We start from the raw sequence: 54,053 nt of genomic DNA, 5'->3' as shown, positions 1-54,053 counted from the left end.
ACGGCGGACTGTGGTCCGCCGGGAGCAGGCATGCCATCAGCGAGTAGGGGAACGAATGGGCAGAGCGTAGCCGTTCGTTGATGGCTATCCCTTGTAACAGACCGCGCCAGACCGGGGAATGAATTCCCCGGCCATGCTGGCGGCTAGAAAAGCCGCCCTACACTACACGCTACCCCTCTCCTACGCTGTAGGAGAGGGGGCTTTTCGCGAGGGCTGTTGCCCACGCGGAGCTGAGGGAGATGGCTAGAGAAGTGGCTCTGACACCCCGCTTCCTACAACCGCACCATCCATGCCGCGCGGATGCTGGGCAAAGTCATCACCTGCTCCAGTACTTCCGGCGTCAATGGGTCGTCCAACCCTAGCACCAAGATGCCTGGCCCGCCTCGCTCTCGCCTGCCCACCTGCACGAAATGGATGTTCACGCCCGCATGCCCCAGCACAGTGCCCATGCGCCCTAGAATGCCTAGTTGCTCGATGTGTTCGCTGACCAGCAGCAACCCTCGCGCGACAAAATCCAGCCAATAGCCGTCAATCTGCACGATGTGGGGCTCGCCGCGCAGCACCGCCCCAGTAATCGTGTGCCGTTGCCTTGCACTGCACAGACGCAGCTCCACCCAATCCGACCACCCGCCTGCGCTGTCCACCGGTTCGTACTTTCCGGCAAAGGCAATGCCCCGTTCCTGCGCCACCAGCGGTGCGTTCACCCAGTTCACTGCCTCCTCACTGCTTCCCGCTAGCAGCCCCACCAGCGCTGCCGAGACCAACAAGTCCATGCGCTGCCTAGCCACTTGGCTGCCGCAAGCCACTTCTACCGACTGCAGATGATCCGACTGCCATTGGGCGTAGAAACTGCCCAAGCGCTGCGTCAGATCCAGGTAAGGTTGCAATTGCTCCAACTCCTCTGCCGCCAGAGCCGGGGCGTTCACAGGATAACGCGGTATCTGTCCAGCGAGCACTTCCAGCACTTGTTGAGCAACCTCGACTGCCGTGTCCCGCTGGGCTTCTATGGTGGATCCCGCTACATGCGGCGTCAGGACCACCTTATCGCTGCGCAACAAGCGGCTGTTCAGCACTGGTTCCTGGGCAAATACATCGAGTGCAGCACCCGCCAGCCGCCCTTCCTCCAGTGCCTGACACAACGCCTGCTCATCCACCAGATTGCCCCGCGCACAGTTGATGAGATAGGCACTTGGCTTCATCAAAGCCAACTCACGACTGCTAATCAGGCCCCGGTTCTGCTCATGGCCAGGCAGGTGTAGCGAGACGAAATCAGCGCTCCGCAACAACTCGTCGAACGGAACCCATTGCACGCCTAATTGTGCTGCACGCTCTGCAGTAACGAATGGGTCGTACGCGATGACCTTCATCTCCAATCCCATTGCTCGGCGTGCCACGGCTGTCCCCACTCTCCCCAACCCAACCAGTCCCAGCACCTTGCCGCGCACCTGCTCGCCCTGGCAGCATTCCTTCTTCCAGCGCCCCTGGCGCAGCGCAGCGTCCGCGAAGGGGATGCGCCGCACCAAAGACAGTAGCATTGCCAATGTGTGTTCAGCAACTGCCACCGTATTGCCATAGGGCGCGTTGACCACCACAATGCCCCTGCGCGTGGCTGCCGGCAGGTCAATGTTGTCCACCCCCGTGCCGGCGCGTCCGATGGCCCTCAGGCTCGATGCTGCTGCGATCACTTTCTCGGTAATCTGCGTATTGCTGCGCACAATCAAGGCTTCATAAGGCGCAATTACCTGGGCTAGTTCTGACGTGGTTAGGCCAAGTTTCATGTCCACTTGAGCCTGTTCACGAAGCAGCCGCAGCCCTTCCTCTGCCAGTGGTTCGGTGACCAATATGCGATACATCGCACACCCCCGATTATCGCACCAGCGGCAACTCAGCAAGTGCTTTCCTTACCTCGCTCTCTGGGTACTCGTAATCCTGAAGCGTACCGCTGAAGTAGGCATCGTAGGCAGCCAGGTCAAAATGGCCGTGCCCGCTGAAATTGAACAGGATGACTTTCGACTCGCCAGTCTCCTTGCAGCGCAGCGCTTCATCTATAGCCGCGCGCACGGCATGAGCCGTTTCCGGTGCTGGGACAATGCCCTCGCTGCGTGCGAATTGCACCGCTGCCGCAAATACCTCATTCTGGTGGTACGCCACCGCTGCGATGTAACCCGCCTGCGCGAGCGCCGAGATCAGCGGTGCCATGCCGTGATAGCGCAGCCCTCCGGCATGGATGCCCGCGGGCACAAAGGAGTGACCCAGCGTGTGCATTTTCACCAACGGGGTTGTCTTGGCTGTATCGCCAAAGTCATAGGCATAGACCCCCTTGGTGATCGAGGGGCAAGCCTTTGGCTCCACTGCGATAAAGCGCGTCCTGGCTCCCTCCCGCAGCACCCGACGCAGGAAGGGGAAAGCTAGCCCGGCATAGTTGGAGCCACCGCCAACGCAGCCGATGACCACATCCGGCTCTTCGCCTGTCATCTCCATCTGCAGCAGTGCTTCCTCGCCGATCACCGTCTGATGCAGCAAGACGTGGTTGAGCACACTGCCCAGAGAGTACTTGGTGTCCTCGTTCTTGGCTGCCACCTCCACCGCCTCGCTGATGGCAATGCCCAATGAGCCGAGGGAATCTGGGTTCTGGGCGAGGATGCTGCGCCCAGCTTCTGTCTCTGGGCTGGGGCTGGGAGTGACGCTGGCACCCCACAACTGCATCAACGAGCGACGGTACGGCTTTTGCTGATAACTGATCTTCACCATATAGACCTTGCACTCGATGCCGAAGAAATGACAGGCCATCGCCAGTGCACTGCCCCATTGCCCCGCGCCCGTCTCTGTGGTAATACGTCGCACGCCCTCCATCTTGTTGTAATAAGCCTGGGCCACCGCCGTGTTGGGCTTGTGGCTGCCGGGTGGACTCACTCCTTCGTTCTTGTAGTAGATGTGCGCTGGCGTATCCAGAGCTTGCTCCAGGCGTCGTGCACGCACCAGCGGCGTGGGGCGCCACAAACGGTACACTGCGCGCACTTCCTCCGGGATCGGGATGTAGCGCTCCGTGCTCACCTCCTGCCCGATCAACGCCATCGGGAACAATGGCGCCAGGTCATCCGGCCCCACCGGCTGCAGCGTGGCGGGGTGCAATACCGGCGGCAGCGGCACAGGCAAATCCGCGATGATGTTGTACCATGCCTTGGGCAACTTGCCTTCGTCTAATATGAACTTGTTCCTATCCATCTTCATCCTCCTTTCTGTATGTCATCTCTCCTGCCATGCAGGAGAGAGCCTGCCCTGAGCACAACGAACGGGCCGGGGGTGAGTCCCAGCCCCATACACTCCTTCACCTCCTCCATTGTCGCTCTGGCGATAGTCCGCGCCCGCCGTGTGCCATCGCGCAACACATCGCGCACATCTAAGCAAAAACCTCCCATCCCTCGAAAACTCCGGGACGGGAGGTTCTCACCCGCGGTGCCACCCTCATTAGGCCGACCTCTTTATGCCAGAAACAAAAAATCCGCCCGTGACGGCGGAATGACTGTCGTGAAGGCCAGCCTCACTCATTGCAGGTACAGGATAGCACTGTGGCCATCGCTGGCCGTGCCATCCGATACCCTCAGCCGTGATAACGGTGGCGGCTCCGGCACAGGCTACTGGGCCCTCACCCCTGCCCTCTCCCTCTTAGGGAGAGGGAGCAGCAACACCTTTCGCCCTGCAACTCCCAAGCCCATTCAGCGTCCGCAGCGGTACCGGGCTTGCACCTGACCCCGGCTCTCTACACCGCCCACGCACGCCTACTAGCCTTGTTCACAGTCTTTGCTGTTTCGCTTTGATAAAAATATAGCATAGAACAGCCATTCTGTCAAATCTCGTTGCTCTTCTATCTGATAAACGGCATGGCCTGCTCTATAATTGTAAACACTGTCTAGTTGCCCACTGTGTGGCAAGCATCCTTACCCAAGAGGAGAATTAGCAGCAGGCTGTGCTCCCACGTTCAGCCAAAATGGCCGGGGAATGAATTCCCCGGCTGAATGTGCGAAGCCCCTGAAGGGGCTTGTTGCTTTTAGCCAGGGATTTCAATCCCTGGCATCCATGAGCGCTGAAGCGCTCACTACAAACCCGCCCAAAGACGGCGGACTGTGGTCCGCCGGGAGCAAGTGGGATTGCTTCGCCGCCTGTGGCGGCTCGCAATGAGGTCTGTGCCCCTCAATCCTCACTTCCCTGGACATTGCGCCGCTATGGCTGGGTCAATGCCCTTCTTGGCATAGACCTTGTCGAAATAGGTGCGGAAATCGTTCGCTAATTTGCGTGCCTGGCGCTCAAACGCCTCTTTGTCCGCCCACGTGTTGCGCGGGTTGAGCATCGTCTGGTCCACATCGGGACAGGTGCGCGGCACCCAGATATGGAAGAGCGGATCCTCGTCGTATTCCACATCTTTGAGTTTCCCGCTCAAAGCGGCGTGCACGATCGCCCGCGTCACGCTAATGTCAATGCGGTGCCCGACGCCAAAGATGCCGCCCGTCCAGCCCGTGTTGATCAAGTACACGTCCGTCCCATGCTGGCGCATCTTCTCGCCCAGCATGGAAGCGTAAACATCGGGGTTGCGTGGCATGAAGGGCGAACCAAAGAAGCGGGAAAAGGTGCTCTCGGGGTCAATAATGCCCGTCTCCGTGCCAGCCAGTTTGCTCGTGTAGCCCATCAAAAACCACAGCATAGCCTGCTCGGGAGTGAGCCGGGACACTGGCGGCAGCACCCCGTTGGCGTCAGCGGTGAGGAAGAGAATGGTGCGCGGATGCCCGCCCACCGGCGGGTCCTTGATGTTGCTCAGAAAACTGAGTGGATAGGAAGCGCGCGAATTGGGCGTGAGGCGGGCGTCGTCCAAATCGAAATGACCGTCGGGATACATCATCGCGTTCTCGACAATGGCGCCGTGATCTAGGTAATGCGCCTCGTGGAAGACGGCATTCCATATCTCCGGCTCTTTATCCTTGCGCAAGTTGATCAGTTTGGCGTAGCACCCGTACTCGAAGTTGGAAACCCCGTTCTCGCTCCAGGCGTGCTCATCATCGCCCAGCAGCGCACGCCGCGGATCAGCCGAGAGGGTGGTCTTGCCAGTACCCGAGAGCCCGAGCAAGAGGGCGATATCGCCTTCAGGGCCTTCGTTGGCAGAACAGTGCAAGGGCAGGACGCCCACGCCAGGCAGCACATAGTTCATCACACTGAACATCATCTTCTTCACGCTGCCGCAATAGGCTGAGCCATACACCACACCTATGCGTCGGTCAAAGTCCATGGCCACAGCCATGTTCGAAGTGCGTCCATCGCGCAATTTGCGCAGGCGCCCCGCGTACCTTTCCCGATCTAATTTATCATAAGGACACGCCAGCAGCGTGAACCCGCGCTTTGCCAGAACGCTCTTCTCCAAATCAGGGGGCACGGGACGGAACATGTTATCGCTGAACAATGCGGTCAATGCCCTATCCGTCACCACCTTCACCGGCATGGCATACTTTGTCTCCGCCACCAGCACGCGATCCGTGACATAGAGCGTAGGCTTGCGTGCCAGCGTGTTCAGCGCGTCCACCACCAGCATATCGAACGTCTCGGGTTCCATCGGGATGTTGTTCGGCGAATCCCAATCAATGGTCGCTTCGCTTTCCTGATGCCGGACGGTATACGTATCCTGGGGACTGCGCCCGGTGGATTCAGGGGGAGTCCACGTAGCCAGGCATCCGTTTGCGGCAACCAGCGCTTCTTTGCGCGCTACGACCTGAGCGATCATCTCACGGCGCGAGGGATTGTCCTGCACATAAGGGTGCTCGCTGAGGAGCTCAGCTACTTTGCTTTGCCAATCCATATTTCGTTGTTGCCTCCATGTCATCTTCATTTTATCTGTGTTGAGAAGGGGGTGTCTCGTCTTCGCTTCACCTCTCCTCGTGCTCAGTGTTTGCAGCCCAAACATTGTAACACAATTGCACGCGCGCGTCAATACATGAGGGGTAATTGGGGATAGTTCAATGTAGAGCAGACTGCTGAGTCTCGGCCGTCAATCAATTATGAAGTGCAGGACATTCGTTCATTCGCAGACATGTTTGTTGATGGCCCCGCACCAGAAGAGGCGGCTAGAAAAGCCGCCCTACACTACACGCTACCCCCTCTCCTGCAGCAGGAGAGGGGGCCGGGGGTGAGGTCCTTGCTCCAGGCGGACCACAGTCCGCTGTCATCTCTGGCGTGGGTTCGTAGTGAGCGCTTCAGCGCTCATGGATGCCAGGGATTGAAATCCCTGGCTAAAAAGGAAAAGCCCCTAAAAAGGGCTTTTCACATTCTGCCGGGGAATTCACGCCCCGGCCATGCTCCAGGTGCACTGAGGTGCGCACTACGAACCTGTACTGAAGGGGCTTCTCATCTTCAGCTGGGGAATTCACGCCCCGGCCATGCTCCTGGCGCACAACAGTCCGCTGTCATCTCTGGCGTGGGTTCGTAGTGAGCGCTTCAGCGCTCATGGACGCCAGGGATTGAAATCCTTGCCTAAAAAGGAAAAGCCCCTAAAAAGGGCTTTTCACATTCAGCTGGGGAATTCACGCCCCGGCCATGCTCCAGGCGCACTGAAGTGCGCACTACGAACCTGCTGACAACAGTCCGCCGTCATCCCTGGTGCGGGTTCGTAGTGAGCGCTTCAGCGCTCATGGGTGCCAGGGATTGCAATCCCTGGCTAAAAATGAAAAGCCCCTTTCAGGGGCTTTTCGCATTCAGCCAGGGAATTTATTCCCCGGCCACACTCGCCTATTGTTTCAGCACTGCCGGCAGATACAACTTCCGCGCTGGCGGGATACCAGTCTCCTCGCCCAGAATGGCGAACACCGAAAACTGATTCACCCCCGTGACGCTGACCATGTTGAAATCCGGGTCTACCGCGCCGCCAATGGGCACCCACAATTGCGTCGCCTCGTTCCAGCGGTAGATGCGCAGCGTCTCCTCCCGCACACCTGCCAGGTGCTCCTCATGGTAACGCATGTGGATGGTGGCTGGGACGTTCGGCACATACTGCCCGGTCGAGACCTGTACCTCATAGGCGCCACCCACCTGCCGCAGATTGCCCTGCCTATCTCTGCCCGTCGTCGTCTGCTGGATGCTCACCACGGGCTCGCCGTTCAGGCAACCGACTGGCAGCACCAGCCGGAAATTGTCATCCGCTGAGGACAGGATGGTAATGTCACCCACAGGCACAGGTTCCAACTTGAACGGCACCGTTTGGTACACGCTCTGCGCGGATAGATTGGTCGCCACGATCTGCACATAGCCTTGCGTGCCCAGCGCCGGATTCAATATAGCATTGCCACTGTACCAGCCCGTACCTGCATTGTAGCTCATGGGGACAATAATGGCATCTTCTGCTCCCGCCTGCCATACACTAACGGTGGGATTGCCCGCCAGCGCCACCGAGGGCTTGACCTCTACGCGCATGCTCTGCACACTGAGCGGCACAATGCGCGTCTCCAGCGTGAACGGATCTGGCATCAGGGTCATTCCCTGCATCATCATTGCTTGCGCTGGAACACAGTCCACGGTCATGGAACCGGATGCACCGTCCTTGCTGGCGCGCACCGTTTCCCCATCGTGTGCACCATAGACCACAATCTGACCAGAGGCATTGGTCTTGCCCTGTTCCAAGTCTGGACCAAGACGGTCAATCCATACATCCGCCCCTTCTACCGGCGCTCCACTGCTAGGGTAGCTGACAATAACCGTAAAAGGAGCACAAACATCCGTATCGAAATTCGTCACATACACTTGCTGCCAATCTTCCACCGCGATAGCGTTGGGCCCAGGGATGATAGCACCGCGCTCCACTGGCGAGCGCAATGTCCAGCGCGTGGGTGAACTGCTGTCGGCAAAGCGGCGCAAGACCGTCTCCCAGGTGGATTCGCCCGTCTTGTAATCGTGATAGGTCTGTGTGCGGTGTCTATGGTTGGGGTCAAAGTCGGAGCAGAGCTCAGTAGACGTGTACTGGTAGTACATGATGCTGGAGCGGCGATCTTGCGGTGTCGTGTTAAAATTCGTCGCACAGTAAGCATCGCTGGTTTTATTGCCATTGCGATCTAGGTATTCGTCCCACAGCCCCAATCCATAGTGTCCGAATTCATGGATGAAGGTGCGGAAGCCATTGCTGAACACCCAATCGCCAGTGTTAGAAGTATTGCCATTGAAATGGCGGCCCATGTAAATATGCGCGTCTGTGCCACCGGTGATGCCCCACACATCCGCACATGGCCAGACTTGATTGGAGGCGTGGATACGCATATCGGCATCTGCCCAGCGCGAACGGTTGTCGCGAACCTCGATCACCTCCCAGAAGAACTGCCCATCGCCCACATCGTAGAGATACGCTGAGGCATTCTCCAATCCCTGGCGCAAATCTGTAAGGTACGTGCTGCTGGCATCCCACTCTACCGAAACCACCATGTGCATACCCACCAGTGGCTGATTCTTGCGCACGGTCAGCACCTGCTCGACGTTGATGTTGCTCACTTCAAACAGTTGCGGCGTGCCATCGGCAGCAATGCTCACGTTGGTCTGGTAAATGCGCCAGGCCCAGTCACTCGTGCCATCCAGGTCGTGGTAGTCCTTGGAACTGGGCTTTTCGTACACCTTGTACAGGGCTGCCAATTGATCATCAATCAGCACATCGGGCACCATAATCGTGCCACCTGCACCAGTCGCACCCACATAGTTGCCATTGTGATAGACCTTCGCTCCGTTCTTGTTCGCCGCGCTCTCATCCTGCACACGCACCGTTACATCCTTGCCCACGGTCGTGGACGTGTCGGCAGCCGCGGGATAGCTCTCCAAGTTGCCCGCCGCATCGCGTGCACGGCAGCGGAAATAATAGGTATGTCCGCGCGTGCCATTGAACGTAGCCGATGTAGAAGTCGTTGCCATGCGCCAATCCGTCCATGCCCCGCTGCCATCCTTGTACTGCACGTCATAGCTGGCGATCGGCGCGCCGCTCCCGGCATTACCTGTCCAGCTCACCGTGAACGAGGCATGGCCCTGGTTCGCTGCTAGCGCGTTCACCGCAGAACTCGGCGCTGTCGTGTCAATGTAGAATGGCCCATAGTGCTTTGCGCCTGTGCCCCCGTTTCTGGCGCGGTCCACCGCCCGCACGTGGAAATACCAGTCGTTGTCATCCGCCAGCGGGCTGCTGGTGGTGCTTGTCCCCAGCGTCTCTGTAACGGCATCGGGCACTGTGCTTGACGAATGATCCCACACGTAGGAGTAGCCGCCCAAGCCACTGAGGGCATCGGAAGCACCCGACCACTGGCAAGCGACCTGGTTCTGATTAGACCAGGTGCTGGGACTGTGCGTCGTGCTAGAAACGCTTGTGGGGTTCTGCGGAGGCGTCGTGTCAATATAGAACGGCCCCAAATGCACGGCGCCCGTCGCCCAGTTGCCTGCCAGGTCACGTGTGCGCAGGTGGAAGTAGTGAGTGCTCCCATCAGCCAGGGCTGAAGAAGTGGTGCTGGTAATGTAGGTATCCACCGTTGTATCCGGTAGAGTAGTACTGGAAGTATCCCAGACAAAGGAATAGCCGCTGACGCCACTGGAAGCATCGCTAGCCCCTGACCATTGCACCTGCACGGTATTATCGTTGTTCCACTGGCTAACGACATGGCTGGGGCTGGTCAAGGACGTGGGGTTGTTCGGTGGCGTGGTGTCAATGGAAACCCCATAGACAGTGCTGTAGCCGGTGTTGCCCGCCATATCCTGGATGCTGAACTTGATCTTGTTGCGTTGTGTGGTCAGCGAATCCTGATTGAAGGGCACACTGGCGGCAGTGATGGTCTGCTCGGCAGTCGTACCGTCCGATCCGGTGCAAGAGGCTACTTGCCAGGCGCTCCAGTTAGCCCCACCATCCTTAGAATAGGCATAGCGCGCCGTGTCCACCTTCAAGCCCGAACCGGCATCCGAGACCTTGACGCTGCACGTTGGCTGCTGCGTGGTCTGCCAGTTCGTGGGTTGGAAATCGCGCCAGCCGCTGGGCGGCGCGGATTCGGCTGCGGTATAGACCTGCACGCCACTGCCGTCGGAATGCCCGACGATAATGTCCAACGCTCCGTCGTGGTCCACATGCCCCCATACGGCGCCGCTATAGGAACCCGAGGTAGGCAAGCTGGTCATACAGGGCGACCAGGAGCGACCGCCATCGCCCGCCCACACCTTCACACCCTCGGTCCTGTGTGCAGCCAGGATGTCCAGATGGCCATCGTTGTTGAAATCACCCAAGTCCACATGCCAGTATTGGGAAGCGGCCTTGGTGTCAGGCGAAGGCAAGGCGGTCCAAGAGCTACCGCCATTGCCTGCCCAGAGCAACAAGCCATGAGTGTTCGTGCCCGCCAGGATGTCCAGCCAGCCGTCGTGGTTGATATCGCCCACAGCCAAGCCATAGACGTTGCCACTCGCCATTGGCTGCGGCCAAGGCGTCCAGCCCGTGCCACCGTTGCCCCGCCAGACATAGACGCCATTGCTTGCGGAACCGGCCAAGACATCCAGTTTCCCATCGTGGTTCACATCGCCCACTGCCACGCTGTGGAACGAGCCACTGCTTACCGGCGCTGGAAATGGACTCCAGCCGCTAAAGCTCAGGCTCTTGTAGGCACGGACGCCAGACCTGTCGCTGGCTGCCACTAGGTCTAGCAAGCCATCGTTGTCAATATCGCCCATCGCCACATCGCGGTATTCACCGCTGCTGGGCAAGCCGCTAAAGGAAGGATCCCACAACGAGTAGATCCAAGCGCGCAGTCCAACGGTGATGGCGCCAGTAACCAAATCGGGATAGCCATCCCGGCTGAAATCGCCGATGGCCACATCCAAGTAACCGCCTGTCTTGGGTGGATTGTAGTAGGCCATGTCGTACCAGTGGTTGCCGCCGTCGCCGCGCCAAATCCAAACACCTTGGGTGCGGCTGGCGGCAGCGATGTCCAGATTGCCGTCGTTGTTCACATCGCCCACCGCCACGCCATACCAATCTCCACTGCTTGTGGGCCAGGGAGCTTTGATCCAGGAACACAACTCTTCAGCCTCGCCCGTGTCCGCCCAACATTGCACTCCTCCACCACCGGCGTTGCTGCCTGCTAAATCGAGTTTCCCGTCGTTGTTCATATCGCCTAATGCCAGATCGAAGTATTTGCCGCTCCCTGTGGGGAAGGGGAAAGCCGACCAGGAGCCAGCACCATTGCCGCGCCAGGCTTGAATGCCCGCGTTCTCCCAAGAACTGGCCACCAGGTCTAAATTGCCATCGTTGTTCAGGTCGCCGAACTGTATGCCCGCGGAGTCAAGCCTAGAGAAGCCCACCATCGCCGGCGTCCAGTTGCCCAAGCCATCTCCCGTCCAGACTTTGATACTGCTCTGAGAGGCAGCCCCGATGTCCAGCTTCCCATCGTGGTTGATGTCGCCAAAGGCAACGCCCCGCGTGTAACCGATGGACGAGAGTCCAGTCAGCGCCGAGGTCCAACCGGTACCACTCGTGTTGCGCCAGACATGCACGCCGCCATTGGGGTCATACCATCCGGCCACAATATCGGGCCAGCCGTCATTGTTCAAGTCGCCGGCATCCACACCCCAGTAAGTAAGCTGGCGAGTCGGCACAGGCCCCAGCCCCCACTCCCGCCCACCCCCCGACGAATAATAGACCAGGACGCCGCCGTTATTGCCATGGGTAGCCACAATATCCAGGTCGCCATCGCGGTCAAAATCGGCCAGAGCGACATCGTAATAGCGGCCGCTGGTCGGTAAGCCAGTGCTGCAGGAGGTCCACGTCTTGGCGCCGTCACCCCACCAGGCTTTGACGCCTGAGTCCTCGGTTGCAGCGACTAGGTCAAGATTGCCATCGTGGTTGAGGTCGCCCAAGGCCAGACCGTGGTACTTGCCTTTAGTGGGCAAGTTGCCTGAGTTATCTTCCCACGACCCAGCGCCATTGCCAAACCAGACGCGCAGCCCCATTTCTTCAGCCAGCCCGCTGATAATGTCCAGCTTGCCATCGTGGTTGATGTCGCCAAAGGCAATACCATGGTATGGGTTCGTGGTGGGCAGGCCAATGGAAGCCAGCGTCCACTTGACTTCGTTTTCAGCCCGTATGGTTGTTTGCCGTGTCGGCGGCGGGAAGAGCCAGGAGAGGAAGACGACGAGAGAGAGGAACACACGCAGGACTCGCAAAGTTTGCTTTTTCATTTTACGCCTCCTTCCGTGAGATGCGGAACAAAGGGGAACAGACAAGCAACGCATCACCCGGGTAGATGAACGCAGATGCAAAGGAGCAAAAAAGGTGCAGTTCTGGACGACCAGAACCCATTAGCAAAGAGAGGCAACGAGTCCTGCCGGGTATTCTACGCAAAATAATAACGCATTGTCCGCCAAAAAGTCAAATTGTCTGGGATGTATTGATTCGTTCCCCTTGCACCATGCCCTCAACGAATGGCTATGCCAAAACGAATTCGTTTATTCGTTCCCCATTCGTTGACGGCCATCGTCACACTGCTTCAGGCGGACAACAGTCCGCCGCCTCCTGGCGGGTTTGTAGTGAGCGCTTCAGCGCTTGGATTGCCTCACCTCAGGCCCCCTCTCCTACGCTGTAGGAGAAGGGCTTTTTGCGTGGACTGTTGTCCACGCCGAGCAGGTGCCAGGGATTGCAATCCCCAGCCATGCTGGCTGAGCGTGGGAGCCCAGCCTGCTGCTCTGCGGTGATTCGTTTATTCGTTCCTCCATTCGTTGATGGCCATCGCTCCACCTGCTCCCGGCGGACCACAGTCCGCCGCCTCCTGGCGGGTTTGTAGTGAGCGCTTCAGCGCTCGGATTGCCTCACCTCCTGGCCCCTCTCCTACGCTGTAGGAGAGGGGCTTTTTGCGTGGGCTGTTGTCCACGTGGAGCAGATGCCAGGGATTGCAATCCCCGGCCATGCAGGCTGGGCGTGGGAGCCCAGCCTGCTGTGCCTTTGCAGGGGCGGCTCCTCCTGGGTGAGTTTGTAGTGAGCGTTTCAGCGCTCATGGGCGCCAGGTATTGAAATCCCTGGCTAAAAAGGGAAAAGCCCCTTTCAGGGGCTTTTCACATTCAGCTGGGGAATTCACGCCCCGGCCACGCTCCAGGCGCACTGAAGTGCGCACTACGAACCTGCTGCCCCTTTCAAGGGCTTCTCACATTCAGCTGGGGAATTCACGCCCTGGCTATGCTAGCTGGGCATGGGAGCCCAACCTGCTGCGCTGCAGTGATTCGTTCTCCCATCCGTTGATGGCCATCACTTCAACTGCTCCAGGCGGACAAAAGTCCGCCGTCTTTTGGCGTGGACTGTTACAGGGGAAAGCCATCAACGAATAGGAAAAACGAATCATCGAATGACGCTGCGGTGATTCGTTTATTCGTTCCCCGGCTATGCTCATCACCAACGAGATTGCTTCGGGTGCAGGGCGCTCTCGCCATGACGTTACATCAGTTCTCACGCCCAGCAAGGTTTGACGTCTTGGCCTTTTCATGGTACACTGCAGCGTAGCGACCACCTTGCCCTACAATGTAGCAAGAGGCTACTTCGAAGCATATATTACAGGTTGCATCATCTTGTTTCTTCTATGTAGATTGCTTGTTGTGGAGTGCAGCATGAACTGGCGTGATCATATTATAACAGATCCTGCCATCTGTCATGGCAAAGCCTGTATCAAAGGCACGCGCATTTTGGTATCCGTGATCTTGGATAACCTGGCAGCAGGATTGACGATTGAAGATATCTTGCACAGCTACCCCACTCTCACGCGAGAGGCTATCCAAGCAGCTATCGCTTATGCTGCCGAGGTAGTTGCTGAGCGCATCATGCCCTTACCTGCCTAAGACATGGAACCACTCCTGCGTTTTAAGGTAGATGAGAACTTGCCTATTGAAGTAGCAGAGCATTTGCGTCAGGCCGGGCATGAAGCAGCAACTGTGCCAGAAGAACAAATGGGTGGTGCATCAGATGATGTCATCGCTGCAGTGTGCCGGCGTGAGAAACGCACCTTGATCACGCTGGTAGATCATGAACGGATCGCCAGGGCTGAGTTGGTCGCGACGGCCCGGTTGGACGGCTTGTATGGTCAGCGTTGGAAGGCGGAAACGGTGAACTCCGTCATCAAGCGCAAGTTTGGCGATGCCATCCGCTCGCGCCTGGTGGTTCTCCAGAACCGCGAGCCGGCTGTCAAGGGGTGGGTCTACAATCTCCATCGCTAGTTTTGTCAACAGACCTATCTATCTTTGCAACTGAGCAAGTTATGTTTTATTAATTGTCCAGAGGACTAACTGTGCCATCAGGCAATATCGTTTGATCCAATATGGCTTTATCTAAAGCGTCTTTTGACACCCGGGCTCCCAGCAAGTTAGCTCTCCGCAGATTCGTCATAGTTAGGTTTGCCTCCTCTAGATCAGCTCCTTGAAGCTTTGCGTCTTGCAAATCGGCACCCTCCAGGTTAGCTCCTCTCAGAATGGCACCCCGTAAATCTGCACGAGCTAAATATGTATAGCAAAGTTGCGCCCGCCTTAGGACAGCACCACACATTTCTACCCCTGGCAATTGGAGACCACTTAAGACTGCCTCAGAAAGATTAATACCATTAAAGGAAGGTTTATGGTCAAGCTGTTCATATTTGCGGAGCAATTCAATATGTTGCCTCTTTTCTGTGTCCGCTTGCTCTCGCATTCGTAGTTCAGCTGCATGTTCACACTTGGTCATCTCCAATTGTGTCTCCAGGTGTTTTTCCCGCAATGCCATCCAATGGTTTAATACTGATGTTGCGATACTGGTCACGAGAGAAATAACCCCACCAATTATCATTCCGATGTGTTCTGGACTCATGGACCCTCCTATTCTTTCCTAAGTGCATATTGAATTCCGGACGTTTCCTCTTTGCCCCGGGCTCACTCGCTAAATTCTACATTGAGAGTTGTTTGCAGGAAAATTCGAAGAACAGGTCCAGTGGCGACCGTGCTTCTTGGGAAGTCTAAAGAGGGATGGTCATGCAAAGAAAGTTCGGTAGAGGATGACGAGAGCGGCGCTCATGATTAGGAGTAGAAACAGAAGCCCTCCCCAGCCGGCGCTGTTGGACTGTTCTCCGGTATTAACGGGAATCACGATAATCTGATTTGTTGAGAGGCGCCACCAAAGAGACAGAGCATAGAGACTTTCTATTACTATGACTACCAAAGCCAGCAGAAACCAAACCTGATCTATGGTTTCACCTCCATTATCCGTAGCGTGCACTACACTTATAGCATAAAGTCGTCTCTGGGATTGCTTCTAGTCTCGCAGGATCAATAGGAACGCCGCAACGTTCGCAAATCCCGTAGTTGCCACACATCAGGCGTCTCAATGCACGTTCTATCTCAGACAGTTTTCTTTTCCTCCTTTGAAGATCCCTTAGATCATCCTCAACATGACCAAACCGGCGGCTCATCTCCTCATACTGATGAATCCGCTTTTGTAGATCTTCATGTTGCTGTTCCAGAGACAGCTGAAGCTTAGATAAACGATGGTTGGCGTACATTGGGCACCTCCTTAAAGATCTCTGTTCCTGTCCAGTTCTTGACATGCTATCTCAAACCGAACCCCTTAAAGTCAAGGCAATTGTTCCAGAATCTATTTCCGCAAATAGGATATATGATTTTCCATCCTAACGCGTCCTGTCCTCGTTATCAAGATAATCCAATGAAGATTCCTCTCTCGTACTATAATGTTATACTAAAAGTCCAATTAATGTCCTGCGTTTGTCTAAACTTTTCCGAAACCCATTGATTACTAAAAGGTTTTATGGTATGATATAAATGCGATGGGCAAAGTTTACAGATCCAGCTCGGGCAGCGAAATGCATCGTTTCTCAAGTAGGAGGGGAGGATGAGGGAAGAATTTGTCAAGTGGGTAAGCAGCGCAGCGTCATTGTTACGCAAACGGGATATCCGAGGCTTAGGTAAAAGCGCCCTGGTAAGTGAGCTGCCATCCCTTTTGCGAAGGCATTTACCTCAACCCGTAGAGTATTATTCAACCGTTCTCGTTGGGGATGTTATGAAAGAAGTTTTAAGGAACGCTATAGAAAGCATGCGGCCGTCTAATACAGAGAGGGATACGCCTCTTTGGCGCAGCTATACATTCCTCAAAGAATACATTTGGGAAGGGAAAGAATGGGGTATCGTCGCAAGCGATCTAGCCGTGGCCCGGTCAACATTCTACAGCATACGAAAAGAGGCCCTGGAGGCGATGGCGCTTTTGTTATGGCGGTCAGAGGAGGAGGCTAAGATGGCGGTAAAAGTCAAACACAACCTGCAGCACCAAGTACACATTCACGAATTTGTGCCAAGGCAGGATAATACAGGGAGAGACTATGTAATGGACGTCTTCATCCCCGAACTCCGTGATGGGAAGGCTTGGTTGATATCTGTTGAGGGTGAAGCAGGTGTAGGTAAGTCAACTCTCATTTATAAAGTAGCCGAAGAAGTAGAGAAAAAACGGGACGAGCATCGGCTTCAATTCGAAGCAGTCATCTGGCTCTCCCATCGTTCGGACCCCCGAATAACGCGACAGTTGTTAGGGATGCCTCCCGATCTCGAAAATGTCTGGAAAACAGACCTAAACCTGATTGGCACTACACTTGGAAAGAGAGAAATACTACAAATTCCATCTAACGAGGAAAAACAACTTTTTCTAGAACAAGTGCTGAAAGACTGCGTGTGCCTGTTTATCTTTGATAATATGGATTCGGAATATCTCCCCGACGGTCTTGAAGGCAAGGTCCATGACTTTATCTACAGACTGCCTCGCCAACACAAATCTATAATCACCAAACGCAAACCACCTTGCGTAGGTGAAAAATTAGTAAAAATCGGCCCAATGACAAGAGAGGAAGCAAAAAATTACATAAGAATGGAAATCGAGGCATTGGGAGTAAGACCACCGCTTGCAGAGATGGAGCTGGAGAAACTGTTAGAACACCCATATGCTAATTATCCTTTGGTTATGAGTGTGTTTTTGGGAAGTGTGCGAACATACCCGACTTTCGATGAGGCTCTAGAGCATCTTTCCTCCGCAGAGAACATAAGAAAGGTGATTGAGTTCTATTATCTGAGGGCCTATCAACGGTTACCATCCTCTGCCAAGAATGTATTGGTTGTGCTGCCCCTATTCAGGGATATGCCTTCGTCCGAAGACCTCCAAGTAGCTAGTGGGATTTCAAGCGCAGGGATATACGATGCTATAGGGAAGCTATGCCACGCCCATATGATAGAGCGGGTAGAAAGACCAGAGTATGCCGGGTATGATGCGGTACCTCTAGTACGCGGATTTATCGCTGAATCAATTTGGAAAGACCCACAAGTTGCTGATTTCTGCGACAAAGCGTGCGAGCGTTTGACTGATTACTACCTCGAGGCCTTGGACGTTAGAAAGGATCGTTTAGATAGTACGTTATTGTTCCTCAGACGAGAAAAGGGCAATGTTATAAAGATAATGGAGTGGTGTTATGACCTAGAGAAATGGGAAGAGGTGCAGAAGTTTGTAGAGCTGATGGGGATCCCGCTTGGTGTCCTCCGATATCTTGACGAGAAGATACTCTGGGGAAGACGGGCCATGAAGGCTTCGGAAAGGCTCGGGCAACTGGACCGTCAAGGATGGTTTGCGGTTCGAGACGTGGCCTGGTCTTATATCAATATGGGCACGAACGAATCGCGATCCAAGGCCAAAGAACTTCTAGAAGAGATTTTGGAACAAGCTAGAAACAACAGGTGGGAGCACGTGCTGGCGCTCACTTTGCGGGATATGGCTGAATTAACGATGGACGAGGGAGAATACGAAAAAGCTCAAGAGATGCTTAAGGAGAGTTTGGATATTTGGGAGAGTTTAGAACAACCCCAAGCTGAATACTGGAAAACCATATCTTTGCGTTCACGTGCCAAACTTTGGCTGATGCAAGGCCTATTGGAAGAAGCAGCAGAACAATATCATCAGCTTTTAAATGCGTTCGTGGATAGTGGCGATTTGAGCATACTAATAGGAACGCATAGCTCTCTGGCCTTAATTGAGATTATGCAAGGGAAATGCGAGGAAGCAAGAAGGAGGTCTGATCTGAGTATCGAATGGGCACAGGCTATCTGCTACCCTGCTAGTGCTATGGCCTTTGCTCTAAGTGTACGTGCACAAATCGAAAGGAAATGCGGAAACGAGGCGGAAGCCAAAAAACGCGCTGATGAGGCCAGGAAAATCTACGAAGATCTCGGCATGGAATACCATGCCAATATTCTGGAAGAAGAATTCAAACTGTCCGATCGCTGATTTCTTGGAATTAAAAGGGCTTAATTGCTCAGTTGCAAACATTGGGTAATCGTGGTTACATACCGAGTATAGACACAAGAGAGAGCCGCTACGTAACCGTTGCCCGAATAGCCTACCACCTGGCCCAAGAGGTCTTGCCACGCTACTCCCATCCCAAGAGCCCTCACCGCTACACTCTGCCCCCATTGGCTGCTTGTGTACTGCTGACGTTCTATCTCAGGCTCAGCTACCGGGACATGGAAGAATGGCTGTTGGCCACGGACAAAGTCGGCGACGTGCTGGAGTTGAAGCGTGTGCCGGACCCCAGCACCCTGTCGCGCGCCTCCAAGCGTCTGCTGGGCATGAAAGTGCTGGACCAGATGCGGCGCAAGTTGCTGGATGAGGCAGGGATTGAAGAAGAAGCGATCGCCTCTGATAGCACAGGATATGCCACCACCCAGGCGAGCGCCTATTACCGCAGTCGGACGGGCCGTACGATGCGGGAATTCAGAAAGGGGCCTACGCGGTGGGCACGCGCAGGTTTGGCGATGCCATCCGCTCGCGCCTGGTGGTTCTCCAGAACCGCGAGCCGGCTGTCAAGGGATTGGTCTACAATCTCCATCGCTAGTTTTGTCAACAGACCTATCTATCTTTGCAACTGAGCAAAATCGAGAATTGATGATAATACTATAAGGTCCATCTGGTCGAGCACCTGCTCAGACATCTCGCGCGGGCTGATGGTACCAGTATATTCCAGCAGACGGTCGCTGAGAGTGCTCTTGCCGTGGTCGATGTGGGCGATGATACAGAAATTGCGGATGTAACTTTGATCCATCTTCACTCGTGCCGGGGCGCAAGTGTTCTGGCCCCGGTTAAGCATAGTATACCGTATTTGGCGCAAAAGGGGGAAAGAGGAATCTCTCCACTCCCCATATAATGGGAGGAAGGCCTTCCTGAATGTAGAGCGTTGATTAATGCAGCGTGAACCTGCGAAAGTGTTTGCAATCCCCCCGTTTTTCTGATAGAATGTGTATAGAGTTGGGTCGCATAGGCTGTCGAGAAGGGTGGCAGGTTTGCGTTTTTCTCATGTCATCTCTGGCGTGGGTTCGTAGTGAGCGCTTCAGCGCTCATACGCGCCAGGGATTGAAATCCTTGCCTAAAAGGGAAAAGCCCCTAAAAAGGGCTTTTCACATTCAGCTGGGGAATTCACGCCCCGGCCACGCTCCATGCGCACTGAAGTGCGCACTACGAACCTGCTGCACTGAAGTGCGCACTACGAACCTGCTACAGGCGCACTGAAGTGCGCACTACGAACCTGCTGCACTGAAGTGCGCACTACGAACCTGCTACAGGCGCACTGAAGTGCGCACTACGAACCTGCTGCCCCTTGCAGGGGCGGCTCCCAGCCTCCCGCAAATCTTGACAGTTTTGAATATCGGCGCTATAATAGGATAAATGACCGGCGCGCATCTTTGACTGCTGCGACGTTGGTCGGCTTATCTTTCTGTGTTGGGAAAGAGCCTCGAGGTGAGGTCACCTCCGAAGGCTGAAGATGGGAACTTGATCGCTTTGAGAACGTCTTTGAGTAGAGACAGAACCAAGAGCAAGGATGGACACAGACAGTAGTAGCAGTCACATACATACTGGTTCCGACGACCTTGCAAGTTACCAGACAAACATTCCGCCCTGAGCGATAAAACGGCGCATCGGAAATAACTAAGCCCGGTTTGCGCGCGAAGCGGGCTTTTACACCGAGTCGCAGTTTTTTCGCTGCGACTTTTTTGTGCCCGGGAGATATGGTAACCTGCGTGGTCGAAGGAACCGCCAATCCAAGAACTGGAGGAGTTACAATGACCACGTATTTGAGCCAAATCCTGGGCAAGCCAGTCTGGAATGCGCGTGGTGAACGTCTGGGACGTTGCGCTGATGTGCTGGTAGCGGGAGCAGAGACCCCTTTTCCATTCGTGCGCGCCCTTGCCCTGCGCAATGGACAAGAGCCGCGTCTCATCCCGGCAGAAGCTATCGCTTGGCTGAGCCCCTCCATTATCCTCAATATCGTTGAGCCCCCGGTCTATGAAAAACGCGGGGATGAACTCTGGCTGGCCCGCCAGGTCCTAGATCGCCAGATCGTGGACATCGAGGGACGGCGACTAGTGCGTGTGAACGATTTGCAACTTGCCCGAACCTGTCCCGGCGGCCCCTATTGTCTGGCCGGCGTCGACATTGGCACACGTGGTCTGTTGCGCCGTTTGGGGCTGGAAGCTCCACTCTCCTTGCTGTTCAAATTCCTCCACCGCGAGCCGGCAGAAGCCATCATCCCTTGGAGCGAAGTGGCGCCACTGCAGGCAGACGCCCCCATCCGCCTGCGCATCTCGCACGACAAGATCAGCGAAATGCACCCTGCCGACATCGCGGACATCATCGAAGACCTCGACCGCCCCATGGGTCAGGCTTTGCTGCAAACCCTCGACAACGAAACCATTGCCGATACCATGGAAGAACTCGAGCCCGAACTGCAGGCAAGCATCTTGGGCACGCTGCCCCCAGAGCGTGCCGCCGACGTGCTGGAGGAGATGGGCCCCGATGAAGCAGCGGACGTGTTGGCCGACCTGCGCCCCACCGACCGTGCCAAACTCCTGGATCTCATGGAGGATGAGGACGCCAGCGAGGTGGAAAAACTGCTGGCGTACCCGGAAGAGTCTGCTGGGGGCATCATGACCACGGAGTACGTTACCATCCCCATGAATTTGACGGTGAGCGAAGCGCTGGATTACCTGCGCCACTCGCCTGCCGCACAGGAAGACGAGGCCCTGTATTATATTTATGTACTAAACGAGCAGCACAAGTTACAGGGCGTGATTAGTCTGCGCGAACTTGTCCTAGCGTCACCGGATGAGCCTGTAGCCGAGATCATGGAAACAGATGTGATCAAAGTGGGTCCATTCGAGCCGCAGAGCGAGGTGGCGCGACTGGTCGCCAAGTACAATTTGCTGGCCATCCCAGTCCTGGACGAGCACAATGTCATGCTCGGCATTGTCACCGTGGACGATGCGCTGGATCACGTCCTTCCCACTGCCTGGAAGAAGCGGCTGCCCCGCTTTTTCTAAGGCAACCTCACTAACCTATCTTCCATGCGGAGATGCTGACCATGACGCTGAAACAACGCATGAAGCATATCGCCCAAAGATTGATGCTCTTTCTATCCATCATGGGTCCTGGGCTGATCACGGCCAGTGCAGACAACGACGCCCCTGGCGTGGCCACCTATTCCATGGCTGGCTCGTTCTATGGCTATTCCTTTCTGTGGGTGTTGGTGTGGGTCACTTTCGGAGAGGTCGTAACCCAGGAGATGGCGGCACGCATGGGCGCAGCAACAGGCAAAGGTCTCACCGACCTGGTGCGTGAGCGCTTTGGTGTGAGAATGGCTTTTCTGGTCATGCTGGGGCTGATTCTGGCCAACCTGGGCACGACAGCGGCTCAGTTCGCCGGCATTGCTGCTAGCGGCGAGTTGTTTGGACTGTCGCGCTACATCATCGTGCCCCTGGCGGGGCTGGCCGTGTGGCTGCTGGTACTGCGTGGCTCGTACCAGCATGTCGAGAAAGTGCTGCTTTTCCTCACTCTCTATGCGGTAGCCTACATCCTCTCTGCCTTCCTTGCGCGTCCACCTTTTGGGGAGGTGCTGTACCACACCGTTGTGCCTACCATCCATTTCGAGCCGCATTTCCTACTAGCAGTGCTGGCCACGGTGGGCACGACCATGACCCCGTGGGGTTGCGCCTACATGCAGGCTACCGTCGCCGATAAGGGCGTGACCATGAAGGAATACCCCTTCACGCGCTTGGACGTGGTTTTTGGCGCGGTGATGGGCAATGTCGTCTCTGCCTTCATTATCATTTGCACCGCAGCGACGTTATTTGTACATGGTATTCGCGTGGAGGCTGCGGAACAGGCCGCCATGGCCTTGGAACCATTGGCTGGCACGTGGGCAAAGCAACTTTTCAGCGCTGGATTGTTCGGCGCCTCGCTCTTGGCTGCTTCCGTCTTGCCACTGGCGACCACTTACGCTGTGTGCGAAGCCTTTGGCTGGGAACGCGGCATTGACCGCACCTTGGACGATGCCCCGATGTTCTATGGCTTGTATACCTTCATGATCGTGCTGAGCGTGTTGATCGTGCTCATCCCCGGTTTGCCGCTCTTCCCCCTCATGTGGCTATCGCAGGTAGTCAACGCTGTGCTCCTGCCCGCCGTCATGGTCATGATGTTGCGCCTGGCAAACGACCGCAGCATCATGAAAGCGTGGTGCAACAAGCGCACGACCAACGTCTTTGCCACCGTGCTGGCAGTGTTGATCACCATCGCCACGGGGGTGCTCCTCTGGGATGCGCTGTTCTGATATGTTCGCTCGGCGTGGACAACAGCCCACGCAAAAAGACGGCGGACTGTGGTCCGCCCGGAGCAAGTGGGATTGCAGGGCATGGCCGGGGAATGAATTCCCTGGCTGAAGATGAGAAGCCCCTTCAGTGCAGGTTCGTAGTGCGCACTTCAGTGCGCCTGGAGCGTGGCCGGGGAATGGATTCCCCAGCTGAATGTGAGAAGCCCTTTTTAGGGGCAGGTTCGTAGTGCGCACTTCAGTGCGCCTGGAGCGTGGCCGGGGAATGAATTCCCCGGCTGAAGATAAGAAGCCCCTTCAGTACAGGTTCGTAGTGCGCACTTCAGTGCGCCTGGAGCATGGCCGGGGAATGAATTCCCTGGCTGAAGATGAGAAGCCCCTTCAGTACAGGTTCGTAGTGCGCACTTCAGTGCGCCTGGAGCGTGGCCGGGGAATGGATTCCCCGGCCCCTGGAGCAAGAAACCAGGTTTCTTCCAGAAACCTGGTTTCTTGTTGATTTTTGCTCTGAATTTGACAGATTTTGGTCTATGGCCTATAATATTGGTAAGTGGAACAGTGGGGCATTTGGTGCAAAGAATAGTCAAAACTTATGGCCCAGTGCCACCAAAACAAGAGAAAATTAGGGTCGGCAGACGCGCATAAGCGCATATCGGTGAGGTATGCTTCTATCACTAGCCCATGCCGGAGGAATCAGATGATAGACTTGCACAGAAAACCGGTTTATGTTTTGCTTGTTCTCACCCTGCTTGTAACGATGCTATTGGCCCTGGTGTGCTGCCAGCAAGGAACTCCTACACCCACGCCTACTCCATTGCCTACCGCCACGAATACTCCCATCCCTACTAACACGCCCACTGCTTCCGCAACCCCGGTTGCTATGTTCAGTCATATCGTCTTTGGCACCGAACTCGAGTCTGGCGTGCGAGTGAAGAACCCTGGCACCAGCTTTCCCGCTGGCACCGACACGGTGTACGCACAATGGAGCTATCACAACATGCGCCATGGCTTGCCATGGAAGTACTGCTGGTACTTTGACAATGCGCTGCGCTCCTGTGACTCATTTACCTGGGATGTGTACCTCAACGCTGCCTCTGGCGATGCCTATACAGCCCCCTTCACAGAGCCGACTGGCTTAGCCCCTGGCGTCTATCGGCTGGATCTGTTCATCGAGGAGCGCCCAGTGGCATCGGCGTCTTTCTGGGTTCTGGCACCTACCCCCACACCTACCGCCATCCCAACCGCAACTCCTCCACCTCCGCCGGATATCCAGGCTATCATACGCAGGGCTGCTCTCTCGGTGGTGCGGTTGGAGTTTCCTGCCTTGGGGCAAGGGGGCTCCGCTTCGATCGTGGACGGACAGCAGGGCTTGCTGCTTACCAATTGGCATGTCGTCGCCGACGATAACGGACGTTCGCCCGAAGGCGAATTGGTAGCTGTTTTCTGCACTCTGGACCCGGACGATGAGCCGCGCCTCTCCTACTGGGCTCAGGTGCTGAGGTCTGCTTCTGACCCCGTACTTGACCTGGCTTTCCTGCAGATCGTAACCTATGAGGATGGACAGACTCCTATTCGTGGCTCGTTGAACTTACCGTCCATCCCCCTGGGCAACAGTGAGCAAGTGCGTCGAGGCGATCGCATTATCCTGCTAGGTTACCCGGATTATGCCAAAGACACGCTCTCCTGGACGGAAGGCGGGGTAGTTACATTCGATCGTGATTGGATCAAGACCGATGCGCTGGCCAGTTACGGACACAGCGGGGGCATGGCGATCAATAAGCAGGGCGAGCAGATAGGTGTTATCAGCAAGGTCGAGTTCGTCGGACCAGGGAGAAGGGAGCAACTAACTTTGCTGCGGCCAAGCAACCGGGTCACTGAGCTGTTGCCCAGAGCCAAGATTGCCCCGCGGCCGGTGTGGACGCCCCAGCCGACGCCCGAACCGGGCACGGGCAGGCGCATGGTCGTGCTCGGTGTCGAAAGGCTCAACTTGCGCACTGGCCCAGGGCTGGATTATGCTGTAGTGACGGAGATGCCGCTGGGCAGCGTGCTCGATGTGCTACAGGCTCCGCAATGGGATGGCGCTCGCTTCTGGTACAACGTGCGCATGCTGAGCACAGGGCTGACAGGATGGGCAAGTGAGTTCTTCTTGGCCCCAACCGAGGTCGCCTCTGCGCCGATTCTCTTCGTCTCGGATGAGGCAGGCACTCAGGATATCTACCGCATCAACCCGGATGGCACTGGTCGCATGCGCTTGACCAGTGCGCCAGGAGATGAAGCCGACCCCAGTTGGTCGCCAGATCGCCGCCGCATCGTCTTTGCCTACCGTGGGGTCGGCGACACTGACCTCTACATCATGAACGCGGATGGCAGTGGATGGCAACAGATCACCGACTTCAGGGGAGACGAAGTCCACCCTGTGTGGTCTCCCAATGGCCAGTGGATTGCCTATGTCTCCAATGCCGATGGAGACTGGGAGATTTACCTGCTGGAATTGAGCACGGGGCGGACGCGACAACTCACCTTCAATCAGACTTGGGATAGTTTCCCGTCCTGGTCTCCCGATAGTACGCAACTCGTCTACACTTCGCGCCAGACCGGCAACTATGACCTGTTCCTGCTCGATGTCGCGAGCGGGAGACAAAGCCAACTGACCAACAATCCCTATTCGGATGCCCATGGGACATGGTCACCGCAGGGGAACGAGATCGTGTACACAATGGTTGTCGCGGAGGGAGGCAGTTTGACACGCGGCATTGGCGTGCTGGATGTGCGCGATCCGACTCGTTCACGGCGGGTGACCTTTGGCGAGACGGGTGCTGCGCAGTTTGCCTACCCCGACTGGTCGCCTGATGGGCGGTTCATCATCGTGGTCGTTGGCGATGCACCCAACTTCGAACTTCACGCCGCACCTGCTCGCGGCACGACCATGGTGAAGTTGACCAGTGCTACTTCACAAAGCAGCATCGCGCCAACCTGGTCGCGGTAGGAACAAACCATGCTTGGTGTAGGCCACAGTCCACCGTTCCCCAGGTGCTGGCTGTTGCCTGCGCGGTGTAGGGGCGTGATTCAATCGCGCCCCTTGTTTGACCCTCACCCCTGCCCCCTCTCCGCCTGCGGAGAGCAAACTGTGATGTTTGTCAAATGGACAATGCTACTGAATAGAAGCTGTGGCGGTGGTGTAGCGCCACTTCGTTCGGTTCTTGATCATGGCATTGAGTATGATGAGCAACTTGTGCATACACGCCGTGAGGGCCACTTTGGGCAATTTGCCTGCACTACGCAAACGCTTGTAGAAAGCACGAATGACCGGATTGTATCGTGAAGCAGAGAGTGCCGCCATGTACAACGCCGCTCTGACCGCGGCTCGCCCTCCCCAGACAGTACGCTTGCCGCGCATCTGCCCGCTGTCACGGTTGAGCGGCGCCACTCCCACCAGCATGGCGATCTTCTTGCGGTTCAGGTGCCCAAGTTCTGGCAGTTCGGCCAACAAAGTCATCGACAGAACACGACCTACCCCTGGCGCGCTGCGTAGGGTTTCATCATTCTCCCGCCAGTCAGCATTCTCCTGCACTTTGCTGCCCAGTTCTTCATCCAAGTCCTCCAACTCCCTCTCCAGCCACTGCACATGCGCCAGGATGCGCTCGCGCACCACTCGGCTCGCCTGTTGCCGGCGGTTCTTTTCCGCCGTCAGCATCTCCACTAGTTGTCGACGCCGCGCCAGCAGCGCCGACAGCGCCTGCTGTTCCTCATCCGGCAGCGGCCGTGGCTCGGGTTTCACCGCCTCGGCAAAGTGCGCCAACACTTTGGCATCCAGCTTGTCCGTCTTGGCCAGAATACCCGTCGCTTTGGCAAAGTCGCGCACCTGCCGTGGATTGACCCGCGCTACCCGTAGGCCCTTCTCCAGCAGCATGGCCAAGACATTCGCTTCGTACCCGCCGCTGGCCTCGACGACCACCAGCTCCGGCTGCAACTCCGCCATCCAGCGCCCTAGCTCTTCCCCCGCCACAGCTTCTATTCAGTAGCATTGTCCATTTGACAAACATCACAGTTGCTCTTCGTCGTTACCCAGTGTCTTTAGCTCGCCGTCAGGACGCACCATGATATCCAAGTGCAACCTCGCTACATCGATCCCAACAAAACAACCCTTGCGCTCCATTAGCTCCTCCCTTTTGGTTTGTTCCCAGCCTTGCCGGATACGGGCTCTAACGCCCTGGCAACTGTTCGGGTTAGGCTCTGGTAGGCACGATGACCCTTGCTCTCCGGCGGCCTTTCCGACCAGAGGGGGATCGGTCTATCGTGCCCTCGAACATCCAGATTATACTGGGTTTGCCTCACTAATCGTATCATACAAGGGGTGAGTGTGTAGGGCGGCTTTGCCAGCCGCCAACGATTAGGTCTTGAGCTCTTTCCGGATTGCTTCTAGCGTTGCACGCGCCGGCGTGCCTGGACCAAAAAAGCCGGCCAGTTTCTCACAGGATTCGAACTCGTCGCAGTGAGCGCAATTGGGCAGGCCGCGTTCCATGCCGCAAGCGCGGATGGGACACTGGTAGCACCAGCCACAATGCCGGTCAGTGCTGGCTAGACAGCCGTCGCAAGCGACATAGGCTGCGTCAATGTCCGGTGCGTGGAATTGTTCCCGCCACTGGGCAGCAACGCGCTCCTTGGCCGCCGTGTCGTTGGCCTGCGTCGCCAGGCGTGCCTCGCATGGCCCGCAATCCAACCCACACATTGCAATCATCCGTTCCATCGCTTCATCTCCTTTTCCCCGCTGATTGCCAGGGCGCATTACCTCCTAGAGTCAGGAACCCTGGAAGAACTGCTTACCCTTATAGCACAAGTATTCGATTTCACCAAATGGTTAGGAGAAACCAGGTTTCTCCCAGAAACCTGGTTTCTTGATCGAAACCCACGCCAGGAGCCGGCTGGGCTGTTGCCCAGCTGGAGCAGAGCACGTGGAGAAAAACCTAATCAATCTCTGCGTGCTCAGCGTGCTCTGCGTTGAACCAGGGATGGCGGCGGATGGTTGTCCGCCTGAAGCGTGGGAATCCTGCAGAGGCGGCTCCCATGCCGCCATCTCCATATCACCACAAAGACACAAAGGCACAAAGAATAAATAGGATTACCTTTTGTGTCTTGGTGCCTTTGTGGTAATTTTCTGCACGCCAGGAGATGGTGGACTGTTGTGCGCCTGGAGCAGGGGCAGGTTCGTAGTGCGCACTTCAGTGCGCCTGGAGCATGGCCTGGGAATGAATTTCCCGGCGGAATGTGAGAAGCCCCTTCAGTGCAGGTTCGTAGTGCGCACTTCAGTGCGCCTGGAGCGTGGCCGGGGAATGGATTCCCCAGCTGAATGTGAGAAGCCCTTTTTAGGGGCTTTTCCCTTTTAGGCAAGGATTTCAATCCCTGGCGCGTATGAGCGCTGAAGCGCTCACTACAAACCTACGCCAGAGATGACAGCGGACTGTTGTGCGCCTGGAGCATGGCCGGGGCGTGAATTCCCCAACTGAATGTGAAAAGCCCTTTTTAGGGGCTTTTCCCTTTTAGGCAAGGATTTCAATCCCTGGCGCGTATGAGCGCTGAAGCGCTCACTACAAACCCGCACCAGGGATGGCGGCGGATGGTTGTCCGCCTGGAGCGAGGATTACGCTAAGATTCTACTCCGCGTAAATCCGATACTCTGGCATCACGCGCCAGAAGAACACGAGCGTGGGCGGGAGCAGGAGCATGGCTGCCACGCCATACACCGTGGCATAGCCGCCTATGGCCTGGGCGAGGAGTCCCAGCAGATAAGGGCCAGCCGTCATGCCGATGTCAAAGACGGAGAACACCGTCGCATTGGCCGCTCCGCGCCGCACTGCCGGCACTACATTCACTGCCATGGCTTGCAATGACGGCACCACCGCGCCATAGCCCAGTCCATACCATAGCCCGGCACCGAGAAAGCCCAAGGTTGTTCGCCACAGCGCCAACATGAGGTAGGCGAGAAAGAGCAAGGCTAAGCCACTGGCAACGACCGTGGCTGGCCCGTGCCGGTCGAATACCTGTCCGGCTACAGGGCGCACCAGCACCATGCCCACGGCGTACAATGTGAAGAACAAACCCGCATTCGCCACGTGCAATTCCTCGGCATAGAGCGTGACAAAGGAAACGATGCCACTGTAACCGAGTGCGATGAACAGCGCAGTGAGCGAGAGCCAGCTCACCCTCCTTTCGATGATGGATTGCAGCGAGAAGGAGGCCCGCGGGTTGCGTACAATGGGATGGCGTATCGCCCAGGCCAGCACAAGCGCGGCAGAGGCAACGAATGCCGCCGTCAAGAATAGGCGAGGAAATTGCCTTCCGCTCAAAATGCTGAAAGCCAGCACCGGCCCAATGGCCATGGACAGCGTCTGCGATAGGGTGTAGTAGCCAATCCCTTCGCCGCGCCTTGGCGCAGGCACCAAGTCCGCTGCGACGGTCATCCCAGCGGTCGTAGCGGCGCCAAAGGGAATGCCATGCAATAGGCGGATGAGAACGAGCAGGGGCACGCTAGTCGCCAGATTGTAACTGAGCATAACCAGAGCAAAGAGCAGCAGGAAGAGAAGCTGCACCGGGCGCCGCCCCCAGCGGTCTGCAGCCCAGCCCGTGAGCGGGCGCGCAAGCACCGCCGTGATCCCCAGCGCGCCGGAGAGCAGCCCCACCTGGGCTAGGTTGCCGTGCAGCCTCTGCACCACATAGAGCGGCAAGGTGGGCAAGATGAAATAGAAACTGCCCCACAAAAGCAAAGTCGAGCCGAGCAAGAGGAGGAAATCGCGGCTCCAAAGTTTATCGTGCGGTGTGGTGTGCATAGGCACTCCTTGTTACGTTTTCCGTTTTCCGTTCCCCATGTCCCATATTTCCTCGATCGCTTGGCACACCTGGCGCTGACCGGGAGGATCAAGCGCTTGTGCTAGTTCTTCCAACCAGGCAGTTCCCTCTGCATGGCGCGCCAAGGCGCGGAAGCAGCGCACGACCAGATCGAGAAAACTGGAGAGGAAGGGCATATCACGGGCACGCAGGTAGATGGTATCGCTATGGCGCAGGCGCTTGTAAGCGCTGGCTAGTTCATTCAGCAAGGGCAGGGCGCGCTCGCACTGCCCGCTATCGCACAGCGCACACGCATACCAGTAGAGTTGCAGGTACCAACCGGGTTCCTGGGCATATTTGGCTGCCTGCTGACAGAGGCGCACCTGCTCGAAAGCCTGTGCGCTCAGTTCTTGGTGGCCCTGCATGGCGGCGGCAAGCGCCAGATGCAGCCAATCCTGCGCGTTGGCACTGCCCTTGCATGCTTCCATCAACCAGAAGACGGCGCGCTCGTACTGGTGCTTGTGGTAACAGGCTAGCCCCATCAGACGCTGAGCATCGCGCAAATCCTCGCCTTGCAGGCCGCTCATCGCGGACTGCGTCATCTGAAAGGCTTCCTCATATTGTTGCTGTTCGAACAACGCCCATTGTTTTTCCAATAGAGGGGAACGTGGCATGCTCACTCCTGTGCCTTGGGCGCGGGGTCAGCAAGCTGGGCAACGGGCTGGTAAATATCGAAGCGGGTTCCCTGCCCAACCTCGCTCCAGACCTCGATAAACCCACCATGTTCCTTCACGATGCCATACACCATAGAGAGCCCCAGCCCTGTTCCCTTGCCTATTTCCTTCGTGGTGAAGAAGGGCTCGAAGAGGTGCGCCTTTATCTCCTCGTTCATTCCCCTGCCCGTGTCGGCTATAGTCAAACGCACGTATTCGCCAGGTGTTGCCTCCGGGTGCGCCTGGCAATACGCCTCGTCGCATATCATGGGAGCCGTCTCGATGCGTAGCGTGCCGCCCTCGGGCATGGCGTCGCGGGCGTTCATAGCCAGGTTCATCAGCACCTGCTCCAGTGCCCCTGGGTCGCTGAAAACGGGTTTGAGGTCAGGGGCAAGGTCTAGTTGCAGCGCAACGTCCGCGCCAATCAGGCGCCCTATCATCGCCGCAAAGTTGCGGACGAGAGCGTTGAGATCCAGTGGTCGCGGCTGCAGGATTTGGCGGCGACTGAATGCCAGCAGTTGCTGCGTCAACCGTGCCCCGCGCTGAGCGGCTTCGCGCATGGATGATAGCCGTGCGTACAGCGGATCCGAGGGCGCCAGTTCGCTCATGGCCAGTTCCGCGTTGCCTTGCACCACAGTTAGCAGGTTGTTGAATTCATGGGCCACGCCGCCGGCGAGCAATCCCACTGCCTCCATCTTCTGCGCCTGGCGCAGTTGCTCCTCCAGTTTACGCCGCTCCTCATCGGCTTTCTTGAGGGCGGTGAGGTCGGTGAAGGCGGTGAGCACGCCGACGAAAACATCCTTTTCAAACAGCGGGCGCGCACTGATCAGCACGGGCACACGGCTGCCATCTTTGCGCAGGAGTTGGGCTTCGTACATGCTGCTGATGCCCTGTGGACGCTGCGCTACTTGAGCCTCTATCTTTGCCATTTCCTCTAGTGGCACGATCTTGCGCCAATGCCAGCCAATCAGTTCCTCTGCTGTGTAACCGAGCAATTCCTCCAGCGCCGGGTTGACAAAGGAGATGATGCCGTTGGCATCCTCGAGAAGCAAGCCCTCCGCCATGCTGCGCACAATGCCTTCGTTGAACTCCTTCAGTCGGCGCAGGTCCTCCTCCATGCGCTTGCGCGCCGTGAGGTCGAGCAGGGAAGCCACACTGCGCTTGGTGCCGGGGATGATCGCCACATTGACCAGGAGGTCTATGCGCTTCCCGGTGCGGTCCACCCCACGGCACTCGTAACTCGATGGGGCAGCCGAAGGGTCTTGACGGCGCAGGCGATGGTATTCCAAAAGCCTGGGCACGTCTTCCGGGGCAATGAATTCAGTCCAACTCATCTTGCCTTCCACTTCTTCCTTGGCATAGCCAAAGAGTTGCTCTACCCTTTTGTTGACCAGCGAGATGATGGTATCCTCTTCAATAATGACGTTGGCGGTAGCGTTGGTCTCGAAGATGGTGCGGTAGCGCTCCTCCGACTCGAGTAGCGCCTGCTCCATCCGCCGGCGTTCGGTGATGTCCTCGCCGATGCTCATCGTCCCGATGGGATTGCCCTCTGTATCCAAGAGCAGGGTATTGTTCCAGACGATAAGGCGCTCCTCACCGGATTTGGTCAGGATGGGGTTCTCGTGATGGAGGTAGCGCCAGTCCTGTAGCAGTTCAGCGAACATGGTGCCAAGCGTTTGGCGATGCCTTTCTGGAATGAAAGTCGCAAACCAATTTTTGCCCAGGACCTCATCGAGGCTATAGCCGGTGAGTTGCAGCAGGTAGGGGTTGGCGTAAGTCACGTGCCCCTCTTTGTCCAGTCCCACTGCGACCAGTTCCACGTTGTCCAGCAGGCTGCGGAAGCGGCGCTCCCTTTCTTGCAGTTCTTGTTCTGTCCGTTTGCGTTCGATAGCCAGCGCTATCTGTTCTGAAACGAACTGTAGCAGTTCCTTGTCTTCTTGCCCGTAGCGGATGCCCTCGGTATAACTCTGCACTGCCAGCACGCCGATGACCCGGTCTTGGGCTTTCAGTGGCACGCCCAGCCAGTCAATGGAAGGCGCGCCAACGGATTCGACCTCGCCCCTGCGCATCAGCTCCTCAAATACCCCTGGTGGAGCCAGCAACGGCTCACCGGTGCGCAGCACGTACTCGGTCAGCCCCTTGCCGAGTTTCTTCGGCGCAGGTGGCTGGTCATACTCGTCCACGAAATAGGGGAAATGAAGCGTTTCGGTCGCATGGTCGTAGAGGGCGATGTAAAAGTTATTGGCGGGCATGAGTTCGCCGACGATGCAGTGCACTTCCTGGAACAGTTCCACCAAATCGCGCACGTGGTGGATTGCCTCGGCGATGCGGTAGATGGCGTGTTGCACCTGCTCGTCGCGTCTGTGGCGCAGGGCTTGGGTGAGGTCAGCCGCAGCGGTGCGGAACAAGTCTGCCTCGGCCTGGCTCCATGTCCGCGCCTCGTCGCAGCGGTCAAAGCCCATGAAGCCAATGAGTGCGTGATCCATGAGCAGAGGCAGGATGAGGAAGGCTTTGATGTTCTGCGCCTCGAGCAGGAGCCTTTCCTGCGGCGGCAGGTCTGCCACCAGGCTGTTGATGACCTCACCACGCGAGAGGATATCCACTATGCGCTGCAATCCGTGTACCACGACATCGAGATTCTGCAACATGGGGTTGTCTATCTGCGGTGTGATCCCTTCGGCGCACCATTCGGCTTTCTGGGTGGCGAAAAGCCGTCCCTGCGCGTCGCGGTGGAGCAGAAAGATATACGCCCGGCTGGCGCCTACCGCTTTGCCCAGGGTTTCCAAGAAAGGCTCGTAGGGCAGGTCTGGGGAAAGCGCCAGCAGTATCTGGCCTGCTTCGGCCAGTGCCTCCAAGTATTTTTCGCGCTGGCGCACTGCTTCCGTTGTCTGCTGCAGGCCGGAGAGCATGACGTTGATGCCCTGTGCCAGTTGCCCTATCTCGTCCTCGCTGGTCACGGGCACGCGAGCGGAGAGCTCGCCTCGCTCGCCAATTTGCTGCACTCGCCGGCTCAGTTCTTGTATGGGCGTCAGTACATTTGTCTCCAGCAGTAGGATGACCACGGCGAAGAAAAGGAGCCCACCCACGCTGAGCACAACAGCCAAAGGGTTGAAACTGCGCTGCGCAGAGTGGTAGGTGTCCCTGGGCTGTTCGATGCGCAAGAGCAGCGCGGGCTGTCCGTACAGGTCGTTCACCAGGGCGTAGCCCGCCACCGAGTTAGCGTCGAGCACTTGCACCCAGACGGGGATGGAGCCAAGGATGTGGATTGGTACGCCTTGTGCCTTGGCTGGCGCTGTCATCTCTTGGGACGGTAGGAACTGGAGAGGGAATTGCAGTATATCGGAGATATGGCTGAGTATCTCCTTATCCACCAAACGACCCATGATGAAGGAGCCGCGTATCGGCCCCTCGTTCTTGCTCGTGAGGATGGGGCGCGAAGCAACCAGCATCGGGCCGATGGAGAGCTGGAGTATGCCTACTTTGCTGCTGGTGGTATCGCGGTGGTCCAGCAGCGGATGGCCTGGGTACAGTTTGTCCTGGGCAAACTCGGGAATGGAGATTTCTTCCTCCCTGTCCAGGTCGAAGGCTTTGGCAAAGACGATGCGCGCCGAGGTATCGGCGATGAGGATGAGATTTATCCTGCTGTCAAAGAATGTCTGGTCAACGAGGTTGGCTTGGATGTATTCCTCGTTTCCATCCAGGACAAAGCGGTAGGTGTCGTCCCAATAGGCCCAATCCTGGACCAGCCAGTCCAGATGGATCAATTCATGGGCAAAGGAATTCAGCGCCTGTGCGACGCCTCGTTGCACCTCCTGCTGCTCCATTTCGGAGAAGTGGCGGAGCACAACCAAACGCTGCACGGCAAACAACGCAGCAATCAACACCAGAACTATTATGCCAATGAGTCGTAGCGTTTTTTCCCAGAGGGTCATGGGTCAGCTCCTATGGCGTGGTGAGTGATGAGTGATGAGTTTAGTAACATCACGCCAGCCTAAGTAGGACATGAAAAGCGCCAGGCGGTACGCCTCAACGTTCCACAACGCATCACTCGTGATTTCTCTCGGAACCGCCCTCTTCCATTCTTCGTAATCCATTTCCCACTCCTCACTCCTCACTTATTACTCCTCACTCCTCTTGTGTCCAGTACCTCCCGCACCCTTCTTCCGATCTCGGTGACGGAGAAGGGTTTTTGCAGGATGGGCAGGGTGGCCAGCTCGGCTGGCGGCAATTGCATGATTTCCGCTGAATAGCCGGTGATGAACAGCACCGGTAGGTTGGGACGCAAAGCGGACATGGCTTGGTATGTCTGCTGTCCAGATAGGCTGGGCATGACGGCATCCAGGATGACCAAGTCAATGCTGTCTGGATTTACGCTGAATAATTCCAATGCTTCCGCTCCGTTACTAGCGACCAGCACGGTATAGCCCAGCGTTTCCAGTATCTGCTGCGTCAATTCGCGCACCTGCTGCTCATCCTCTACGATGAGGATGGTTTCTGTACCACGTGGCAGTCCTTTTTGACTGATCTCTTTCCGTTCTACTTGCTCCTGGGAGCGGTAAATGGGCAGATAGATGGAGAATTTCGCTCCCTGGCCAGGGGCACTATCCACTTCGATGAAGCCCTCGTGCTGCTTGACGATGCCATAGACCACAGAGAGTCCCAGCCCGCTGCCTTTGCCTGGCTCCTTGGTGGTGAAGAAGGGCTCGAAGAGGCGGCTGCGCACCGTTTCGTCCATCCCGATGCCTGTGTCCGAGACCTTCAGGCACACGTGTGCTCCTGCTTGGGCATCTGGATGGATGCGGCAGAAGGCTTCGTCCAGGGTCACGACAGCGGTTTGAATGGTGAGTTTGCCGCCTTCCGGCATGGCATCGCGCGCGTTCAACACCAGGTTCATGATCACCTGCTCTATGGTGCCGCTGTCGGCAAACACCGTGGGCAGATCGGGTGCTAGTTCGCTGTGCAACTCGATGGATTCTCCAATCAACCGCTGCAGCACGGTCACTAGATTCGAGATGAGTGCGTTCAGGTCGAGTTCTTTCCGCTGCAGAATCTGACGGCGGCTGAGGGCCAGGACTTGACGCGTCAGAGTGGCTGCCCGCTCCGCAGTCTTGTAGATGGTGAGCAACTCTTGGTAATTGGTCTGAGAAGGTGTCAAGGATGAAAGCGCCAGCTCGGCGTTGCCCTGGATGATCGTGAGCAGGTTGTTGAATTCATGGGCCATGCCGCCGGCGAGCAAGCCCAGTGCTTCCATCTTCTGCGCTTGGCGGAGTTGTTCCTCCAGTTTTTTCCGCTCCTCTTCGGCGCGCTTGAGTTCCGTGATGTCGGTGAACATGGACTCGGTGCTCAGGATGCGGCCTTCTGCATCCCGGCGCAGGACGCCTCCGCCCAGGATGACGGCTTCGGAGCCGTCTTTTCTCCTCACGCGCAGTTCCATCGCCTCGACATAACCTTTTTGCATCAACTCGGCGAACCACGCGTTTTTCTGTGCCGGGTCGGGATATAGGTCCAGAGCAGATACGCCCGCCAATTCCTCCGCGCTGGAGTAGCCCAGGATTTTGGCGGCGGCGGGATTGGCGGCCACGATGCGGCTTTGGGCGTCAGTGATGAGGATGCCCTCGCGGGAGGACTCGAAGAGCGCCCTGAAGCGCTGCTCAGATGTGAGCAGCGCTGCTTCGGCTTGCCGGCGCTCGGACAGCTCACGCTGTGCAGCTTCATAGAGGCGGGCATTCTCGATGGCCACCGCTGCCTGGGCAGCAAAGGCTGCCAGTATGGCTAGGTCATCCGCGCTGAAGGCGTCTTTGCGGCTGGCGTTATCCAGCGAGATGACGCCAATGCTGCGCTCACGATAGTGCATGGGAGCGACGATAGCGGATTGGATGGCACGCATCTCCTCGATCTCGCCGTTGTAGCAGATATCTCCCATGCGCGCATCGGCAATGATCAACGGATGTCCTGCGCGCAGCGCTTGGTACGAGTAGCCCTCCTCGCGCACAAAGCGCGTTTCGCGGATGCGCGGGTCGCTGTAGCCGACCAAGGCGTGCATGCGCAACTCGCCGTTTGGCTCGTCCACGAGGAGAATACTCCCTTTTTCTGCGGATGGGATGGCATGGATGGCGGCGGAGAGGATGTTCTCCAGCAGCGGCTCCAGTTCCAGGGTGCTGGTGGGGGCAATCGTGGCCTGCGCCAGGGCCTCGGCGCGGCGCCGCTGCTGGGTCTCAGCGGCGACAACCCGCGCGTTGCGAATGGCGATAGCGGCTTGGTTGGCGAAGAGGCTCAGCAGGCGGATGTCGTCGTCGCTGAAGGTGGAGCCCGCTGGGCGCAGCAGGTCAATAACGCCCAACATCTCCGTGCCCCACTTGATAGGCACCGCTAGCACCGCTCTTGGCTCGAGTGCGGCGAAGATAGGCGACTGCCCGGGCCATTGGCTATAATCGGCAACGGTCATAGGCAAGCCACTGTCCAGCTCCTTGCCTGCCATTCCTTCGCCGCGTTTGAGCACATGCCCCAAGTACGGCTGGTCTTCCCCGCACACGGCGACATACTCCAGATCGTCTGATTGCGGACGGTACAGATAGATGCCGGCTCCCAGGCCGTGCAACAGGTGGTTGGCTCGTTCCACGATGATGGGCAAAAGTTGTTGCAGGTCCAGTTGGGCAGTGATTTCTAGCGCGGTCTCGTATAGACTGGCGAGCTCTGCGTGGCGGTGCTGGAGTTGTTCCTCTGCCCGTTTGCGTTCTGCCAGTTCGCCTTGCACCTCGGCATAAAGGCGGGCGTTCTCGATGGCAATGGCGGCGTGGTTGGCAAAGAGGGTGAGCAGTTCCACGTCATGCGGCGTAAACTGGCGCAGTTTGATGTCCTCCAGGGCATGGAGCACGCCGATAACCTGGCCTTGCCAGATCATGGGCACGCTGCACACCGCGGTGAAGGGATGGTCCTCCTCGAAAACGGCAGCTCTACCCGCCCAGGTGCGGTAGTCATCAATGATGAGCGGCTTGCCGGTTTGCGCTACGAGTCCAGCGGCGCCTTCGCCGTATTTGAGCACGGTGCCGGTATAGTCGCGCTTGGTCTTGAAACTTACCATGCACCGTGCTTCCTGCTGCGCCGGATCGCACAGGTACAGCCCTCCTCCGGCAGCATGCAGCAGTTCGACGGCGCGCTCGACGATGGTGTGCAGCAAGTCGGGCAGATTGTGCGGAGCAGCGATGTCCAGCACGGTCGCTTGCAGCGCCGCCAGTTCGGCAGTCCGCTGCTGCAGGGCTAGCTCCGCCTGCTTGCGCTGCGTAATGTCTGCGAGGCCCCCCTCGTAGTATAGGATTTTGCCCTCTGCGTCGCGCACGGCGTAAGCATGGTCCTGCACCCAAATGATGCGGCCATCATAGCGGTACAGTTGCATCTCAAAGCCGTGCACGAAACCGTTGCGTTGCAACAAAATCTGCTCTCGTCGGTAGTCTTCCGGATTGACGAAGATGTCCTTGGCATTGACTGCTAGGAGCGTCTCCACGTCCGGGTAGCCGAGCATTTGGACGAGAGCAGCGTTGGCATCCATAATCTGTGCCTCCGGCGTAGCGCGGTAGAGCCCCACCGGCACGCGTTGGAACAAGTGGCGATAGCGCTCCTCGCTCTGCACCAGCATCTCCAGGGCGCGCTCTTGTTCGGTGATGTTCTGCGTTACCTCGACGATGCCCGTGACCTGCCCCTCGGCATCCTGCACCGGGTAACCCCGCACGAGCCACACCCGTCCATCGGGAGTGGTGGTTTTCCCCTCCTGCGGCTGTCCAGTATCGCGCGCCTTTACTACGGGGCAGCCAGGGCAGGGTGCATCGCGCTGGTGCCAGATTTCGTAGCAATGGCGACCAACCAGTTCCTCAAGGGTCAAGCCCACCGATGCGGCTGCCGCGCGGTTCGCCCACAGGATCCTTAACTCAGGATCCTGAAAAGCCACCAGTTCGGAGATGTGGTCCAGGATGAGCCTTTTCTCTGCTTCGGATTTCTGCAGCGCCGCTTCGGTTTGCTTGCGTTCCGTGGCATTGTGCATCACGAGCAGATGCCCTGCCAGATCTCCCTGGAGGTTGCGCAGGGGCGTAATACGCAGGTCATAGTGCTGTTTGTTTTCCCCTGCGCCAGTCGTGACTTCCTGCTGCAGTTCGCCTATCTTGAGGTAGTTGTCAATCACATCGCGATAGGTGGGGATTGCCTGGGCTTTTCCCTGACCCATGCGATCAGGGGTAGGCTTGCCTACTATCTCCTGCGCCGCCTGATTGAGGTCCACAATGCGCTCTTGGGCGTCGAGCACGAACACGGCATCCCTCATTTGCTCCAGCACGGTTGCACGCGCCACAGGGATGAGGTCAAACAGGCGGTAGTGCAGCAGGCTACAAGTCGCAGCTAGGTCGAATAACAGCAACGCCACAGCCAGAGGGGCTGGGCCAAGGTCAGGAAAGACGCTGTGCAGGTTGCCTCCTATCCAGGCTAGCAAGACGCTTAACAACAAAGTCATGCCCTGTGTGCGGTAGAGGCGTGAACCACGCACCAGCGGCTGGATGAACAGGAGCATGCCGGCGCAAAGCAGCGCGTTGGCATATACCGAGTGCACCCAGAACCACGGCCCTGGGCGCGATACGAGTTCTGCTCCCGCTGCAGCACGGATAAACGCAACGTTGCTCCACACCCAGCGATGGGCTTCGTTGCTCCAGACCAAGAGCATGGTAAGGGCAGGTTCGATGGCGAGCAAGGCCATCCCGCGCTTGCTCAAGCGTTTACCTTGTCCTGTGTAACGCAGGACAAAGGCCAGCCAGGCCATGGGCATGATCACCATGCCCAGGAACTCGGCTTTGTACCAGAACAGTTTTGCTGCCGGAGAAGCGCTGGCAAAGTGCAGCACCTGCGCCGTGGACCACACTACTAGGGACAACGTAAGCGCAGCAAAAGTCCTCACGCCAGGCGCAGGGCGCCGTTGCCACGCCCACAGTGCGATGGCGATGGAAAATGCTACAACCGAAAGCCAAAACAAGAGAAAGGGTGGTTCCCCAGGCCAAAGCATTGCTTACTCCTTTCTTCTCACCCCTCATCCTCCAGCCTTTTCACGCCCTGGGCATCCACGATGAGCCACAGGCGCTGAAAGGGCTGAGACAATTCCTGCACCACGCGGCGGCGCTCCTGCTCGCTCAAGCGCAGGAAAAAATCGCGGAAAGATAACTCAAGCGGCTTGGCTATGTGCTGCGGTCTTTTCCGTCTGTGCATTTTGCTCCTCCTCTGCGCCAATGACACGCGGCTGTTGCTCTGTCAAGTGCAAATACAATTCCAATTGTGCCACGACATCTTCTTGCCTCCAGCGGGGAAGCTGCCGGAAAAGGCGCAGAGCCTGCTCGGCCAGTGCATCAGAGGATGGCGTGTGCGGTAGGTAGCCTGCTCTTGCCGCCAGTTCGTCCATGGAGACGTGCAGCGCCTGCGCCAGCCGCGCCATGAGGCGCGTGCCGGGATTGTGTCGCTGACCCGATTCGATCATGCTCAGGTAGGACTGGTCAATGCCCGCTGCTTCGGCCAGTTCCTTCTGGCTCAACCCTGCTTCCTGGCGGATCGCGCGAATTGCCTGACCTAGTGACATGAGTGCTCCTTTCTGTACTTCCTTGCGTGCCCAGCTCCCGGCGGACCACAGTCCGCCGTTATCCCTGGCGTGGGTTCGTAGTGAGCGCTTCAGCGCTCGGATTGTAGGTTTGTAGTGAGCGCTTCAGCGCTCGGATTGTAGGTTCGTAGTGAGCGCTTCAGCGCTCATGGACACCAAGGATTGAAATCCCTGACTAAAACTGACAAGGCCCTGAAGGGGCTTCGCATTCAGCCGGGGAATTCATGCCCCAGCCATGCTCCTTTTTTACTGTGATGACGCTATTATAGCCCAAAAATTTCACTCTTGTGCAAATTTTTAAGGTAAAAACGTGAAGATTTCGTGAATTTTGCTTGACAAAGTAGAACATATGTGCTAATATGGCGTTGGGAGAAGGGCAGCAGCGCAGTGGAGCGGAAGCAGTAGGCGGTGAGGTGGTTAGGGAGGGTGGGGAGAATGGGGAACGTAAAGCGTAAAACGGAAGACGTGAAACAGAAGACGTAAAGGAAGAGCTATGGGACAGATACGCACGAGTGCACGAGGGCGCATCCGCCGGCTGGTGCGCATCGTGCGCGGCTTGCAGCGCGATGAGCAGTTGAGCACGGAAGAGATGGCACGACGCCTGGGTATCAGTGCCAGCATGTTGGGCATGGTCTACAATGGACACCGCAGCCCAGGGCGCAAATTCCTGCACGGATTGCTGAAAGCCTATCCCCGTCTGCGTGAGGAGGTGCTTCTTTTTTTGCTGCAGGATATGATAAATAGTGAATGATTTGATATATTTTAGTGAAAAACAACAGGTTTTGTAAGCGCTGAAGCAATGCGCTCGGCGCGGACAACAGTCTGCGCATAAGGCGGCTGGGCTGTTGCCCAGCCTGAGCGGGGGATAGAGTGCTGAAGCCTTCGCTGTGAAGTGGCGCTCTGGAAGGGGGAGCAATGGTGGAAAATATGGCAGGTGATGCGTTCGACCCGGCGCAACATGGCTATACCATCGTGTCCAACTATGCGCTGTACTTTTGGCGTCCCTATCTGGGCAACACCGCCTTTGCCCTGTGGGAGTTGCTGCTCTCCTTCTGCTACGGCGAGCGCGACATTGCCTATCCCTCTATCTCGCGTCTGGCGCGCATCCTCACCAATAGCGATCACAATCGGGCAGTGGTGACGGGCAGACGCAAATCGGACGCCAAGGGTTCCAACGGGCAAGACTCCAGATACGCGGGGGCATTGGAGACCCTCCGCCGCGAGGGGCTGGTGCAGGTCAGCCGTTACGGCGACGGCCCCACTGCCAGTTACACCTTCCGCGTGTGCAAGTCGTTGCCCTTGTTGCGACCGGAGCAAGTCGCCCACCTCTCTCCCAGCCTGCAGCGCGACCACGCCAACTGGCTCGAACGGCATGGTCTTGCCCGCCAGCGTCGGGGCGAAGACCAGATTCATCCCTGCGATTTGGAAATGCCTGCTGCACCAGGCATCACCCCTGCTGTCCCATCTCCTACCACGGTGACAGAGCGCTATAGCCCTCCTGCGCCAGGCAATACAGGGCTTGCTGCACCGATCACGAATAATACCAGCGAAGAAGACCGAATGAATCATTGGTGGCAGGAAACATTGCAGGAATTGCGTCTGCAATTGACGCGCAATACCTTTGAGACTTGTCTTTTGGGGAGCGAGGTGCATTCTTTTCACGAGGGAGTATTGACCGTGCATGTACCAGGCGATCTGGCCCGGGAGAAACTGCAGCATCGCCTGGCGCCACTCATCCGGCGCGTGTTGGCAGCGGTCTCCGAGGCGCAGGTGCGAGAGGTATGCTTTGTCAGCAATGGGCAGCGGGGCAAGTGAAGCGAGGCGTCATGGACGCAGCAACTCGACATAAATTTCGCGGGGACATCGCAGGCAACATCTCTGCGGTGCAAGGGGGGATTAGGTGCGCACGATTACGGAGACGCTAGCGGAGGCGCAACGTGATGGTACGCAAAAGCCGGCGGTACGGGTGTTCGTGCGTGATAAGTGGCCGCGGTTCTCAGTGGTTGGGGGCTTGGCACAAGGCTTTGCCATCGGGGCGGTATGCCAGGCGTCTGACGGCTCGGTGGTCGCTTGTGGAGTTAACGCGGCGGGGCAGGTGCGGGTCACGCGGGTAACTTCTCCTTCTTCCTTTGCTGGCTGGGGTGCTTTCTATTCTTGGACATTGCTCACTTCATCCGCCCTGCCTTGGCCGAAAGGAGATGTAGCACTCTCGGTTAATTCCGGCGTGCTGCGTCTCTTTTATGTGGATGAAGAGGGATACATCAAGTGCTTTGAGAGCACGGACAACGGCGTGTCGTGGGGCTCCTCACAATTGGTGCATACTCCCTGGGGTAGGACTTCGCAATATCATTACAAGTTGGCGTCTGGGGGCAACAATGACTGCTGGTACACGATCGAGCGTCCTGGCTATCGCTATATCTACATGGGGGTCAAGTCGGGTGGCTCATGGGGTGGGTGGAAGCATGTGCAGTACTTGATGGAGACGGGCGGTGAATATGAGCATTGCTACGGGCTGGCGGTGGTGTACGATTCTGCGGTGAGCAAATATCGCGTGGTGGCCAGCCTAGATCGGGCGAACAACAACGATGGGCGGATTGTCTCGGCGCTGTGGGACTATGCGACCGCGAAACTATCAGGCTATCAGGGCATTGCCCCTCCTGGCATCCCCATGGCTGGCTCTTCTCCTCTCTATCCGTGTCTGATAAGGACCTCTTCTGCGCTGGGATCCCTGTGGCTTTTGTCCTACGTTGACAAATTTTCCGATAGCCGGCTTTCCTGGGAACAGCCTGTGCTGCTCATGTCACGTGATTTTGACCATTGGAGTTACAAAGTCTCCCTCGATTTTGCGGTGTCGGTAGCGCAACGGCTGAACTTGGTGGAAAGCGGATGCACGATCTACATGCATGATATTGACGAACTCTATCGGGTAGATTTGTGGTACTCGGGCAAAGCCGATGCGGAGATGACGGAGACAGCGGAGCGGGTTTTGCGCTACAGGATCACAGAATATCCCGAACGTGGGGAACTGGACTTGGAGCTGGACAACAGGGATGGGCGGTATGACCATGCTGGCGTTAGCAGTGCTGCAGAAGCGCTGAAGCCATTAGCGCAAGTGGTTATTGCGCATGGGCTGACCACAGCAGAGGGCGCAGAGCGTGTGGAGTGCCGGCCATTCTACTTCTACAGTGGGTCAAAAGTCCGTGAAAGGGGGGTCAATCTATATCGAATCTATGCGGTGGATGGGTGGGAAGTCCTGCGCATGTGGCGTGCGGATAGCACGATTGTGTGGGTTGACAAGACTTTGCGTTGGTGCATAGCGGAGTTGGCTTGTCGGGTGGGATTTTGGGATGTGGAATTGGATGATAGTCCTGAATGGGATGAGACGCTGGGCTACTTTGCAGTGGCAAGTACAGAGGACTGGCAAGGGCGGACGTGGTTTCGTGTGGATGACAAGCGCTATGCGATTTTGAAGGAGGCCGGCGTCTTTCCGCAAGGGATGACGGGCTACGTCATCCTCCGGCGTCTTTTGTCGTTGGTGGGCGGTGTGGCTCGTTTTGGCCATGGTGATAGTGGGGATGTCTTGTACTGCTTCATCCCCTACAAACAGGGCGGCGATCCCGCTGTGGATTATACCTATGAGGATGGCGAGGTCCTTGCTGGGCAGTACGTAGATAGTTTTGCCTGGCCGACGCGGGCGCGTGTAGTAGGCAATGGCGTGGGATATGAGGTACATTGGCCGATGCCTGGGGTGGCTTGTGGGGTGGATTTTTTGTCGGTGTACTATGCGAGTCATTTGGATGATGCGGATGCATGTTACGGAGTGGGTCGTGCGATCTTGGATGAAGCGGCGGCGCGCGTGCATGGCGGATGGATCAAGGCGCGCCCAAATGTGGGCTTGGAGCTATTTGACGTGATAGAGATCACAGACAGCAAAGCCGGCGCTGGGATCGAGGGCATCAAGCGGCGGGTGAGCGGGATCGTGACGGAGTATGAGCCATTGCAGTGTGTTCCTGGGTGGATGCAGACGGTATATCTGGAGGGCGTGTAGGGGCGATGCTTGTCATCTGGAGTTCGTAGTGCGCACTTCGCGTGGGCCTGGCTGGGGCATGAATTCCCCGGCTGAAGAGGAGCCCCTGAAGGGGCTTGGCAGTTTTAGCCAGGGATTTCAATCCCTGGCATCCATGAGCGCTGAAGCGCTCACTACAAACCTACAATCCGAGCGCTGAAGCGCTTACTACAAACCTACAATCCGAGCGCTGAAGCGCTCACTACAAACCTACAATCCGAGCGCTGAAGCGCTCACTACGAACCCACGCCGGGAATGGCAGCGGACTGTGGTCCGCCGGGAGCAAAAAGATGGTAATCTGCGAAGGTGGGGCGGGTACAAGGCCTGCCCCTACGGATGGGGGATGGTGGCGGCGATACGGTTTGGCGTGATACGTGGCTTTGATAGGGATGGCTACACGGCGGAGGTAGAGCTGGTGGGGTATCCTGGCACAGTTCTGACAGGCGTGCCGGTGTCGTTTGCCGTGCGTGAAGATTGGGTGGTGGACGGGGTGTCTTGTGTCCTGTTGGTTGGGGATGATTTTCACCCCTCGGATGCGGTGGTGGTGGCGCTGTATGGTGGGCGTCCGGCGGATGATCCGCGCTTCGATCCCGTCGTGGGGCATAGGCACAGGGGACTTTTGGGGGACGGCCCGGTGCTGGGCTGAAGAGCAGTGGAGGAGATGGAGGCGAACACGAGGTTTGCCCGTGCGCACATGGGAGGCATGGCATGAGGTTGTGGCTGTATCGGGTGCTGTTTGTTTTGGCAAGGTGGTGGCTGGAGCGTGAGTTTGAATCTGGTGCAGGTGATCAAAGCGTTTCTGTCGGATATACGGCTGTTCAGCAAGGTCGTGGTAAGGCGTCCGCTGAGGTCGTATCAGTTAGAGCCGGCGAAGGCGATCGTGGATAGCGTGATCAACCGCAAAGGCTTGACCTTTGCGGTGGTGATGAGCCGGCAAGCGGGCAAGAACGAATTGTCGGCGCAGTTAGAGGCGTATTTGATGAACCTGTTCCAACAGGTACGCGGGGCAAGCCTGGTCAAGGCGTCGCCGACATACAAGCCTCAGACGATCAACAGCAAGATGCGCTTGCGCGATTGCCTGGACAATCCCTGGAACCGGGAGTTTCTACGCGGGGACGAGGGCTACATCGTCCGTCTTGGTTGGTGTCGTTGTTTCTTCTTCTCGGCTCATCCTAGCGCCAATGTCGTGGGCGCGACGGCGTCGGTGCTCTTGGAGTGCGATGAAGCGCAAGATGTGGATGCGGAGAAGTGGGACAAGGAGTTTGCGCCGATGGGTGCGTCCACGAACGTCACGACCGTGTTCTACGGCACGATGTGGACCAGTCGGACGCTGCTGGCGCGGACAATACGGAGGCTGCAACAGCAGCAACAGCAAGACGGGGTCAAACGCGTGTTCCTGGTGCCATGGCAAGAGGTAGCGGCAATCGTGCCGGCGTATGGCGAGTACGTGCGCAAAGAGATGGCGCGGCTGGGTGCGAACCATCCCATCATCAAGACACAGTACGAGTTACAGGAGATAGATGAAGCTGGACGGCTGTTCACGGCGGAGCGCATCGCGCGAATGCGTGGGACACACAGTAGGCTGCGGCATCCGCACGATGGGGAAATGTATGCGCTGACCGTTGACGTAGCCGGGGAGGATGAAGATGCGGAGCGGCGAGCGGATGAAGATGTGCGCGCGGAGCATCCACGCAGGGACAGCACGGTGGTTACAGTATTTCGCGTGGATCTGAACACTTTGGGTGATCCCCTCGTTGGGTATCCTCGCTATGAGGTGGTGAACCGCTACTGGTGGACGGGGCGCAAGCAGGCGGAGGTGTACGCGGCGATTGTTGATCTGGTGGGACAGTGGAAGCCATCGAGTTTGGTGGTGGATGCAACCGGGATTGGCGCGGGGCTGGCGGGCTTTTTGGTCAAGCGACTTGGGAGTGATAAGGACGATCCTCCGGGGCTGGTGGTTCCCTTCGAGTTCACGTCCGTGTCCAAGTCGGAGTTGGGGTGGGATTTCCTCGCCGTGATCGAGACGGGGCGGTACAAAGAGTACACGGATGACGGCGCAGCGGACACTGCACAGTTTTGGCGAGAGGTGGCGCAGTGCGAGTATGAGGTCTTGCCTGGACCGGGCAAGGTGATGCGCTGGGGTGTGCGCGATGCGACTGTGCACGATGACATGCTGGTCTCGGCGGCGCTGGTGGCGGTGCTGGACAAGTTAGAGTGGCGCGAGGAGGTAGAGGGGGAGGTGATCGCGCCAAACGATTATCTCGATGACGTAGACAGGGGTGCATTTGATGAATAGGGTGATAACAAGGGTTGCCTGTGTCGTGTTTGTGCTGTGTCTCGTGTCGTGCTGGTGGCCGGCCAGGTCGCCGGTCGTGCGCATCCACACGACGATGACGGTGTACGGGGAGATGGCGGATGGCTCCATCTGGGGTGAGCACACGGACTACAGCACGGCGCGGAGCACGTCTTACAGCGGCTCGGTCTCGTCCACAACGGAGCGGATAGGGCAGAACAAGACGGGTGGCAATGTGTACTCGGTTTATCGCTCGTATCTGAGTTTTGACACAAGCGAGCTGCCTGATGATGCGGTGGTTTCCTCTGCGGTGCTGTATGTGTGTGCGGATGCAGATTTGAGCGTTACTGACTTTTATGTGAAGGTCTATCGCTATGCCTGGACGGAGGCATTGACGCAGACGACGGAGGTGCGCGAAGCGAACTTTGACGGGGCGTACGGCGGCTCGGCGGCGCTCGAGGGCACTTTGCGTTACACCGGGGATGGGTGGAGTTCGGGCACATATTACAGCATGACGGTGTCCACCGAGGGGATCAATTTGACGGGTGACACGAAGTATGCGCTGGTGAGCGACAGAGACGTGAATGGTACGGCGCCATCGGGGAACCAGTACGTGTTCATCAGGTCGGCGGATTACAGTGGCACTTCGTCCGATCCTTATCTGGTGGTGGAGTACACGGTTCCTGCTACTCCTACGCCTACAGACACGGCAACGCCTACGGAGACTCTTATTCCTACAGCTACGCCTACGCCAACGAATACTCCAACGGCTGCGCCAACGGTTACACTTACTCCCACTCCTACCGGGATATGCCCCACTGCGATTACAGAGGATACAACGTGGGGGCCTGGTGCGGTGTACGTGCGCTGCAATGTGGGGATCGAGCCTGGGGCTTGCCTGACCATCACGGCTGGTACAGCAGTAGTGATGGTGGGCGACTATCACTGGGACGTGTGGGGCCGGCTGTATGCGGTGGGTACGGCGGAAGAGCCGATCGCGGTCACACAAGCGTACACAGCAACGGATTACGGAGCCTGGGGTCCAATCTACGTGCGCCACAATGCCGAAGCGCGGTTTGACTACGTGGACATCCTCTATGGCAACGGGATCAATGACGCAGGCGGAGCGGTGATCACACACTGCAACGTGCTCTCGAACACGTGGGGGATAGCAACGATGGGTGAAACGCGGGTGTACAGCTCGACCATTCGCTACAACAGCATTGGGGTGCTTGTGTACTACGAGGGGGAGCCGGAGATAGCGGACTGCAACATCTTGGACAACTACTTATGGGATGTGAAGATGCAGCAGCACAAGGACATAGAGATATTGGGCTGCTGGTGGGGGAGCAACCCGCCTGATGCTGCGCGTATCTGTGACTACGAGGACGATTTCACGCTGGGGCTAGTTCACCGGGAGCCGTATGCCACGGAGTGGATTGCGTGGTAGAGCCGTTTGTCGTGAGCCACACTTCCCCGCTCCAGGCGGATAACCTCACCCCCAGCCCCCTCTCCTACAGCGTAGGAGAGGGGGCTTTTCGCGTGGGCTGTTGCCCACGCGGAGCGGAGGCCAGGGATCGAAATCCTCCAGGCGACTCCCACGCCTCCCCCTGGCGGGTTTGTAGTGAGCGCTTCAGCGCTCATGGACACCAGGGATTGAAATCCTCCAGGCGACTCCCACGCCTCCCCCTGGCGGGTTTGTAGTGAGCGCTTCAGCGCTCAAGGACGCCAGGGATTGAAATCCCTGGCTAAAACTGCCAAGCCCCTTCAGGGGCTTCTCACATTCAGCCGGGGAATTCATTCCCCGGCTATGCAGGCTGGGCTCCCACGCCCAGCCTGCTGCTAATGCCTCTCCGCGCGCTCTGCGGTGAAAGCAGGCGCGGGCTGTTGTCCATGCCGAGCAGGAATTCATTTGAAATGAAAGCAACTTTGTGGTAAAATATGAGCGTCCATGTGAAAGGAGATGGGCATGTCAGAGAATTGGTATGGAAAACCTAGAGTGCCCCAATCTACCAGCGAAGAGTTGGAGCAGCTTCTCCTGAGCAAACTCAAGCGTTGCCAGGATGAATACTGCAGAACCCTCTGGGACCTGGCATGGCTCTGCAGCCACAAGGGACGCCAAGAACGGGCCTGCAAATACATCAGGAAACTCCTGGCCGTTGCGGATGACCTGGAACTGACGGCAGCATGTTACCTGGCCCTTGGCCAGTTCATGGAGCAGACCCGCGACTATGACGCAGCCTGCACCTATTATGCCCAGGCCTATGCCCTGGAACCAGTTGACCCGCACATTGCATATTTTGTCCACAACAACCTGGGATACTGTCTAAACCGATTGGGACGACACGAAGAAGCAGAATCTTACTTGCGCATGGCAATCCAGATTGACCCCAGCCGACAAAATGCCTACAAGAACCTGGGCATTTCCTTGGAAAGTCAGCAACGTTTCGCCGAAGCAGCCGAGTGCTATCTGCAAGGGATTCAGGCCGATGCTTCGGATTCCCGTGCCCTGTGGCTTTTGGAGGAACTCGTCAGCGACCACCCGGAGATTGCCCAGTGCATCCCAGACCTGTTCCTTCAGTTGGAGCGTTGTCGCGCCGCTGTCCAAGCTGCCCGATTCGGCAGTCTGACGGAGACAAATCCGTAGCAATGCGCTACAGTTGAGTGACGGCCATCAGGTTTGTAGTGAGCGCTTCAGCGCTCGGATTGCCTCACCCCCAGTCCCATCTCCACTCTACCCTGACCCTCCCCGTCAACGGGGAAGGAACGGATGGGGGTGACCATCTGGGTCGTGGCGCCACCGGGACAGAGCCTGGCGGAACGGCAGGCCGCCATCTTTGCCGAATTGGCCAACAGGTATCCCGAGGCTCAGGCAGCCATGGAATGGAGCGGCAAGCCGATGGACGTGAATGATCCGGCGCTGGCCGAACGCATTCATGGGTTGCCTCCTGCTAGTTGATAAAGGGGGGATTCGGCTATATAAAATATGAATGAGCGTCGTCGGAAGCGGTGCTCCAATCCAAGTTGCCTAGCCCAAACGCCCGGTATTATAGTCAGGGTTCAGTATCAGTCAACTGAGCGGGATGCTATACCGAATTGATTCTGTCTAGGAATCGGGGTAGTCAGGGCCGAAATAGTTCGGTCTACTCAATAGTTAGCGCGGACGCGCAGCGTCCGCGCTAACGGCGCGGCGGATTTCGTCCGCTTGCTAGCCTTCGGCTCGCTGACGCTCGCCTCCGGCTAGCAAGCGGATGGAGCCGACGCTCGCATCGGCGCTGACGCGCCTCCGCTATGCGCGGCTCATCCGCCGCGCCGTTATATGACATTCCGCCCGCCCAAAAATTAGGAGGTTAAAACAATGAACAAAACAGAAAATATACAAAAAGTTTTATTTAAGAATGAGGAACCCCAAACTAATAGTATGGGTTTAGTGGTGGAAGATAAAGATGATAAACAGAAATACATACTTGAGGAAATTAAGAATAAAGTTATTTTAGGTGATACATTCAAAGTACTTAAGAAAATAGATGACGAAGTTTTTGATTTGGTTTTTATTGACCCGCCTTATTTTTTACAATTACCAAACAAAGAATTAAGGCGGTGGACAGTAAAAGCTGTAGTTGAAGGAGTAAATGACGAATGGGATAAATTTTCTTCATTTCAAGAATACGATTATTTTATCCAAAGGCTCCTTATGGAAGTAAAAAGAGTAATGAAGCCTACCGCTACGATCTGGGTTATTGCAACGTATCACAGCATTTTCAGAATTGGAAAAATTATGCAGGATTTAGGCTACTGGATACTTAACGATGTTATATGGGTAAAGACTAATCCCATGCCTAACTGGTTAGGTGTAAGATTTACAAATGCTACTGAAAACCTAATCTGGGCTGTAAAAGATAAACATGTTAAAGGACATACTTTCAATAAAGAATTTGCAAAAAAAGTTAGTATTGGTAAGGTAGGTGCTAATGTCTGGGTATTCCCTCTTTGTTGGGGAAATGAAAGGCTTAAAGACGAAAATGGTAAAAAATTACACTCTACGCAAAAGCCTGTAGAGCTTCTCAAAAGAGTTATTTTGACATCCACGAAAGAAGGAGATTACTATGACAACTAAAGTTGAAGCGATAAAAAAAGTTTTGGAGGAATTTAATGGTATTGCGACTTGGAAACAAATTTACGAGAACATAGAAAAATATTATCCAGCAGTAAAAGCAAGTATTGCTTGGAAAGAAGGCATTAGAGGCGTTTTATACAGAGAGATAAAGAACAATAGAAATTTTAAAAGAGTGGGGCTGGGAATTTTTGCTTTAAAAGATTATAAAGAGGAACCTACACCAGAGATAAAGGAAAAACAAAAAATGCACCCTTATATAGAAGGCATTTGTCTTGAATTAGGGAATTTTCACAATTTTCTCACATACACACCTGACAAAACTGCTATTTTTAAAGATAGAATTTCTTTAAGTCAACTCGAGAGTCTCAAACATTTTCCATCTTTTACTTATCCGGAAATAATAGAAGAAGTAAAAAGAATAGATGTGATATGGTTCAATACGGAAGGTTTTTTATTTCCTCAGAAGGTTTTTGAGGTAGTAGACAGTCCCGGAACACTTTCAGATGCGATTAATCGTTGCGTCCAGTTGTTTTCTTTTAATTTGAATTTTTACATAATAGCCCCTGAGGATTATAAGAATAGATTTGAAACAAAAATCAGCAAAGAGCCTTATTTGAAGTTCAAAGAAAGATTTTTATTTAGAAATTATGAAACAATTTTGAAGTTCTACGAAGAAACACTCAAATATAATGAAGTTAAAAAAGGGGTGTTATAAATGGATTACGAAACGTTTTGCAAAATTTTAAATAAACATATATTAGAGACAGAAAAGTTAGATTTGTTAAGAAAAATTGCTGAAGACGAATTTTTGCATAATTCAGAATTATTTACTTTAAAACAAAGAACATCTTTGGAGATTATAAATCAGGCAAAAGTCTTACAACACCTTCTACAATCCCATGAAATCCGCATGGGTGATGCTCTTGAGGAAATTATAGAAGAAATACTGAGGTCTCTCGGTTTTAAAATTTTGTCTAAAAGCATTGTAAATGAAAGTGGCGAAACGTTATCATTGGACCAGTATTTTACAGATGGGAAAGTATATTTTTTCATTGAGCAAAAGGTGAGAGATGACCACGACTCTGCAAAAAAGCGAGGGCAAGTCTCTAATTTTGAGACGAAACTTGAGATTTTGCATAAAAAGCATGGTTCAGCCCTATTCGGATTTATGTACTTCATTGACCCTGACCTTTCTAAAAACAAAAATTATTATCTTCAAGAACTTGAGAGACTTAAAAAATTCTATGGCGTTAAAATCCGTCTTTTCTATGGCAAAGAATTATTTGAATATTTAGAGCATCCTGAAATATGGGATGATATTCTTTCATGGCTAAAACAATGGAAAGACAGTTTACCAGAATTGCCAGAAATTAATTTCGACACGACACCGAAAGAAAGCTTTGAAGAAATCAAGGGTTTGGAATTAAGAAGTTGGAGAAAAATTTTGCACAATGATAAATTATGGGATGAAGGAATTATAAAAACAGTATTCCGAGAGGGTTCTACTTTAAAACTTTTGATTTCATATTTTAAGACACAACATGGCACTCCTTACAGAGAATTAGCGACTGGCTTAATTGAAAGACTGGGAGAATATTATGACGATAAAAACAAATAATGAAAAAGACTGGCGGGCGGAACGCTTCGTCGCTTCGCTCCTCGCCCTCACTTCGTTCGGGTTATATAACATGCGGCTGGAGCCGACACGCTCCGCTCGGTCGCTGCGCTCCATCGCTCCGCGTGCAGCTGAAGCGGATACCGTTAGCGCGGACGCGCAGCGTCCGCGCCGTTAGCGCGCTCAAGTCGTGGGCGAAAGTTCATGGAAAGGAGTCCAAAAATGAACGCGAAGAACACAGAGAAAGGAGATGCACCATGTCACGCACAACCACACTTGGGAAAGTTCTGCTTATCGGCTTGCTGGCTCTTTTGATGAGCCTCGGCCAGCTACATCCCGTTTCCGCCGGGACTAACGTTTGGACCAGCATTGGGCCGGAAGGCGGAAACATTCAGGCCCTGGCGATTGACCCGCAGACGCCGACCACCCTCTATGCCGGGACAGAGTGGGGCGGGGTGTTCAAGAGCACGGACGGTGGCGCTTCGTGGAGCGCGGTCAACACCGGCCTGACCGATACCCGTGTCCGGGCCCTGGCGATTGACCCGGCGACGCCGACCACCCTCTATGCCGGGACAACATGGGGCGTGTTCAAGAGCACGGACGGCGGCGCTTCGTGGAGCGCGGTCAACACCGGCCTGACCGCTACCGTTGTCTACGCCCTGGCGATTGACCGGGCGACGCCGACCACACTCTATGCCGGGACATGGGACGGGGTGTTCAAGAGCACGGACGGCGGCGCTTCGTGGAGCGCGGTCAACACCGGCCTGACCGATACCTATGTCTGGGACCTGGCGATTGACCCGGCGACGCCGACCACCCTCTATGCCGGGACATATCGCGGCGGGGTGTTCAAGAGCACGGACGGCGGCGCTTCGTGGAGCGCGGTCAACACCGGCCTGACCGATACCCGTGTCCTGGCCCTGGCGATTGACCCGGCGACGCCGACCACCCTCTATGCCGGGACATGGGGCGTGTTCAAGAGCACGAACGGCGGCGCTTCGTGGAGCGCGGTCAACACCGGCCTGACCGCTGCCTCTGTCTGGGCCCTGGCGATTGACCCGGCGACGCCGGCCACCCTCTATGCCGGGACAGTGTGCGGCGGCGTGTTCAAGAGCACGGACGGCGGCGCTTCGTGGAGCGCGGTCAACACCGGCCTGACCGCTGCCTATGTCGCGGCCCTGGCGATTGACCCGGCGACGCCGACCACCCTCTATGCCGGGACAGGGGGCGGCGGGGTGTTCAAGAGCACGGACGGCGGCGCTTCGTGGAGCGCGGTCAACACCGGCCTGACCAATACCATTGTCCTGGCCCTGGCGATTGACCCGGCGACGCCGGCCACCCTCTATGCGGGGACATTGGGCGGCGGGGTGTTCAAGAGCACGGACAGCGGCGCTTCGTGGAGCGCGGTCAACACCGGCTTGATGGATACCTATGTCGGGGCCCTGGTGATTGACCCGCAGGCGCCGACCACCCTCTATGCCGGGACATGGGGCGGGGTGTTCAAGAGCACCGACGGCGGCGGGAACTGGAGCGCGGTCAACACCGGCCTGACCGCTACCGATGTCCGGGCCCTGGCGATTGACCCGGCGAGGCCGGCCACCCTCTATGCCGGGACTAGGGGCGGCGGGGTGTTCAAGAGCACGAACGGCGGCGCTTCGTGGAGCGCGGTCAACACCGGCCTGACCAATACCAATGTCCAGTCCCTGGCGATCGACCCGGCGACGCCGGCCACCCTCTATGCCGGGACAAGGGGCGGCGGGGTGTTCTCTATTCAGCAACTGATCAACAAGATTTACCTGCCCCTTATCCTGCGCAATCGGTGAGGACTAGTGCCAGACGGCGCATGGAGGCAAGCGAACATTCCAGGCCAAAGAGGCGCGGGCTAACCCGCGCCTCCAGCCGATACGTTCTACTCCGCGGCGAAGGTGGAGCACAGACCGTTAGGTAGTTTACTAGCCGCCTTCCTCGCTCGGCGTGGGCAACAGCCCACGCCGGGGAACGGCGGACTGTGGTCCGCCGGGAGCAGGCATGCCATCAGCGAGTAGGGGAACGAATGGGCAGAGCGTAGCCGTTCGTTGATGGCTATCCCTTGTAACAGACCGCGCCAGACCGGGGAATGAATT

34 protein-coding genes and 5 pseudogenes are annotated in these 54,053 nt (G+C 56.5%); 21 read left to right on the top strand and 18 right to left on the bottom strand.

The window, feature by feature from the left end:
- Positions 1 to 272: 272 nt before the first annotated feature.
- From H5T67_09470 to H5T67_09440, 7 genes are all read right to left on the bottom strand, one after another.
- Positions 273 to 1,853, bottom strand: coding sequence for a phosphoglycerate dehydrogenase (locus H5T67_09470; protein ID MBC7245541.1), 1,581 nt, complete (start codon positions 1,851 to 1,853; stop codon positions 273 to 275).
- Positions 1,854 to 1,866: 13 nt separating this feature from the next.
- A complete protein-coding gene (locus H5T67_09465; protein MBC7245540.1) occupies positions 1,867 to 3,225 on the bottom strand; it encodes a TrpB-like pyridoxal phosphate-dependent enzyme in 1,359 nt (452 codons plus the stop codon).
- A gap of 2 nt (positions 3,226 to 3,227) precedes the next feature.
- Positions 3,228 to 3,419, bottom strand: coding sequence for a hypothetical protein (locus tag H5T67_09460; protein MBC7245539.1), 192 nt, complete (start codon positions 3,417 to 3,419; stop codon positions 3,228 to 3,230).
- 779 nt (positions 3,420 to 4,198) lie between these two features.
- On the bottom strand, positions 4,199 to 5,842 hold the full coding sequence (locus H5T67_09455; GenBank protein MBC7245538.1) for a phosphoenolpyruvate carboxykinase (ATP): 1,644 nt from the start codon (positions 5,840 to 5,842) through the stop codon (positions 4,199 to 4,201).
- Between the two features lie 926 nt (positions 5,843 to 6,768).
- A complete protein-coding gene (locus H5T67_09450; protein ID MBC7245537.1) occupies positions 6,769 to 12,213 on the bottom strand; it encodes a VCBS repeat-containing protein in 5,445 nt (1,814 codons plus the stop codon).
- A gap of 379 nt (positions 12,214 to 12,592) precedes the next feature.
- Positions 12,593 to 12,787 (bottom strand): hypothetical protein, encoded by a 195-nt coding sequence (locus H5T67_09445; GenBank protein MBC7245536.1) that lies wholly within the window; start codon positions 12,785 to 12,787, stop codon positions 12,593 to 12,595.
- A gap of 415 nt (positions 12,788 to 13,202) precedes the next feature.
- Positions 13,203 to 13,508 (bottom strand): hypothetical protein, encoded by a 306-nt coding sequence (locus H5T67_09440; GenBank protein ID MBC7245535.1) that lies wholly within the window; start codon positions 13,506 to 13,508, stop codon positions 13,203 to 13,205.
- Positions 13,509 to 13,629: 121 nt separating this feature from the next.
- Here H5T67_09440 and H5T67_09435 point away from each other — a divergent pair, with 121 nt between their 5' ends.
- From H5T67_09435 to H5T67_09425, 3 genes and pseudogenes are all read left to right on the top strand, one after another.
- Positions 13,630 to 13,857: a DUF433 domain-containing protein gene (locus H5T67_09435; protein ID MBC7245534.1), complete on the top strand. Its 228-nt coding sequence runs from the start codon at positions 13,630 to 13,632 to the stop codon at positions 13,855 to 13,857.
- A 3-nt stretch (positions 13,858 to 13,860) separates the two neighbouring features.
- Positions 13,861 to 14,034: pseudogene (locus H5T67_09430) on the top strand (DUF5615 family PIN-like protein).
- A pseudogene (locus H5T67_09425) lies at positions 14,032 to 14,232 on the top strand (transposase). Before H5T67_09430 ends, H5T67_09425 begins: the two co-directional pseudogenes overlap by 3 nt.
- A gap of 49 nt (positions 14,233 to 14,281) precedes the next feature.
- Here the strand turns inward: H5T67_09425 and H5T67_09420 are convergent.
- Together H5T67_09420 and H5T67_09415 are read right to left on the bottom strand one after the other, a co-directional pair.
- Positions 14,282 to 14,854 carry a pentapeptide repeat-containing protein gene (locus tag H5T67_09420; protein MBC7245533.1) on the bottom strand — a complete coding sequence of 191 codons (573 nt, stop codon included), beginning with the start codon at positions 14,852 to 14,854 and terminating at the stop codon, positions 14,282 to 14,284.
- Positions 14,855 to 15,242: 388 nt separating this feature from the next.
- Positions 15,243 to 15,542: a TraR/DksA C4-type zinc finger protein gene (locus tag H5T67_09415; GenBank protein ID MBC7245532.1), complete on the bottom strand. Its 300-nt coding sequence runs from the start codon at positions 15,540 to 15,542 to the stop codon at positions 15,243 to 15,245.
- A 347-nt stretch (positions 15,543 to 15,889) separates the two neighbouring features.
- Here H5T67_09415 and H5T67_09410 point away from each other — a divergent pair, with 347 nt between their 5' ends.
- A complete protein-coding gene (locus H5T67_09410) occupies positions 15,890 to 18,316 on the top strand; it encodes an NACHT domain-containing protein (protein ID MBC7245531.1) in 2,427 nt (808 codons plus the stop codon).
- A gap of 41 nt (positions 18,317 to 18,357) precedes the next feature.
- On the top strand, positions 18,358 to 18,957 hold the full coding sequence (locus tag H5T67_09405) for a hypothetical protein (protein MBC7245530.1): 600 nt from the start codon (positions 18,358 to 18,360) through the stop codon (positions 18,955 to 18,957).
- 29 nt (positions 18,958 to 18,986) lie between these two features.
- Here H5T67_09405 and H5T67_09400 read toward each other — a convergent pair.
- Positions 18,987 to 19,130, bottom strand: a pseudogene (locus H5T67_09400) (hypothetical protein).
- Positions 19,131 to 20,145: 1,015 nt separating this feature from the next.
- Here H5T67_09400 and H5T67_09395 point away from each other — a divergent pair.
- The 3 genes from H5T67_09395 to H5T67_09385 all read left to right on the top strand — a co-directional run bounded on the left by H5T67_09395 (position 20,146) and on the right by H5T67_09385 (position 25,668).
- Entirely contained in the window at positions 20,146 to 21,402 is a 1,257-nt protein-coding gene (locus H5T67_09395; GenBank protein MBC7245529.1) for a magnesium transporter, read from the top strand.
- A gap of 32 nt (positions 21,403 to 21,434) precedes the next feature.
- The gene (locus H5T67_09390; protein MBC7245528.1) at positions 21,435 to 22,688 is read left to right on the top strand and encodes an Nramp family divalent metal transporter; all 1,254 of its coding nucleotides are present in this window, start codon (positions 21,435 to 21,437) and stop codon (positions 22,686 to 22,688) included.
- Between the two features lie 691 nt (positions 22,689 to 23,379).
- Positions 23,380 to 25,668 (top strand): PD40 domain-containing protein, encoded by a 2,289-nt coding sequence (locus H5T67_09385; protein MBC7245527.1) that lies wholly within the window; start codon positions 23,380 to 23,382, stop codon positions 25,666 to 25,668.
- Positions 25,669 to 25,833: 165 nt separating this feature from the next.
- On the opposite strand, the pseudogene H5T67_09380 reads toward H5T67_09385, so the two are convergent.
- The 8 genes and pseudogenes from H5T67_09380 to H5T67_09345 all read right to left on the bottom strand — a co-directional run bounded on the left by H5T67_09380 (position 25,834) and on the right by H5T67_09345 (position 39,821).
- Positions 25,834 to 26,838: pseudogene (locus tag H5T67_09380) on the bottom strand (IS110 family transposase).
- Positions 26,839 to 27,072: 234 nt separating this feature from the next.
- Positions 27,073 to 27,429, bottom strand: coding sequence for a DUF3795 domain-containing protein (locus H5T67_09375; GenBank protein MBC7245526.1), 357 nt, complete (start codon positions 27,427 to 27,429; stop codon positions 27,073 to 27,075).
- Between the two features lie 904 nt (positions 27,430 to 28,333).
- On the bottom strand, positions 28,334 to 29,506 hold the full coding sequence (locus H5T67_09370; protein MBC7245525.1) for an MFS transporter: 1,173 nt from the start codon (positions 29,504 to 29,506) through the stop codon (positions 28,334 to 28,336).
- Positions 29,507 to 29,518: 12 nt separating this feature from the next.
- Positions 29,519 to 30,178, bottom strand: coding sequence for a hypothetical protein (locus H5T67_09365; GenBank protein ID MBC7245524.1), 660 nt, complete (start codon positions 30,176 to 30,178; stop codon positions 29,519 to 29,521).
- Between the two features lie 2 nt (positions 30,179 to 30,180).
- Complete coding sequence (locus H5T67_09360; protein ID MBC7245523.1) at positions 30,181 to 34,149, bottom strand: PAS domain S-box protein; 3,969 nt, start codon at positions 34,147 to 34,149, stop codon at positions 30,181 to 30,183.
- Between the two features lie 179 nt (positions 34,150 to 34,328).
- Positions 34,329 to 39,257 (bottom strand): PAS domain S-box protein, encoded by a 4,929-nt coding sequence (locus H5T67_09355; GenBank protein ID MBC7245522.1) that lies wholly within the window; start codon positions 39,255 to 39,257, stop codon positions 34,329 to 34,331.
- Positions 39,258 to 39,274: 17 nt separating this feature from the next.
- On the bottom strand, positions 39,275 to 39,457 hold the full coding sequence (locus H5T67_09350) for a hypothetical protein (GenBank protein ID MBC7245521.1): 183 nt from the start codon (positions 39,455 to 39,457) through the stop codon (positions 39,275 to 39,277).
- Complete coding sequence (locus H5T67_09345; protein ID MBC7245520.1) at positions 39,414 to 39,821, bottom strand: helix-turn-helix transcriptional regulator; 408 nt, start codon at positions 39,819 to 39,821, stop codon at positions 39,414 to 39,416. Before H5T67_09345 ends, H5T67_09350 begins: the two co-directional genes overlap by 44 nt.
- Before the next feature lie 511 nt (positions 39,822 to 40,332).
- On the opposite strand from H5T67_09345, the gene H5T67_09340 reads away from it, so the two are divergent.
- The 13 genes and pseudogenes from H5T67_09340 to H5T67_09280 all read left to right on the top strand — a co-directional run bounded on the left by H5T67_09340 (position 40,333) and on the right by H5T67_09280 (position 53,753).
- Positions 40,333 to 40,590 carry a helix-turn-helix transcriptional regulator gene (locus tag H5T67_09340; protein MBC7245519.1) on the top strand — a complete coding sequence of 86 codons (258 nt, stop codon included), beginning with the start codon at positions 40,333 to 40,335 and terminating at the stop codon, positions 40,588 to 40,590.
- A 164-nt stretch (positions 40,591 to 40,754) separates the two neighbouring features.
- Entirely contained in the window at positions 40,755 to 41,654 is a 900-nt protein-coding gene (locus H5T67_09335; GenBank protein MBC7245518.1) for a hypothetical protein, read from the top strand.
- An 85-nt stretch (positions 41,655 to 41,739) separates the two neighbouring features.
- Positions 41,740 to 43,887 carry a hypothetical protein gene (locus tag H5T67_09330; GenBank protein ID MBC7245517.1) on the top strand — a complete coding sequence of 716 codons (2,148 nt, stop codon included), beginning with the start codon at positions 41,740 to 41,742 and terminating at the stop codon, positions 43,885 to 43,887.
- A gap of 361 nt (positions 43,888 to 44,248) precedes the next feature.
- Entirely contained in the window at positions 44,249 to 44,551 is a 303-nt protein-coding gene (locus tag H5T67_09325) for a hypothetical protein (GenBank protein ID MBC7245516.1), read from the top strand.
- 117 nt (positions 44,552 to 44,668) lie between these two features.
- Entirely contained in the window at positions 44,669 to 46,201 is a 1,533-nt protein-coding gene (locus H5T67_09320; GenBank protein MBC7245515.1) for a hypothetical protein, read from the top strand.
- 685 nt (positions 46,202 to 46,886) lie between these two features.
- A pseudogene (locus H5T67_09315) lies at positions 46,887 to 47,003 on the top strand (chitin deacetylase).
- Positions 47,004 to 48,167: 1,164 nt separating this feature from the next.
- Positions 48,168 to 48,845: a tetratricopeptide repeat protein gene (locus H5T67_09310; GenBank protein MBC7245514.1), complete on the top strand. Its 678-nt coding sequence runs from the start codon at positions 48,168 to 48,170 to the stop codon at positions 48,843 to 48,845.
- Between the two features lie 129 nt (positions 48,846 to 48,974).
- Positions 48,975 to 49,157, top strand: a complete 183-nt coding sequence (locus H5T67_09305; GenBank protein MBC7245513.1) for a hypothetical protein — start codon at positions 48,975 to 48,977, stop codon at positions 49,155 to 49,157.
- Positions 49,158 to 49,619: 462 nt separating this feature from the next.
- Entirely contained in the window at positions 49,620 to 50,315 is a 696-nt protein-coding gene (locus H5T67_09300) for a site-specific DNA-methyltransferase (protein ID MBC7245512.1), read from the top strand.
- Positions 50,305 to 51,030, top strand: a complete 726-nt coding sequence (locus H5T67_09295; GenBank protein MBC7245511.1) for a hypothetical protein — start codon at positions 50,305 to 50,307, stop codon at positions 51,028 to 51,030. Before H5T67_09300 ends, H5T67_09295 begins: the two co-directional genes overlap by 11 nt.
- Positions 51,031 to 51,933, top strand: coding sequence for a restriction endonuclease (locus H5T67_09290; GenBank protein ID MBC7245510.1), 903 nt, complete (start codon positions 51,031 to 51,033; stop codon positions 51,931 to 51,933). It abuts the gene before it with no gap.
- Positions 51,914 to 52,108, top strand: coding sequence for a hypothetical protein (locus tag H5T67_09285; protein MBC7245509.1), 195 nt, complete (start codon positions 51,914 to 51,916; stop codon positions 52,106 to 52,108). The genes H5T67_09290 and H5T67_09285 overlap by 20 nt, the downstream gene beginning before the upstream one ends.
- Positions 52,109 to 52,187: 79 nt before the next feature.
- A complete protein-coding gene (locus H5T67_09280) occupies positions 52,188 to 53,753 on the top strand; it encodes a hypothetical protein (GenBank protein ID MBC7245508.1) in 1,566 nt (521 codons plus the stop codon).
- Positions 53,754 to 54,053: the final 300 nt, after the last annotated feature.

The organism is Chloroflexota bacterium, from assembly GCA_014360905.1.
Classification (GTDB): Bacteria; Chloroflexota; Anaerolineae; order UBA2200; family UBA2200; genus JACIWX01.
The sequence above is the reverse complement of the archived record's forward strand: the minus strand, read 5'-3'. Positions and strand labels throughout refer to the sequence as shown.

Bases quoted from the DNA above. Each gene is read 5' to 3' on its own strand.
- H5T67_09300 (MBC7245512.1), top strand. From the start codon at position 49,620: ATGGGTTTAGTGGTGGAAGATAAAGATGATAAACAGAAATACATACTT.
- H5T67_09360 (MBC7245523.1), bottom strand. From the start codon at position 34,149: ATGACCCTCTGGGAAAAAACGCTACGACTCATTGGCATAATAGTTCTG.
- H5T67_09390 (MBC7245528.1), top strand. From the start codon at position 21,435: ATGCTGACCATGACGCTGAAACAACGCATGAAGCATATCGCCCAAAGA.
- H5T67_09465 (MBC7245540.1), bottom strand. From the start codon at position 3,225: ATGGATAGGAACAAGTTCATATTAGACGAAGGCAAGTTGCCCAAGGCA.
- H5T67_09335 (MBC7245518.1), top strand. From the start codon at position 40,755: ATGGTGGAAAATATGGCAGGTGATGCGTTCGACCCGGCGCAACATGGC.
- H5T67_09470 (MBC7245541.1), bottom strand. From the start codon at position 1,853: ATGTATCGCATATTGGTCACCGAACCACTGGCAGAGGAAGGGCTGCGG.
- H5T67_09395 (MBC7245529.1), top strand. From the start codon at position 20,146: ATGACCACGTATTTGAGCCAAATCCTGGGCAAGCCAGTCTGGAATGCG.
- H5T67_09340 (MBC7245519.1), top strand. From the start codon at position 40,333: ATGGGACAGATACGCACGAGTGCACGAGGGCGCATCCGCCGGCTGGTG.
- H5T67_09280 (MBC7245508.1), top strand. From the start codon at position 52,188: ATGTCACGCACAACCACACTTGGGAAAGTTCTGCTTATCGGCTTGCTG.
- H5T67_09440 (MBC7245535.1), bottom strand. From the start codon at position 13,508: ATGAAAAGGCCAAGACGTCAAACCTTGCTGGGCGTGAGAACTGATGTA.
- H5T67_09325 (MBC7245516.1), top strand. From the start codon at position 44,249: ATGGTGGCGGCGATACGGTTTGGCGTGATACGTGGCTTTGATAGGGAT.
- H5T67_09375 (MBC7245526.1), bottom strand. From the start codon at position 27,429: ATGGAACGGATGATTGCAATGTGTGGGTTGGATTGCGGGCCATGCGAG.
- H5T67_09385 (MBC7245527.1), top strand. From the start codon at position 23,380: ATGATAGACTTGCACAGAAAACCGGTTTATGTTTTGCTTGTTCTCACC.
- H5T67_09350 (MBC7245521.1), bottom strand. From the start codon at position 39,457: ATGCACAGACGGAAAAGACCGCAGCACATAGCCAAGCCGCTTGAGTTA.
- H5T67_09435 (MBC7245534.1), top strand. From the start codon at position 13,630: ATGAACTGGCGTGATCATATTATAACAGATCCTGCCATCTGTCATGGC.
- H5T67_09455 (MBC7245538.1), bottom strand. From the start codon at position 5,842: ATGGATTGGCAAAGCAAAGTAGCTGAGCTCCTCAGCGAGCACCCTTAT.
- H5T67_09365 (MBC7245524.1), bottom strand. From the start codon at position 30,178: ATGCCACGTTCCCCTCTATTGGAAAAACAATGGGCGTTGTTCGAACAG.
- H5T67_09310 (MBC7245514.1), top strand. From the start codon at position 48,168: ATGTCAGAGAATTGGTATGGAAAACCTAGAGTGCCCCAATCTACCAGC.
- H5T67_09410 (MBC7245531.1), top strand. From the start codon at position 15,890: ATGAGGGAAGAATTTGTCAAGTGGGTAAGCAGCGCAGCGTCATTGTTA.
- H5T67_09460 (MBC7245539.1), bottom strand. From the start codon at position 3,419: ATGGGAGGTTTTTGCTTAGATGTGCGCGATGTGTTGCGCGATGGCACA.
- H5T67_09290 (MBC7245510.1), top strand. From the start codon at position 51,031: ATGGATTACGAAACGTTTTGCAAAATTTTAAATAAACATATATTAGAG.
- H5T67_09370 (MBC7245525.1), bottom strand. From the start codon at position 29,506: ATGCACACCACACCGCACGATAAACTTTGGAGCCGCGATTTCCTCCTC.
- H5T67_09345 (MBC7245520.1), bottom strand. From the start codon at position 39,821: ATGTCACTAGGTCAGGCAATTCGCGCGATCCGCCAGGAAGCAGGGTTG.
- H5T67_09355 (MBC7245522.1), bottom strand. From the start codon at position 39,257: ATGCTTTGGCCTGGGGAACCACCCTTTCTCTTGTTTTGGCTTTCGGTT.
- H5T67_09415 (MBC7245532.1), bottom strand. From the start codon at position 15,542: ATGTACGCCAACCATCGTTTATCTAAGCTTCAGCTGTCTCTGGAACAG.
- H5T67_09420 (MBC7245533.1), bottom strand. From the start codon at position 14,854: ATGAGTCCAGAACACATCGGAATGATAATTGGTGGGGTTATTTCTCTC.
- H5T67_09285 (MBC7245509.1), top strand. From the start codon at position 51,914: ATGACGATAAAAACAAATAATGAAAAAGACTGGCGGGCGGAACGCTTC.
- H5T67_09450 (MBC7245537.1), bottom strand. From the start codon at position 12,213: ATGAAAAAGCAAACTTTGCGAGTCCTGCGTGTGTTCCTCTCTCTCGTC.
- H5T67_09295 (MBC7245511.1), top strand. From the start codon at position 50,305: ATGACAACTAAAGTTGAAGCGATAAAAAAAGTTTTGGAGGAATTTAAT.